Source organism: Streptomyces sp. WAC03905 (genome assembly GCF_057371075.1).
In genome coordinates this window covers 4,106,499-4,162,528 of the sequence record NZ_JBXYDZ010000003.1, presented here as the reverse complement: position 1 = coordinate 4,162,528, position 56,030 = coordinate 4,106,499, and the positions used below count along the sequence as shown (strand labels likewise).

General features: G+C 72.1%; 48 protein-coding genes, 10 tRNA genes, 1 other RNA gene and 2 pseudogenes (1 of these 61 only partly in view). 30 read left to right on the top strand and 31 right to left on the bottom strand.

Annotated features, from left to right (window positions below; genetic code table 11):
• Positions 1–225 precede the first annotated feature (225 nt).
• Positions 226–1,488, top strand: coding sequence for an LPXTG cell wall anchor domain-containing protein (locus AC2RP6_RS21380; RefSeq protein WP_486447639.1), 1,263 nt, complete (start codon positions 226–228; stop codon positions 1,486–1,488).
• Between the two features lie 54 nt (positions 1,489–1,542).
• On the opposite strand, the gene AC2RP6_RS21375 is transcribed toward AC2RP6_RS21380, so the two are convergent.
• The 8 genes from AC2RP6_RS21375 to AC2RP6_RS21340 form a co-directional block, all read right to left on the bottom strand.
• Complete coding sequence (locus AC2RP6_RS21375) at positions 1,543–2,079, bottom strand: GNAT family N-acetyltransferase (protein WP_486447638.1); 537 nt, start codon at positions 2,077–2,079, stop codon at positions 1,543–1,545.
• A gap of 118 nt (positions 2,080–2,197) precedes the next feature.
• Positions 2,198–2,270: transfer RNA gene (locus AC2RP6_RS21370), tRNA-Lys, on the bottom strand.
• Between the two features lie 81 nt (positions 2,271–2,351).
• Complete coding sequence (locus AC2RP6_RS21365; protein ID WP_486447637.1) at positions 2,352–4,712, bottom strand: hypothetical protein; 2,361 nt, start codon at positions 4,710–4,712, stop codon at positions 2,352–2,354.
• A 153-nt stretch (positions 4,713–4,865) separates the two neighbouring features.
• Positions 4,866–7,184: a DEAD/DEAH box helicase gene (locus AC2RP6_RS21360; protein WP_486447636.1), complete on the bottom strand. Its 2,319-nt coding sequence runs from the start codon at positions 7,182–7,184 to the stop codon at positions 4,866–4,868.
• Between the two features lie 256 nt (positions 7,185–7,440).
• A complete protein-coding gene (locus AC2RP6_RS21355) occupies positions 7,441–7,983 on the bottom strand; it encodes a hypothetical protein (protein WP_486447635.1) in 543 nt (180 codons plus the stop codon).
• Between the two features lie 85 nt (positions 7,984–8,068).
• Positions 8,069–8,443, bottom strand: a complete 375-nt coding sequence (locus AC2RP6_RS21350) for a fluoride efflux transporter FluC (protein ID WP_486447634.1) — start codon at positions 8,441–8,443, stop codon at positions 8,069–8,071.
• Entirely contained in the window at positions 8,440–8,943 is a 504-nt protein-coding gene (locus tag AC2RP6_RS21345) for a FluC/FEX family fluoride channel (protein WP_486447633.1), read from the bottom strand. Before AC2RP6_RS21345 ends, AC2RP6_RS21350 begins: the two co-directional genes overlap by 4 nt.
• Positions 8,940–9,290, bottom strand: coding sequence for a metallopeptidase family protein (locus AC2RP6_RS21340; protein ID WP_030012899.1), 351 nt, complete (start codon positions 9,288–9,290; stop codon positions 8,940–8,942). Before AC2RP6_RS21340 ends, AC2RP6_RS21345 begins: the two co-directional genes overlap by 4 nt.
• A gap of 104 nt (positions 9,291–9,394) precedes the next feature.
• Between AC2RP6_RS21340 and AC2RP6_RS21335 the strand changes: the two genes are divergently transcribed.
• The 3 genes from AC2RP6_RS21335 to AC2RP6_RS21325 all read left to right on the top strand — a co-directional run bounded on the left by AC2RP6_RS21335 (position 9,395) and on the right by AC2RP6_RS21325 (position 9,679).
• Positions 9,395–9,467 (top strand) — tRNA-Glu (locus tag AC2RP6_RS21335).
• Positions 9,468–9,506: 39 nt separating this feature from the next.
• A tRNA-Asp gene (locus AC2RP6_RS21330) sits at positions 9,507–9,580 on the top strand.
• A 22-nt stretch (positions 9,581–9,602) separates the two neighbouring features.
• Positions 9,603–9,679, top strand: a tRNA-Phe gene (locus tag AC2RP6_RS21325).
• 37 nt (positions 9,680–9,716) lie between these two features.
• Here AC2RP6_RS21325 and AC2RP6_RS21320 read toward each other — a convergent pair.
• Genes AC2RP6_RS21320 through AC2RP6_RS21310 form a run of 3 tightly spaced genes read right to left on the bottom strand, consistent with a single transcriptional unit; the run spans position 9,717 to position 11,769 of the window.
• Entirely contained in the window at positions 9,717–10,556 is an 840-nt protein-coding gene (locus tag AC2RP6_RS21320) for a cytochrome c biogenesis CcdA family protein (protein WP_486447632.1), read from the bottom strand.
• A complete protein-coding gene (locus tag AC2RP6_RS21315; protein WP_486447631.1) occupies positions 10,553–11,305 on the bottom strand; it encodes a DsbA family protein in 753 nt (250 codons plus the stop codon). The genes AC2RP6_RS21320 and AC2RP6_RS21315 overlap by 4 nt, the downstream gene beginning before the upstream one ends.
• 56 nt (positions 11,306–11,361) lie before the next feature.
• Positions 11,362–11,769, bottom strand: a complete 408-nt coding sequence (locus tag AC2RP6_RS21310) for a hypothetical protein (protein WP_486447630.1) — start codon at positions 11,767–11,769, stop codon at positions 11,362–11,364.
• A gap of 111 nt (positions 11,770–11,880) precedes the next feature.
• Here AC2RP6_RS21310 and hrpA point away from each other — a divergent pair, with 111 nt between their 5' ends.
• Together hrpA and AC2RP6_RS21300 are read left to right on the top strand one after the other, a co-directional pair.
• Positions 11,881–15,804, top strand: coding sequence for an ATP-dependent RNA helicase HrpA (hrpA, locus tag AC2RP6_RS21305; RefSeq protein WP_486447629.1), 3,924 nt, complete (start codon positions 11,881–11,883; stop codon positions 15,802–15,804).
• Between the two features lie 71 nt (positions 15,805–15,875).
• Positions 15,876–15,949, top strand: a tRNA-Asp gene (locus AC2RP6_RS21300).
• Positions 15,950–16,572: 623 nt separating this feature from the next.
• On the opposite strand, the gene bldC is transcribed toward AC2RP6_RS21300, so the two are convergent.
• Complete coding sequence (bldC, locus tag AC2RP6_RS21295; RefSeq protein WP_003949541.1) at positions 16,573–16,779, bottom strand: developmental transcriptional regulator BldC; 207 nt, start codon at positions 16,777–16,779, stop codon at positions 16,573–16,575.
• Between the two features lie 568 nt (positions 16,780–17,347).
• Entirely contained in the window at positions 17,348–18,202 is an 855-nt protein-coding gene (locus AC2RP6_RS21290; RefSeq protein WP_486447628.1) for a DUF8083 family protein, read from the bottom strand.
• 190 nt (positions 18,203–18,392) lie between these two features.
• Here AC2RP6_RS21290 and AC2RP6_RS21285 point away from each other — a divergent pair, with 190 nt between their 5' ends.
• Together AC2RP6_RS21285 and AC2RP6_RS21280 are read left to right on the top strand one after the other, a co-directional pair.
• Positions 18,393–19,511 (top strand): Leu/Phe/Val dehydrogenase, encoded by a 1,119-nt coding sequence (locus tag AC2RP6_RS21285; RefSeq protein WP_079025728.1) that lies wholly within the window; start codon positions 18,393–18,395, stop codon positions 19,509–19,511.
• 280 nt (positions 19,512–19,791) lie between these two features.
• Entirely contained in the window at positions 19,792–20,055 is a 264-nt protein-coding gene (locus tag AC2RP6_RS21280; RefSeq protein WP_486447627.1) for a DUF3073 domain-containing protein, read from the top strand.
• Positions 20,056–20,134: 79 nt separating this feature from the next.
• Here the strand turns inward: AC2RP6_RS21280 and purM are convergent, their stop codons facing one another.
• Both purM and purF read right to left on the bottom strand, forming a co-directional pair.
• Positions 20,135–21,205, bottom strand: coding sequence for a phosphoribosylformylglycinamidine cyclo-ligase (purM, locus tag AC2RP6_RS21275; RefSeq protein WP_486447626.1), 1,071 nt, complete (start codon positions 21,203–21,205; stop codon positions 20,135–20,137).
• Between the two features lie 93 nt (positions 21,206–21,298).
• Entirely contained in the window at positions 21,299–22,816 is a 1,518-nt protein-coding gene (gene purF / locus AC2RP6_RS21270; RefSeq protein WP_486447625.1) for an amidophosphoribosyltransferase, read from the bottom strand.
• Positions 22,817–22,963: 147 nt separating this feature from the next.
• Between purF and AC2RP6_RS21265 the strand changes: the two genes are divergently transcribed.
• Together AC2RP6_RS21265 and AC2RP6_RS21260 are read left to right on the top strand one after the other, a co-directional pair.
• On the top strand, positions 22,964–23,059 hold the full coding sequence (locus tag AC2RP6_RS21265; protein WP_323188240.1) for a putative leader peptide: 96 nt from the start codon (positions 22,964–22,966) through the stop codon (positions 23,057–23,059).
• Between the two features lie 116 nt (positions 23,060–23,175).
• On the top strand, positions 23,176–24,597 hold the full coding sequence (locus AC2RP6_RS21260; RefSeq protein ID WP_486447624.1) for a sulfatase-like hydrolase/transferase: 1,422 nt from the start codon (positions 23,176–23,178) through the stop codon (positions 24,595–24,597).
• A gap of 19 nt (positions 24,598–24,616) precedes the next feature.
• Here AC2RP6_RS21260 and AC2RP6_RS21255 read toward each other — a convergent pair whose 3' ends face one another.
• The 6 genes from AC2RP6_RS21255 to purS form a co-directional block, all read right to left on the bottom strand.
• The gene (locus AC2RP6_RS21255; protein WP_486447623.1) at positions 24,617–25,429 is read right to left on the bottom strand and encodes an META domain-containing protein; all 813 of its coding nucleotides are present in this window, start codon (positions 25,427–25,429) and stop codon (positions 24,617–24,619) included.
• Between the two features lie 53 nt (positions 25,430–25,482).
• Positions 25,483–26,265, bottom strand: a complete 783-nt coding sequence (locus tag AC2RP6_RS21250; protein WP_486447622.1) for a maleylpyruvate isomerase family mycothiol-dependent enzyme — start codon at positions 26,263–26,265, stop codon at positions 25,483–25,485.
• Between the two features lie 17 nt (positions 26,266–26,282).
• Positions 26,283–27,548: a hypothetical protein gene (locus AC2RP6_RS21245; protein ID WP_486447621.1), complete on the bottom strand. Its 1,266-nt coding sequence runs from the start codon at positions 27,546–27,548 to the stop codon at positions 26,283–26,285.
• A 145-nt stretch (positions 27,549–27,693) separates the two neighbouring features.
• Entirely contained in the window at positions 27,694–29,943 is a 2,250-nt protein-coding gene (gene purL, locus AC2RP6_RS21240; protein ID WP_486447620.1) for a phosphoribosylformylglycinamidine synthase subunit PurL, read from the bottom strand.
• Positions 29,940–30,620, bottom strand: a complete 681-nt coding sequence (gene purQ / locus AC2RP6_RS21235; RefSeq protein WP_486447619.1) for a phosphoribosylformylglycinamidine synthase subunit PurQ — start codon at positions 30,618–30,620, stop codon at positions 29,940–29,942. The genes purL and purQ overlap by 4 nt, the downstream gene beginning before the upstream one ends.
• A gap of 2 nt (positions 30,621–30,622) precedes the next feature.
• On the bottom strand, positions 30,623–30,874 hold the full coding sequence (purS, locus tag AC2RP6_RS21230; protein ID WP_008740952.1) for a phosphoribosylformylglycinamidine synthase subunit PurS: 252 nt from the start codon (positions 30,872–30,874) through the stop codon (positions 30,623–30,625).
• 320 nt (positions 30,875–31,194) lie between these two features.
• Here purS and AC2RP6_RS21225 point away from each other — a divergent pair.
• The 8 genes and pseudogenes from AC2RP6_RS21225 to AC2RP6_RS21190 all read left to right on the top strand — a co-directional run bounded on the left by AC2RP6_RS21225 (position 31,195) and on the right by AC2RP6_RS21190 (position 35,628).
• Positions 31,195–31,511: pseudogene (locus tag AC2RP6_RS21225) on the top strand (histone-like nucleoid-structuring protein Lsr2).
• An 88-nt stretch (positions 31,512–31,599) separates the two neighbouring features.
• Positions 31,600–31,671, top strand: a tRNA-Gly gene (locus AC2RP6_RS21220).
• A gap of 72 nt (positions 31,672–31,743) precedes the next feature.
• Positions 31,744–31,816 (top strand) — tRNA-Gly (locus AC2RP6_RS21215).
• A 143-nt stretch (positions 31,817–31,959) separates the two neighbouring features.
• A complete protein-coding gene (locus AC2RP6_RS21210; RefSeq protein WP_486447618.1) occupies positions 31,960–32,904 on the top strand; it encodes an ABC transporter ATP-binding protein in 945 nt (314 codons plus the stop codon).
• Positions 32,901–33,665 carry an ABC transporter permease gene (locus AC2RP6_RS21205; protein WP_486447617.1) on the top strand — a complete coding sequence of 255 codons (765 nt, stop codon included), beginning with the start codon at positions 32,901–32,903 and terminating at the stop codon, positions 33,663–33,665. The genes AC2RP6_RS21210 and AC2RP6_RS21205 overlap by 4 nt, the downstream gene beginning before the upstream one ends.
• Positions 33,666–33,686: 21 nt before the next feature.
• The gene (locus AC2RP6_RS21200; RefSeq protein WP_486447616.1) at positions 33,687–34,925 is read left to right on the top strand and encodes a sensor histidine kinase; all 1,239 of its coding nucleotides are present in this window, start codon (positions 33,687–33,689) and stop codon (positions 34,923–34,925) included.
• Positions 34,922–35,533: a response regulator gene (locus AC2RP6_RS21195; protein ID WP_486447615.1), complete on the top strand. Its 612-nt coding sequence runs from the start codon at positions 34,922–34,924 to the stop codon at positions 35,531–35,533. Before AC2RP6_RS21200 ends, AC2RP6_RS21195 begins: the two co-directional genes overlap by 4 nt.
• A 22-nt stretch (positions 35,534–35,555) precedes the next feature.
• Positions 35,556–35,628: transfer RNA gene (locus tag AC2RP6_RS21190), tRNA-Gly, on the top strand.
• 46 nt (positions 35,629–35,674) lie between these two features.
• On the opposite strand, the gene AC2RP6_RS21185 is transcribed toward AC2RP6_RS21190, so the two are convergent.
• The 3 genes and pseudogenes from AC2RP6_RS21185 to AC2RP6_RS21175 all read right to left on the bottom strand — a co-directional run bounded on the left by AC2RP6_RS21185 (position 35,675) and on the right by AC2RP6_RS21175 (position 40,177).
• Positions 35,675–36,580: a phosphoribosylaminoimidazolesuccinocarboxamide synthase gene (locus AC2RP6_RS21185; protein WP_486447614.1), complete on the bottom strand. Its 906-nt coding sequence runs from the start codon at positions 36,578–36,580 to the stop codon at positions 35,675–35,677.
• 156 nt (positions 36,581–36,736) lie between these two features.
• Complete coding sequence (locus AC2RP6_RS21180; protein ID WP_486447613.1) at positions 36,737–38,224, bottom strand: N,N-dimethylformamidase beta subunit family domain-containing protein; 1,488 nt, start codon at positions 38,222–38,224, stop codon at positions 36,737–36,739.
• A gap of 203 nt (positions 38,225–38,427) precedes the next feature.
• A pseudogene (locus AC2RP6_RS21175) lies at positions 38,428–40,177 on the bottom strand (M48 family metalloprotease).
• On the opposite strand from AC2RP6_RS21175, the gene AC2RP6_RS21170 reads away from it, so the two are divergent.
• Positions 40,065–40,307, top strand: a complete 243-nt coding sequence (locus AC2RP6_RS21170; RefSeq protein ID WP_486450588.1) for a hypothetical protein — start codon at positions 40,065–40,067, stop codon at positions 40,305–40,307. The pseudogene AC2RP6_RS21175 and the gene AC2RP6_RS21170 overlap by 113 nt on opposite strands.
• 219 nt (positions 40,308–40,526) lie before the next feature.
• Here AC2RP6_RS21170 and purD read toward each other — a convergent pair whose 3' ends face one another.
• The 3 genes from purD to ffs form a co-directional block, all read right to left on the bottom strand.
• Positions 40,527–41,780: a phosphoribosylamine--glycine ligase gene (gene purD / locus AC2RP6_RS21165; protein ID WP_486447612.1), complete on the bottom strand. Its 1,254-nt coding sequence runs from the start codon at positions 41,778–41,780 to the stop codon at positions 40,527–40,529.
• Between the two features lie 60 nt (positions 41,781–41,840).
• Positions 41,841–44,066 carry a DNA polymerase III subunit gamma and tau gene (locus tag AC2RP6_RS21160; protein ID WP_486447611.1) on the bottom strand — a complete coding sequence of 742 codons (2,226 nt, stop codon included), beginning with the start codon at positions 44,064–44,066 and terminating at the stop codon, positions 41,841–41,843.
• Between the two features lie 79 nt (positions 44,067–44,145).
• Positions 44,146–44,240: signal recognition particle sRNA small type (gene ffs, locus AC2RP6_RS21155), an RNA gene on the bottom strand.
• 132 nt (positions 44,241–44,372) lie between these two features.
• Here ffs and AC2RP6_RS21150 point away from each other — a divergent pair.
• The 5 genes from AC2RP6_RS21150 (at position 44,373) to AC2RP6_RS21130 (ending at position 48,023) form a co-directional block, all read left to right on the top strand.
• Positions 44,373–44,457, top strand: a tRNA-Ser gene (locus tag AC2RP6_RS21150).
• A gap of 262 nt (positions 44,458–44,719) precedes the next feature.
• Positions 44,720–47,143, top strand: a complete 2,424-nt coding sequence (locus AC2RP6_RS21145; RefSeq protein ID WP_486447610.1) for a helicase C-terminal domain-containing protein — start codon at positions 44,720–44,722, stop codon at positions 47,141–47,143.
• 65 nt (positions 47,144–47,208) lie between these two features.
• A complete protein-coding gene (locus AC2RP6_RS21140; protein WP_079428878.1) occupies positions 47,209–47,424 on the top strand; it encodes a type II toxin-antitoxin system VapB family antitoxin in 216 nt (71 codons plus the stop codon).
• Positions 47,421–47,843 (top strand): PIN domain-containing protein, encoded by a 423-nt coding sequence (locus AC2RP6_RS21135; RefSeq protein ID WP_486447609.1) that lies wholly within the window; start codon positions 47,421–47,423, stop codon positions 47,841–47,843. The genes AC2RP6_RS21140 and AC2RP6_RS21135 overlap by 4 nt, the downstream gene beginning before the upstream one ends.
• 86 nt (positions 47,844–47,929) lie before the next feature.
• Positions 47,930–48,023, top strand: a tRNA-OTHER gene (locus AC2RP6_RS21130).
• Positions 48,024–48,128: 105 nt separating this feature from the next.
• Here AC2RP6_RS21130 and AC2RP6_RS21125 read toward each other — a convergent pair.
• The gene (locus tag AC2RP6_RS21125; protein ID WP_486447608.1) at positions 48,129–48,941 is read right to left on the bottom strand and encodes a VOC family protein; all 813 of its coding nucleotides are present in this window, start codon (positions 48,939–48,941) and stop codon (positions 48,129–48,131) included.
• Positions 48,942–49,044: 103 nt separating this feature from the next.
• On the opposite strand from AC2RP6_RS21125, the gene AC2RP6_RS21120 reads away from it, so the two are divergent.
• The gene (locus AC2RP6_RS21120; protein WP_486447607.1) at positions 49,045–49,647 is read left to right on the top strand and encodes an HhH-GPD-type base excision DNA repair protein; all 603 of its coding nucleotides are present in this window, start codon (positions 49,045–49,047) and stop codon (positions 49,645–49,647) included.
• Between the two features lie 223 nt (positions 49,648–49,870).
• Positions 49,871–50,344 carry a cupin domain-containing protein gene (locus AC2RP6_RS21115; protein WP_486447606.1) on the top strand — a complete coding sequence of 158 codons (474 nt, stop codon included), beginning with the start codon at positions 49,871–49,873 and terminating at the stop codon, positions 50,342–50,344.
• On the opposite strand, the gene opcA is transcribed toward AC2RP6_RS21115, so the two are convergent.
• Both opcA and AC2RP6_RS21105 read right to left on the bottom strand, forming a co-directional pair.
• Positions 50,293–51,225, bottom strand: a complete 933-nt coding sequence (gene opcA / locus AC2RP6_RS21110; RefSeq protein WP_486447605.1) for a glucose-6-phosphate dehydrogenase assembly protein OpcA — start codon at positions 51,223–51,225, stop codon at positions 50,293–50,295. The two genes, AC2RP6_RS21115 and opcA, sit on opposite strands and share 52 nt — an antisense overlap.
• A gap of 20 nt (positions 51,226–51,245) precedes the next feature.
• Entirely contained in the window at positions 51,246–52,856 is a 1,611-nt protein-coding gene (locus AC2RP6_RS21105) for a helicase HerA-like domain-containing protein (RefSeq protein ID WP_486447604.1), read from the bottom strand.
• A gap of 88 nt (positions 52,857–52,944) precedes the next feature.
• On the opposite strand from AC2RP6_RS21105, the gene AC2RP6_RS21100 reads away from it, so the two are divergent.
• Together AC2RP6_RS21100 and AC2RP6_RS21095 are read left to right on the top strand one after the other, a co-directional pair.
• Positions 52,945–53,241: a type II toxin-antitoxin system VapB family antitoxin gene (locus AC2RP6_RS21100; protein WP_008740979.1), complete on the top strand. Its 297-nt coding sequence runs from the start codon at positions 52,945–52,947 to the stop codon at positions 53,239–53,241.
• Between the two features lie 92 nt (positions 53,242–53,333).
• Positions 53,334–54,011 carry a LytR C-terminal domain-containing protein gene (locus AC2RP6_RS21095; RefSeq protein ID WP_486447603.1) on the top strand — a complete coding sequence of 226 codons (678 nt, stop codon included), beginning with the start codon at positions 53,334–53,336 and terminating at the stop codon, positions 54,009–54,011.
• A gap of 37 nt (positions 54,012–54,048) precedes the next feature.
• On the opposite strand, the gene upp is transcribed toward AC2RP6_RS21095, so the two are convergent.
• On the bottom strand, positions 54,049–54,684 hold the full coding sequence (gene upp, locus AC2RP6_RS21090) for a uracil phosphoribosyltransferase (RefSeq protein WP_030647077.1): 636 nt from the start codon (positions 54,682–54,684) through the stop codon (positions 54,049–54,051).
• Positions 54,685–54,847: 163 nt separating this feature from the next.
• On the opposite strand from upp, the gene AC2RP6_RS21085 reads away from it, so the two are divergent.
• Both AC2RP6_RS21085 and AC2RP6_RS21080 read left to right on the top strand, forming a co-directional pair.
• Positions 54,848–55,789 (top strand): universal stress protein, encoded by a 942-nt coding sequence (locus AC2RP6_RS21085; protein ID WP_486447602.1) that lies wholly within the window; start codon positions 54,848–54,850, stop codon positions 55,787–55,789.
• A gap of 84 nt (positions 55,790–55,873) precedes the next feature.
• Positions 55,874–56,030: the 5' portion of a hypothetical protein gene (locus tag AC2RP6_RS21080; protein ID WP_486447601.1), read on the top strand. Its footprint extends 23 nt past the window's final position; 157 of the gene's 180 nt are visible here — the first part of the coding sequence; it begins with the start codon at positions 55,874–55,876; its stop codon lies beyond the right edge, outside the window.

The following is a 56,030-nucleotide window of genomic DNA, read 5'->3' as shown; positions in this document are numbered from 1 at the left end:
GGGCATGAATCCGGCCTGAATCCGGCCTGAATCAGGCATCCCGAGCATGAAGATCATCTCTGTTGCACGCCGGTGACACTGCAGGGATGGTTCCGCGAATGGATCCGGGTGAAGATTCATCTGTCGCCAGGGCCAGGGGGAACACGGACCGGCCGGGCGACACCGACCACACCCACCGGCTCGGCACCCCGCCGACGCCCTCGTGATTCCCGGGGGGAGTCCACCATGTCCGTTCGCACCGCAGCCGCCATCGCAGTCGTCGCCGGCGTCGTCACCACTCTGCTGCCGCTCTCGGCCACCGCCGCGTCCGCCGCACCCGCCGCCGACGACCACGCCGTGCTGCGTACGGAGATGGGCGCTCCCGTCCCCAGCGGCCCGCTGACCCGCGGCGGCGCCACCGAGACCTTCGACCTCACGGTGAAGAACCCGACCGGCAAGGCCGTCGAGTACAAGCCGTGGATGCTCCTCGACGCCAAGGGCCCGAGCCTGCTCCAGAAGGACGACGTCGTCTTCAAGGTCGAGGCGGTGGACGCCCCGGCGACCAAGTCCTCGGTCGGCCAGCAGGACGGCGGCTGGCAGGGCCTGTTCTCCCCGTCCGCCGGCGAGCCCGGCCAGGGCTTCGACATCCCCGCGAACGGCAAGATGACCTGGAAGGTCACCCTCGGCCTCGGCGCGAACTACCCCACCAACAACGGCGACTTCAACTTCACCGCCACCAGCCACAACAACTCCGTCGCGCCCGGCGGCGCGGACTCCCACCTCTTCAAGGTCGACCCGCAGATCAAGACGGGCGAGCTGAAGACCTGGTTCAAGCAGGTCAGTTCGGGCAAGGACGGCCAGGAGCAGCGCGCGTACCTCGACCTGAACTACCAGGCCACCGGCGACGGCACCTTCGACGTCCCGCTCGCCACCAGCCTGACCCTGTCCCACCCCGGCGAGGAGAAGGCCGACTTCCGCCTCCAGGCCCTGATCGACGGCCGCTGGCAGGACCTGAACGCCAAGGACAGCCGCTACGAGCTGCCGGACATCGCCAAGGGCTTCGGCGCCGCCTCCGGCGTCCACACCCAGCCGCTGCGGCTCAGCCTGGGCCGGGACACCAAGCTGACGAAGCGCACCGTCATCACGATGGAGGCCGAGGTCCGCCAGGCCGAGGGCAACACCTGGCCCCTGAAGACCGTCTCCGTGCAGTTCCCGCTGGTTCCGATCGCGGAGCCGGCCCCCGAGCCGACCGCCCCGACCACCAACCCGACCACCCCGACCACCACCCCGTCCCCGACCGCGTCGACCTCCTCCTCCCCCGCCGTCCAGCAGGCCGTCGCCACGACCACCGGCAACGCCAACGTGACGACCACGGGCTCCTCCACGGGCTCCCTGGCCAGCACCGGCGCCGGCTCGTCCACCGGCCTGTACGCCGGCCTCGCCGTGGCCCTGGTCGCGCTGGGCGCGGCCGCCGCCTGGCTCGGCCGTCGCCGCCGCACCAACGCCTGATCGCACCTCCCCACACCCCGAAGCGCCCCGCCCGATCCCTCGGGCGGGGCGCTTTCACGTTGCGTGCGGACGCGGTCGGGCGGCGGCCGGCTCGCGGTGGCGGGTCAGGACGCGGGTGGTGGAGCCGTCGTCCTCGCGCACGTCACGGACGTGCGTGAAGCCGATGCGGGTCAGCAGGGCCAGGGACGCCGTGTTGGGCGCGGCCACCGTGGCGTGCACCTCGGTCAGGCCCATGCCGTCGAAGGCGTGCCGGACGACCGCCTCCGCGATCTCGGTGCCCAGGCCCGATCCCCAGGCCTCGGGGGCGAGGGCGTAGATGATCTCGTGGCCGTCGACCTCGTCGGTCCGCTTGATCTCGGCGTGCCCGACCAGCCGCCCGTCCCGGCGTACGGCCCAGACGTCGAAGAGGTCCTCGGCGTAGACCATCGTGAAGACCCGCCCGAACAGGGCCCGGTCCTCAGCCTCGGTGGTGGGGCCGTCCCCCATCCACCGGGAGACCCGGGTGTCCTGGAAGAGGGCCACGAAGGCTTCCTCGTCCCCGGGCGTGTACGGGTCGAGCAGCAGGCGTTCGGTACGCAGAACCGGAGTCACGGCGGCGACGCTACCGCCGCCGCCCGCGGGGCTCATCCGGTTTACGGCCCGCACGCCGCCCGCCCCGGACACAGCACAGCGCCCCGTCCGCGCGGGGCGGACGGGGCGCTGGGAGCGGTAGGCCATGTCGGACTCGAACCGACAACCAACGGATTAAAAGTCCGCTGCTCTGCCAATTGAGCTAATGGCCCTCCGGGTGCTCACCCCAGAGCATAGCCGGACAGCGCCGGTCAGCCGATCGGGTATCGACCGACCGGCCTGTCGGCGTCGGTTCAGGGGCGCGCGGGCGGCCGGACACCGGCCGGGGGACGGGTCACGGACACCGTCCCGGACGTGCTGAGTTCGGCTCCGCGGCCGTCGGCCGGGCGGGCGGTGAGCCTCCACTCGTACTCACCGGAGAAGAGGTACGAGCCGGTCGGTGACTTGCCGTCCCACGCCGGGGCGATCAGGCCGCGCGCGTCCGTGCCGGTGCCCACGACCGTGGTGATGCCGGAGGTGTTGTTGCGCACCGTCAGCTTCCAGGAGGACACCGGCTTGGACGGCCACCACCGGGCCTGCCAGGTCTTCACCTGCCTGAAGTCCGCGGTGGCGGCGACGTCCTGGTCGACGAGGGCGAGCGGTGAGGCGTTGCCGGTCACACCGACCAGGTGGACGGTCCGGCCCGCGTCCGTGTAGGCCAGGCGCCCGCCGAACCGGTCGACCGTCCAGTCGCTGCCGTACGTCCTGAACTCCTGCGCGATCTCGCGCTCGCGCACGGCCGTGCCGGAGCGCAGGTTGTAGACCTCCAGGCCGACGCCCCCCTGGCGAACGACGTAGCCGTCGCCCAGCTTCACGCGGTCGCTCTCGGGTGCGAAGGGCAGCGGGATCCGCTTGCCGGAGGTCATGTCGAAGGCGGCGGGACCGCCCGCGGAGGCGGGGCACTGCGCGTACAGCCAGTCCCCGGAAACCTGGAGGTCTTCCGGGCGGCAGGGCGCGCCTAGGGCCTGGTGGCGCACGGGCCCGCCGGTGTTCAGGTCGGTGGCGGTCACGGTGTTCCCGTCCCCGCGGTCCCAGAGCTGGGAGCCCCACAGGGTGGCGACCGGGGAGGGACTGACTGCCAGGAGCTTCCCGGCGTCGATGTCGGCGACCACCGCCCGGGAGTTCTTGTTCTCGGTCACCGTGAACAGCACGTACCGGCCCGAGGCGCTGTCGATCAGGTACGGGTACATCGCGTCGGTGCCGGGCAGGGGCACCTGGCGGACGGTGCCGCCGGGGCGGGTCTCTCGTACGTTCAGCACGACCCCGCAGCGGTTGACGGGGCTGCCGCACGCGCCCTCGCCCTTGGTCGAGAGGGAGACGATCCGTCCGTCACCCGTGGGGACGGTCCAGCCGGGGAGTTCGGCCCGGGGCGTGCAGAGCCGCTCGTCCTGCTTCTCGTCGCAGCTCCAGTCGGGGGTCTGCTTCGCCGGGGAGGTCCCGGACACCGGCACCGTGTAGCCCTGGAGGCTGCGGGTGGGGTCCTGCTGCCCTGCGAGGAGCCGCCCCTGGGCAAGGCTGAGGGTCAACCGGTCCGCGGGGTTCGGCGGCAGGTCCCTCATCCTGGTCAGCACCGGGGCCCCGTCGGGGCCGGGCGTGATCCGGTACGTGGCCCAGTGGCTGGAGTCGGTGCCGCCGTCGATGTACCCGGCGCCGTCGGTGCCCGTGTGCAGGCCGAACTCCGACCGGGCGAGCAGGGTCCGGGGGGCGCCGCCGCCGACGGGTGCCGCGGTGACCTTGTTGTCCTGGCCGTTGTAGTCCTGCGAGACCACCCAGTCGCCCACGGCGTGCGAGTTCCCGTGCGAGCTGCCGGTGTTGACGGTGCGCGTCACGGTGAGGTCGGCACGGGAGAGCAGGGTCGCCGTGGCGGACCCGTTCTTGCGCAGCGTGACCCACTGGGAGCCGAGCGAGTGGTCGACGCTGATCGGGTCCGTCGCGCCGTCCGGCAGGGCCAGCGGCGTCAGCGTCGCCCGGGCGTAGTCGAGCAGGGCGAGGATCTGCCGGCCGTCGGCCGACCGGTAGGTGATCAGGGCGCCCTTCTCGTCGGCGGTCCGCACCCAGAACGCATCGGCCGCGATCGGTTCCGGCGCGGTGACGGTGACGTCCTTGCGCGGCTCGTTCTCACGGCCGATCAGGTGCAGGACGAACCTGCCCCGGGCGTCCCGCTCGGTGGCCAGCACCTGGGTCGGCGAGAAGGTGGTGGTCCAGGACCGGCCGGCCGGCGGGACGAGGGTCTCCCTGTGGCCGGTGGACTGGTCGATGAGGGTCAGCGGACCCGCGGTCGCGGAGGGCTGGTCGCGGAACTCGCAGCCGACGGAGTCGCCGTGGCTCAGCGACACGCCGTAGGGCCCTGAGGGGCAGTCGGCGAGCGGCAGTTCGCGGCCGTCCTCGAAGCTCTTCCAGTACCACCTGCCGGGTCCGGTCCCCGGCCGGACGAGCGTGATGCCCTTCGGCCCGGCCTTGATGAACGACTCGCGCGACGGCTCCTGATGCGGCAGCGGAGCGATCGTCAGTTCGTCGGCGGCCGCGGGTCCTGCGGCGGCCGGTACGGCGGTGAGGGCGCCGATGCCCGTGGCCAGTGCGAGCGCGGCTGCGCCCAGCACACGTGACCGTCTCATGTGTTCCATCCCCCCAAGCGAAGCGGCGGGGGGTGGTCGCGGATGCGCTCCCGCCGTGTCCCCCCGGCGCAAAGTTCGGATCGTAGCAACACGCGACAGGGCCCCCGCGACCGGAGTCGTGGGGGCCCTGTCAGGGGTTCAGCTCAGACGGTGTCAGCCGTTGCGCTTCCAGCGCGGCTTGTCGTCACGGCGGCCGCCGAAGCCGCCGGAGGGGCGGTCGTCACGGCGGAAACCACCACGGTCGCCACCGCGGTCACCACGGTCGTCACGGTTGAAGCCACCGGACGGACGGTCGTCACGGCGGAAACCACCCGACGGACGGTCATCGCGACGGAAACCACCACGGTCGCCACCACGGTCACCACGGTCGTCACGGTTGAAACCACCGGACGGACGGTCATCGCGGCGGAAACCACCCGACGGACGGTCATCGCGACGGAAACCACCACGGTCGCCACCACGGTCACCACGGTCGTCACGGTTGAAACCACCGGACGGACGGTCGTCACGACGGAAACCACCCGACGGACGGTCATCGCGACGGAAACCACCACGGTCGCCACCACGGTCACCACGGTCGTCACGGTTGAAACCACCGGACGGACGGTCATCGCGGCGGAAACCACCCGACGGACGGTCGTCACGACGGAAACCACCCGACGGACGGTCGTCACGACGGAAACCACCCGACGGACGGTCATCGCGACGGAAACCACCACGGTCGCCACGGTCACCGCGGTCACCGCGGTCGTCGCGGCGGAAGCCGCCACGGTCACCGCGGTCGCCACCGCGGTTGTCGCGGCGCTCGTAGTTGCCGCGGTCGTCGCGCTGGGCGCGGTTCTCCTCGCGGCGCTCCTGGGCGGCGATCTCGGCGGCAGCGGCAGCGGCGGCAGCCGCGACCTCGGCCTCGGCGGCCTCGGCCACCTCGGCGACAGCGGCCTCCGGGTCCTCGCCGCGCTCACGGGCGGAGCGGGCGACGAGGCGGTCGGCCTCCTCGCGCAGCTCGCCGGCCCGGCGGGTCAGGCGCTCCAGCTGCTTGGTCAGCTCGGCGACCTCGCGCTCGGCCTGCTTGGCGGCGTTGTTCGCGGAGTCGGCCTGGACCTCGGTCAGCGAACGGGCGCCGGTGATCTCGGCGACCTCCGGCTCGAAGGCGCCGGCGCCCTGGACGATGTGGCGCGAGGCGTCGACGCCCGCGTCCTCCATCAGGCGGAAGATCTGGCGGCGCTGGTGCGGCAGCGCGAGGGAGACGACGACACCGGACTTGCCGGCACGGGCGGTGCGGCCCGAGCGGTGCAGGTAGTCCTTGTGGTCGCCGGCCGGGTCCACGTTCAGGACGAGGTCGATGCCGTCGACGTGGATGCCGCGGGCGGCGACGTCGGTGGCGACGAGCGCGTTGACGTAGCCGTCCTTGAAGTCGGCGAGGACACGGGTACGGGCGCCCTGCGTCATGCCGCCGTGCAGGGCGTCGGCCTTGACGCCGGCCTCGACGAGCTGCTCGGCGATGCGGTCGGCGCCCAGCTGGGTGCGGACGAAGATGATGGTGCGGCCCTTGCGGGCGGCGATGGCGGCGGTGACCGGCGCCTTGTCCTTCGGCTTCACGACGAGCACGTGGTGCGTCATGGTCGTGACGTTGCCCTGGGCGCTGTCGACCTCGTGCGTGACCGGGCTGGACAGGTAGCGCTTGACCAGGGTGCCGATCTCGTTCTCCATGGTGGCGGAGAAGAGCATGCGCTGGCCGCCCTCGGGGATCTGGTCGAGCAGCTCGGTGACCTCGGGCAGGAAGCCCAGGTCGGCCATCTGGTCGGCCTCGTCGAGGACCGCGACCTGGACGTTCTCCAGGGAGCAGGCACCGCGGTTGATGATGTCGCGCAGGCGGCCCGGGGTGGCGACGAGGATGTCGACACCGCGCTCCAGAGCGTAGATCTGGTTGCTCATGGAGGTACCGCCGCAGACGACCTTCATCTTCAGGCCGAGGACGTCGCCGTACGGCTGGAGGGCGTCCGCGACCTGCATCGCGAGCTCACGGGTCGGCGTGAGGATGATCGCGCGGGGCTTCTTCTTCTCGGTGTGGCCGCCGGCCAGCGTGGCCAGGGTCGGCAGACCGAAGGAGAGGGTCTTGCCGGAGCCGGTGCGGCCGCGGCCGAGGATGTCCTTGCCGGCCAGGGCGTCCGGGATGGTCGCCGCCTGGATCGGGAAGGGGGTGGTGACACCGTTCTGGGCGAGCTTGCGCACGATGCCCTCGGGCAGACCCAGGTCACCGAAGGTGATCGTGGGCTCGGCGTCGGCATCGGCGTCGAAGTCGTCGTCGGAGTCCTGGAAGGACTCGCCGCTCACGTCGGCCTCGAGCGCCTCGATGATCCCCTCGGCCTCTGCGGCCTCGATGGCCTCGGTGACCACGAGGGCCTCGGCGTCGATGATCTCGTTGGAGTCGTTCTCGGGCATGACGGAACGGTCAGAACTGGAAATGGACATGCGAAATGCGAAACCTTCCGGAGTCTCGGCACGCGCCCAAACTCCGTGAATCGCAAATCGACCGCCTCAATGCGGTCAGCCACGGCTAGGGAGAGTACGCGCCACACGGCGCTCTTCGGATTCGGCGCCGGGCAATGGGATCAAACGATCTATAACCATACGCACCCTCCCCCGGGTCTGGCAAGTCGCTTCCACAGGATCCACGCTGACCTGCACAAACGACCCCCCTCGACCGGCTGTGCGGCACAGCTCCCGCCTACGCCTGCGGTGCCGCCTGGGTGCTGGGCTCCGGCTGCGGACTCGACGGGCTCGGCGTGGGTTCCGTCACAGGGGGCGTCGGAAGCGGCGGCTCCGGAGTCGGACTCGCCGGCTGCTGAGCGCCGCCCGGCCCGCCCGGGCCACCGGAACCGCCCGCACCGCCGGAGCCTCCCGTCGACGGCTGCTGGTGGCCCTGCCCGCCGGCGCCGCCGCCCGGTGCCGGCGACGGCGCGGACCCGCCCGGCGCCCCGCTCGGCGCGCCCGGGCTGGGGGACGCCCCGGTGGCCCCGGAGGCCTTGCCGTCGTCCTTGGGCGTGCCGTCCTGGCTCCCCGTACCGTTCTTCGCGCCGTGTCCGTTGCCGTGGACGCCCGAGCCCCGCCCGGAGGCGGTACCGGCACCCGCCTCGGAGCCGGTGCGCCGGTCCGCGGCGGCCGACGGCCCCGGCTTCGCCGCGTCCTCACCGACGCTCATGCAGCCGGCCGTCGCCGCGACCGCGAGTGCGGTGACGGCCAGTCGGAGGGAAGCGGACAACTGGCGCACGGGGGCACCTCCGGAGCCTGGGGACGAAGGCCCGCAGGAGCGGGTCGATGTGCCCAACTCCCTTTACCCCGTATGGGACACGCCTTCAGGCGAACAGTTGTCGCGCCACCTGGGAGCCGAGGTGCACCGCGCCCAGCCCCACCAGCACCGAGACCGCGACGTTCGCCGTCGCGAGGAAGCCCCACCCGCGCTCCGCCAGCCGCAGCGTCTCGTAGGAGAACGTCGAGTACGTGCTCAGCGCCCCGCACAGCCCGGGCCCCAGCAGCAGCGCCACCCCCGAGGAGGCGGCCCCCGCCAGCGCCGCGCCGGTCAGCACCCCCAGCACCAGGCAGGCGAAGGCGTTCACGACGAAGGTGCCCCACGGGAAGACGGAGTCGTGCCGCTGCTGCACCGCACGGTCCGTCAGGTAGCGCAGCGGAGCGCCGACGACCGCGCCCGCCACGACGAGCAGCCAGTTCACCGGGCCGCCCGGTCCGGCCCCCGGCGCCGCAGGGCGGTCCGGGTCACCGAGGCCGCCGCCCACACCGCGCCCAGTGCCGCCACCACCGTCAGCCCCGCGTAGGCCAGCGCGGTCCCCGCCTCCCCCTCGTCGAGGAGCCGCGAGAAGTCCAGCGCGTAGGTGGAGAAGGTGGTGAAGCCGCCGAGCACGCCGACCCCGGCGAAGGGCCGCAGCAGCGGATGCGGCGCGGCCCGCCCGCCCTCGCTGATCAGCACCATCAGTACGCCGATCAGCGCGCAGCCCGAGGCGTTGACCCACAGGGTCGCCCACGGGAACGCCCCGGGCGCCGCCGGCCAGAGCAGGGAGACCCCGTACCGCGCCGACGCCCCGACCGCGCCGCCGACGGCCACCGCCGCGAGGACCCGGCCCTGCGGCTCGGCCCGCTGCGCGGGCACGTGCAGGTCGACGTCCGGGTCGATCGCCTCGGCGCCCGGGCCGGGCCGGGAGCCCTCTGCGCTCACCCGTACCCCAGCGCGTGCAGCCGCTCGTCGTCGATCCCGAAGTGGTGGGCGATCTCGTGCACCACGGTGACCTCCGTCTCCGCGACCACGCTCTCCCGGTCCTCGCACATCCGCAACGTGGGATTGCGGTAGATGGTGATCCGGTCCGGCAGCACCCCGGCGTACCACTCGCCGCGGTCCGTCAGCGGGGTCCCCTCGTACAGCCCGAGCAGCTCGGGGTCGTCGGCGGGCGGTTCGTCCTCGACGAACACCGCCACGTTGTCCATCAGCCGCGTCAGCTCCGGCGGGATGCGGTCCAGGGCCTCTGCGACGAGCTCCTCGAACTCCTCGCGCGTCATCTCCAGCACCCGGCCATTGTCGCTCCGGGGGAAACCGTTTTGGCGATAGCTCCCCGGATCCCATATGCTTCTCACGTCCCCGACGCGCTGAAGAAGTGCCCGGTGGGTCTTTAGCCCTCATCGTCTAGTGGCCCAGGACGCCGCCCTTTCAAGGCGGTAGCACGGGTTCGAATCCCGTTGGGGGTACGCATTACCGTGTGCAAGACTTGCTCTCGCACACTGCAAGGTCCTGTGGAGCAGTTGGTTAGCTCGCCACCCTGTCAAGGTGGAGGTCGCGGGTTCAAGTCCCGTCAGGATCGCTGAAACCGGAAACGGTTTCGTGGCTGGGTAGCTCAGTTGGTACGAGCGATCGCCTGAAAAGCGATAGGTCGCCGGTTCGACCCCGGCCCCAGCCACCATCGGAAGGCCCCGTCCGTCGGACGGGGCCTTCCTGCGTCACTCGGCCTCGCCCGCCGGGCCGCCGGAGCGACGGCGCCACTGCACGACGCCGAAGACCGCCGCGCCGACGGCGACCAGGGCCAGCAGCGCCCCGTCCGGGACGGACCCGGCCACTGACCGGACCCGCTGCTCCAGCGCGAACGAGTCGTCCACGTCCAGCAGCCCCGGCAGCGCGCTCGCCCCGTCGTAGGCGAGGAACAGCACGCCGAGGGTGATGAAGAACAGCCCGGACAGCAGCGAGGTCGTGTGCAGCTCGAAGCGGCCCGCGCGGAAGGCCCGGCCGCGCAGCCAGCGCTTGCGGCCCAGCTCGAAGCGCTCCCACAGCAGAGCCAGCACGAACAGCGGTACGGCCATCCCCAGGGCGTAGACCGCGAGCAGCATCCCGCCGTAGACCGGGCTGCCGCTGACCGCCGCGACCGTCAGGACGCTGCCCAGGATCGGGCCGGCGCAGAAGCCGGCCAGCCCGTAGACCGCGCCGAGCGCGTAGACGGACAGGGCGGTGGTGGGCCGGATCCGCCCCGACAGCTCCGAGATCCGCCGCGGGGCGAAGCCCAGGCCCAGGATCTGCGCCACCCCGAGCACGATGATCAGCCAGCCGCCGGCCAGGACGAGCTGGTCGCGGTTGCTGTGGAAGAACCGTCCCGCGTACGAGCCGGCCGCCCCCAGCGGTACGAGGGTGCTCGCGAGGCCCGCGTAGAAGATGCCCGTGCGGGCCAGCAGGCGCGAGGTGGAGTCGATCGAGTACGCGAAGAAGGCCGGCAGGAGCAGGGCGCTGCAGGGGCTGAGCAGCGCCAGGAGGCCGCCGAGCAGGGCGGCCAGGTATCCGATGTCGGTCACTGCTCCGCCGCCGCCTCGGCCTGCGCGATGGCGGTGGTGAAGGCGTCGAGGGGCTGGGCCCCGGCGATCGGCCGTCCGTTGACCAGGAAGGACGGGGTGGAGGTGACGCCGATGCGGTAGCCCTCCTCCTGGTCCTTCTTCAGGGCCGCCGCCGCCTGCTCGCCGGCCATGTCGGCCTTGAAGCGGTCCAGGTCGGGCACCCCCGCCTCGCGGGCCAGCTCCAGCAGCCGCGGCTCGCCGAAGCCCTTCTCCTTGGAGCCGCTGGCGTACGCGGCCGTGTGGAAGGCCGTGAACCGGTCCTGCTGGCCGGCGGCCCAGGCGGCCCGGGCCGCGGCCTCCGACTCGGCGCCGAAGATGGGGAAGTTGCGCCACTCGATGCGCAGGGTGCCGCTGTCGACGTACTTCTTGACCAGCTCGGGCTCGGTGTCCCGGGCGAACTTGCCGCAGTAGCCGCACTTGAAGTCGGAGTACTCGATGAGTACGACGGGCGCGTCCGCGCGGCCGACGGCGAGCTTGTCGCCGGCCTCCCGGCGGGCCAGCGCCCGCAGGGCCGCGGAGGTGTCGCTGCGGGGCGCGGCCTCGGACGAGGAGCCGGCGGAGCCCTGCTCGGCGGGGGCGGTGGCCTGCCAGGAGACGAGGCCGAGGGTGACGGCGGCGAGGGCGACCCCCGCCGCGATCAGCAACGGCTTCGCGGCGGACGCGCCCTTGGTCTGGGAACCGGGCTTCGGCCTGGACGGGGAAGAGGGCATGGGAGTGCTCCTGGGATACGGGTGACGAGGGGACCGGTGAAAGGGACCGACACCCTCTAGACCCGCATCACGGACAGCTCCACCGGACCGGGCGCGGGCCGGTCGGGAGCCCGTACGCGTACCCGTACGGGCGGGTCGGCGTACGGACGGGCCGCCGCGGGCACCGGGCGGCCGGACGGGACCTGCGCGTGGTCGCCGGCCCGGGTCGGGACGCCGGGAGTGCCGCCCTGTCCGGGGGCCGCGGGGGCGCAGGAGGGGCCGCCGCCGGGGACGGCCGGATCGGCGCGGGGCCGGTCGGGCGGCGGCGCCGCCCGGGAGGCGTCGGAGGCCGACGGGGCCGCGGCCCGGACCGGGGAGTGGCCGGACCCGGGCAGAAGCGTTCCGGCTGCGGCGGGGGCCGTCCCGCCGCACAGCACCGCCAGGACCGCGAGCACGGCGCAGCCGAAGAGGCGGGGGCGGTACAAGGTGGGCTGCCTCTCACTCGCGCGGCCGAGGGACTCGTCCCGAAATGGTACGGGTCCACCCGACAAATGCGTTCGCCAGCCGGAGGGCCCAGGTGAGATCCTCGATCAGGTATGTCTACTTCCTTCGCCGCCCTGCAGACGCTTCTCGGTGAGATCTCCCTCCGTGACGCGCACCGCCTCGGCCGCCGCCTCGAAGGCGCCCGCCGCATCCGTAAGCCCGAGGCCAAGCAGGCCGTGCTCGACGAGATCGCCGCGGAGGCCGCCAAGGCCGCCGAGCGACTGGCCGGCCGTGCCTCGCGGATGCCGGAGGTCACGTATCCCGAGAACCTGCCCGTCAGCCAGAAGAAGGACGAGATCGCCGAGGCGATACGCGACCACCAGGTCGTGATCGTCGCCGGTGAGACCGGCTCCGGCAAGACCACGCAGATCCCCAAGATCTGCATGGAGCTGGGCCGCGGCGTCCGGGGCATGATCGGGCACACCCAGCCCCGCCGGATCGCCGCCCGCACGGTCGCGGAGCGCATCGCCGAGGAGCTGAAGTCCGAGATCGGGCAGACCGTCGGCTGGAAGGTCCGGTTCACCGACCAGGTGGACCAGGACGCGACCTTCGTGAAGCTGATGACGGACGGCATCCTGCTCGCCGAGATCCAGACGGACCGCGAGCTGCGCGCCTACGACACGATCATCATCGACGAGGCCCACGAGCGGTCCCTCAACATCGACTTCCTGCTCGGCTACCTGGCGACGCTGCTGCCCAAGCGGCCCGACCTCAAGGTCGTCATCACCTCCGCGACGATCGACCCCGAGCGGTTCTCCCGCCACTTCGCGGACGCCCCGATCGTCGAGGTCAGCGGGCGGACGTACCCGGTGGAGGTCCGCTACCGGCCGCTCCTCGAAGAGGACTCCGAGGAGTCCGACCGCGACCAGATCACCGCGATCTGCGACGCCGTGGACGAGCTCCAGGCCGAGGGCGCCGGCGACATCCTGGTCTTCCTCTCCGGCGAGCGCGAGATCCGTGACACCGCCGACGCGCTGATCAAGAAGAAGCTCCGCTTCACCGAGGTCCTCCCCCTTTACGCCCGCCTCTCCCACGCGGAGCAGCACCGGGTCTTCCAGCAGCACACCGGCCGCCGGATCGTGCTCGCGACCAACGTCGCCGAGACCTCCCTGACCGTGCCGGGCATCAAGTACGTGATCGACCCCGGCACCGCCCGCATCTCGCGCTACAGCCACCGCACCAAGGTCCAGCGCCTGCCGATCGAGCGGATCTCGCAGGCCAGCGCCAACCAGCGCAAGGGCCGCTGCGGCCGTACCAGCGACGGCATCTGCATCCGGCTGTACTCCGAGGACGACTTCAACGCCCGTCCCGAGTTCACCGACGCCGAGATCCTGCGCACGAACCTGGCCTCCGTCATCCTGCAGATGACCGCCGCCGGCCTCGGCGAGATCGAGAAGTTCCCCTTCATCGACCCGCCGGACCACCGCAACATCCGTGACGGCGTGCAGCTCCTGCAGGAGCTCGGGGCACTGGACCCGGCCGAGAAGGATCCGAAGAAGCGGCTGACGCAGACGGGCCGCCGGCTGTCGCAGCTGCCCGTCGACCCGCGGCTGGCGCGCATGGTGCTGGAGGCCGACAAGAACAACTGCGTCCGCGAGGTCATGGTGATCGCGGCGGCCCTGTCCATCCAGGACCCGCGCGAGCGGCCCTCCGACAAGCAGACCCAGGCCGACCAGCACCACGCCCGGTTCAAGGACGAGACCAGTGACTTCCTGTCGTTCCTGAACATGTGGCGCTACGTCCGGGAGCAGCAGAAAGAGCGCGGCTCCTCCTCCTTCCGCCGGATGTGCAAGCAGGAGTACCTGAACTTCCTGCGGATCCGCGAGTGGCAGGACATCTACTCCCAGCTGCGCACGGTCGCCAAGAGCATGGGCATCCACGTCAACGAGGCCGACGCCCCCGAGCAGGTCGTCCACGTCTCGCTGCTGGCCGGACTGCTCTCGCACATCGGGCTCAAGGACACCGACAAGAACGAGTACCTCGGCGCCCGCAGCGCCAAGTTCGCGATCTTCCCGGGCTCGTCGCTGTTCAAGAAGCAGCCCAGGTTCGTGATGTCGGCCGAGCTGGTGGAGACCTCCCGGCTGTGGGCCCGGGTGAACGCCAAGGTGGAGCCCGAGTGGGTGGAGCCGCTGGCGCAGCACCTGGTCAAGCGCACCTACAGCGAGCCGCACTGGGAGAAGGACCAGGCGGCCGTCATGGCGTACGAGAAGGTCACGCTGTACGGCGTGCCGATCGTCGCCCAGCGGAAGATCAACTACGGCCGGATCGACCCCGAGGTCTCGCGCGAGCTGTTCATCCGCAACGCGCTCGTCGAGGGCGACTGGCGGACCCACCACAAGTTCTACGCCGACAACCGCAAGCTCCTCACCGAGGTGGAGGAGCTGGAGAACCGGGCCCGGCGCCGCGACATCGTCGTGGACGACGAGACCCTCTTCGACTTCTACGACCAGAGGATCCCCGAGCACGTGGTGTCCGGGGCGCACTTCGACTCCTGGTGGAAGCACAAGAAGCGCGACGAGCCCGAACTGCTCGACTTCGAGCGGGAGATGCTGCTCACGGAGAAGGCGGCCGGCGTCACCAAGGCCGACTATCCGGACTCGTGGCGGCAGGGGCAGCTGAAGTTCCGGGTGACCTACCAGTTCGAGCCGGGCGCGGACGCGGACGGCGTGACCGTCCACATCCCGCTGCAGGTGCTCAACCAGGTCACCGACGAGGGCTTCGACTGGCAGATCCCGGGGCTGCGCGAGGAGGTCGTCACCGAGCTGATCCGCTCGCTGCCCAAACCGATCCGCCGGCACTACGTGCCCGCACCGAACTACGCGGGCCGCTTCCTCGACACGGCCGTGCCGCTGCAGGAACCGCTGCCGGTCACCCTCGCCCGCGAGCTCCAGCGGATGGTGGGCGTGCCGGTCTCGGCCGATGACTTCGACCTGGCCCGGATCCCCGACCATCTGAAGATCACCTTCCGGATCGTCGACGAGCGGCGCCGCAAGATCGCCGAGGACAAGGACCTGGAGGCCCTGCGGCTCGCGCTGAAGCCGAAGGCCCGCCAGGCCCTCTCCAAGGCCGCGGCGGCCACCGCCGAGCGGGCGGGCGGGGAGTCGGTGGAGCGCACCGGGCTGACCGACTGGACCATCGGCACCCTGACCAAGGTCTTCGAGACCCGGCGGGCCGGCCAGCCGGTCAAGGCCTACCCGGCGCTCGTGGACGACGGAGCGAGCGTCTCCGTACGGCTCTTCGACACCGAGGCTGAGCAGCAGCGGGCCATGTGGCTCGGCACCCGCCGGCTCATCCTGCTGAACATCCCGGTGAACCCGGCGAAGTTCGCCTCGGACCACCTCGGCAACCAGCAGAAGCTGGCGCTCTCCAGGAACCCGCACGGCTCCGTCCAGGCGTTGTTCGACGACTGCGCGACGGCGGCGGCCGACCAGCTCATCGCCGACCACGGCGGCCCGGCGTGGGACGAGGCGGGCTTCCGCAGGCTCTACGAGGCCGTCCGCGCCGACCTGGTGGACACGACCGTCCGCGCGGTGAACCAGGTGCAGCAGGTGCTGGCCGCCTGGCAGGCCTGTGAGCGGCGCCTGAAGGCCACCTCCAGCCTCGCCCTGGTGGCGAACATCCAGGACGTCAGGACGCAGCTGGCAGCCCTGATGCCGGCGGGCTTCGTGACGCTCACCGGGCTGCGCAGGCTGCCGGACCTTATGCGCTACCTGGTGGCGGCCGACCGGCGGCTCCAGCAGATGCCCACGGGTGTCCAGCGCGACACGACGCGCATGCAGAAGGTCCACGAGATGCAGGACGAGTACGCGTGGCTGCTGGAGCAGCTGCCGAAGGGGCGGCCCGTCCCCGCCGCCGTCACCGACATCCGCTGGATGATCGAGGAACTGCGCGTCAGCTACTTCGCGCACGCGCTCGGCACGGCCTACCCGATCTCCGACAAGCGGATCGTGAAGGCGGTGGACGCGGCGGCCCCCTGATCGGTTCGACCGCACCCCCTGAGCTGCTGTACAGTCTGTTTCGCAGCCGCCGCAGAGCGGCCGCGAATCAAGGTCCTGTGGAGCAGTTGGTTAGCTCGCCACCCTGTCAAGGTGGAGGTCGCGGGTTCAAGTCCCGTCAGGATCGCAACAACGTCAGGGCCCGTATCCCCCAGGGGATACGGGCCCTGACGCGTTGGCGGGCGCGGCCGCCCGGGCGGGTTGGGGCTCCGGCGGCCCGACTGCCCACCGTCCGCGGCCCGGACGAGGACGAGGGCGCCGAGGAGGCCCCGGGGGAGGGCCGGGGGCGAGGGTGAGGGCGAAGGTGAGGCGAGGGCGCCGGGCGGCTCGTGCGACCGGCCGACGCGTGGACCCCGACGGCACCCCGTGTCTCTCCCTTTCCGCGAATCCCCCGTTCGCGTGATGGCCACCGCGAGCCACTTCCCCTTTACGGGGTGCATTGCCGGATGTACAAGAGTGATCATCTGTGACGGGTGTCACCGCACGAGTTTTTCGGACTCACACTTTTATCGCATCCATACGCACGCTCGATTTAATATGTGCAATGGTACCCACCCGATCGGACAGTCGACCGGCTTCCGGCACCCCCCTGACCTGGGCATAAAAAGATCGCGCTGGACCCGGCGGAGTCCAGCGCGATCGAACGACCCGGGACCTGTTGGGGCAGGTCGGGTCGTATGAAGCAATGTGGGTTTTCATCGGATTGGGGGACCCGACAGCGACCCGTTAAAGCGGGGTGTTTACGCGACCTCAGGCCTCGCTGCGCTGCTGCGGAATTCCCGCCAGCAGTGCGCGGACCTCGGCCTCGCGGTACCGGCGGTGTCCACCCAGGGTGCGGATGGACGTGAGCTTGCCAGCCTTGGCCCAGCGGGTGACCGTCTTCGGGTCCACGCGGAACATCGTGGCAACCTCAGCCGGGGTCAGCAGCGGCTCGGCATCAGGGGTGCGAGCGGTCATGAGCGGCCTCCTCGGGAGAACCGAACCATCTCGGTTCTTTCCTCTAAATTCTGCACCTTGGCCCGCGTTGCCCGAAATGGACATACGCGGGCCGAGTCGGTTATAGGACGAACGGCTTGTCCTCGGCACTACAACTACACCATCCGTCCAGCCTCGACGGCCAAACCGACGGAATTGCCCTCCGAGGTGTTCATCAGCGGCGGAAGCCCGATGGACCGTCCCATAACGGACAGTCACCCCACTGTGACGATCAGTCACAGAGCGATCAGGAGTCGTCAGACCCCCCGTAGAGTGCAATGCCGAGCATTCCGCCCTTAGTTGGGCGGAAGGAACCCTCCCCGGACTCCTTGTCCTATTTTGGCACGAGGGTAGGGGAAGGGCGCAAGGGTGTGGTTAGTGCGGTCCGTCACGCTTGGGCCAATGGCCCGTATCGGGACGTAGGTCCTGGCACTACGTCCCAAATGCCACGATCGGGCCTCTGATCAGCCAGTTTTGACCGAACGACCGATACGCGACGGTACGTACGGACTGCCAAAAGGTGAAACCAGCCACACCGGCGGTTTTCGGCCTAATTCGCGAAAAGCCGCTCTCGGACGGCCCTCCAACGCTCCGCAAGCCCAGCGCAGGTGTCCGCCGCCCCGTCGGTGTCACCCGCCCGGAGGGCCGCGATGCCCGCCGCGAGGTCCCCCGCCGAGTGGTCGGCGGCCAGCAGGTCCGCGGGCAGGGCGTGCACCAGCCCGCCGTAGTCGAGCTCGACCATTGAGCGCGGATGGAACTCCTCCAGCCAGCTCCCCACCTCCACCAGCCCCTCGGCGAGCATCCCGTACCCCTCCGCGGCGCGGAGGGTGCGCAGGGCCCGGGCCAGGCGCCGGCGCGCCTGCACCATCGGCGTCCGGTAGCGCAGCAGCTCCCCCGGCACGTACTCCCGCTCCTCGTCCGCCACCAGCACGAACCAGCGCAGCGGGATCTGCCACACCCCCGTACGGATCCACGGGCGCGCGTCCGGGTTCCGCTCGCGCCAGCGCCCGTACTCCTCGGCCGCCCGCCGGCGGGCCGCCGGCGGGAGCGCCGCGTCCAGCACCGGCGGCGGGAACTGCTCGGCCAGTTCCTCCAGCGCCAGCCAGCCGCGCAGCCGGGTGCGCCAGGGGCAGACCAGCAGCACCCCGTCGACCTGTGCCGTGAACGCGTCGGCGCTCTCGTGCGCCGGTACCCCGACCAGGGGGACCCGCACCAGTTCCGCCAGCGACCGGCGCAGTTCGTCCTGGGCGGTCGGGGCCGTCCCGCGCCGGGCGTACCGCGCCCAGTGCGTGCGCTCCGGCTCCGCGAAAGCGGCCAGGGGTTCGTAGACGCGCAGGTAGGAGGCGTACGGGACGGCCGGCGCCGAGCGGGCGGAGGGCAGCAGCGGATCGGAGGATTCGGTCACCCTGACGTACTCCCCCCTTCAGGGGCCCGGTTCACCTCCGGGCCGCCCGCCACCGGCCCGGCCCCCTCCCGTACTCCGGGAGTGTTTCGATCCCCGGACAGGTCACCCCCATCCGGCCCACAGGTCTTACGCTGCTCCCAGCACGCCCTCCCCCACCCGCAGGGGGGCGTCTTCCCGCCGCATCTCTTCCATGGGAGTCACCACCGTGACCGAAATGACCGACGGCGTCCTGCACACCCTGTTCCGCACGGAGCAGGGCGGCCACGAGCAAGTCGTGCTGTGCCAGGACCGAGCCACCGGCCTGAAAGCCGTCATCGCGATCCACTCCACCGCCCTGGGCCCCGCCCTCGGTGGTACGCGTTTCCACGCCTACGCCTCGGACGAGGAGGCCGTGCGCGACGCGCTCAACCTCTCGCGCGGCATGTCCTACAAGAACGCCATGGCCGGTCTCGGCCTCGGCGGCGGCAAGGCCGTGATCATCGGTGACCCCGACGTCATCAAGACCGAGGAACTCCTGGAGGCCTACGGCCGGTTCGTCGAATCCCTCGGCGGCCGATACGTGACCGCCTGCGACGTCGGCACCTTCGTCGCCGACATGGACGTCGTCGCCCGCGAGACCCGCTGGGCCACCGGCCGCTCCCCCGAGAACGGCGGCGCCGGCGACTCCTCGGTGCTCACCGCCTACGGCGTCTTCCAGGGCATGCGCGCCAGCGCGCAGCACCTGTGGGGCGACCCGACCCTGCGCGGCCGCAAGGTCGGCGTCGCGGGCGTCGGCAAGGTCGGCCACTACCTGGTGGAGCACCTGCTGGAGGACGGCGCCGAGGTCGTCATCACCGACGTCCGCCAGGAGTCGGTGCAGCGCATCCTCGACAAGCACCCGGGCAAGGTCACCGCGGTCGCCGACACGGACGCCCTGATCCGCGTCGAGGGCCTGGACATCTACGCCCCGTGCGCGCTCGGCGGCGCCCTGAACGACGAGACGGTCCCGGCCCTCACCGCCACCATCGTGTGCGGCGCGGCCAACAACCAGCTCGCCCACGCGGGCATCGAGAAGGACCTCGCGGACCGCGGCATCCTCTACGCCCCGGACTACGTGGTCAACGCGGGCGGGGTCATCCAGGTCGCCGACGAGCTGCACGGCTTCGACTTCGACCGGTGCAAGGTGCAGGCCACGAAGATCTTCGACACCACGCTGGAGATCTTCGCTCGTGCGAAGGCCGACGGCATTCCGCCGGCCGCCGCGGCCGACCGGATCGCCGAGCAGCGCATGGCCGACGGCCGCCGGACCCTCCCGGTGACGGCCTCCTAGGGGCCCTGGGGAAGGCCCGCCGGCGTGCGGCGAGACGGAACTCACTGCACTTCGGCGGGTCGCCCGCCAGGAACGGGTTAAAATCGCAGCTGACCAGCGAGGACGGGGCGCCTTGCTGGTTCTGCACCGGGGCGCGTCATGCGGGCGGCGTACCGTATGGCCGCGGAAGCAGGTACCGTTAAACCCCTACGGACGGTCTCTCCACGGAGAGCCCGCTCCGAACCATGAACGCGTGTCAGACTCTGGGGCCGTCGAGCCCCGTCACCGAGGGGGTCGAGCCATGGGGCGCGGCCGGGCCAAGGCCAAGCAGACAAAGGTCGCCCGCCAGCTGAAGTACAACAGCGGCGGGACTGACCTCTCGCGTCTGGCCAATGAGCTGGGCGCATCGCCGACAGAGCCGCTGCAGATCAGCGAGCCGGTCGAAGTCGATGACGAGATGGATGACGACGACGACCCGTACGCCAGGTACGCGGATCTCTACAACAGCGATGACGACGACGAGGACGACGAGTCCGGTCCGTCGGCTCAGCGTCGCGGCGCTTGACGCCCTGAGGCGTCTGCACGACACGGCACAGACTGAAACCCGGTCCAGGGCATAGCCCCGGGCCGGGTTTCAGTGCTGCTCAGCTCGCGTAGGAACCGGTGAGGGCCGCGCCCTCGGTGTGGTCGCCGCGGTCCAGGATCTCGCCCGCGACCCAGGCGTCGACGCCCCGGTCGGCCAGCGCGGTCAGCGCCACGTCCACCGACTCCTGCGGAACGACGGCCATCATGCCGACGCCCATGTTCAGGGTCTTCTCCAGCTCCAGCTGCTCCACCTGCCCGGCCTTGCCGACCAGGTCGAAGATCGCACCCGGGGTCCAGGTCGAACGGTCGACCGTGGCGTGGAGGTGGTCCGGGATGACCCGGGCCAGGTTCGCCGCCAGGCCGCCGCCGGTGATGTGCGAGTAGGCGTGCACCTCGGCCGTACGGGTGAGGGCCATGCAGTCCAGCGAGTAGATCTTGGTGGGTTCGAGCAGCTCCTCGCCGAGCGTCCGGCCGAGCTCCTCCACGTGACGGTCGAGCGACATGCCGGCACGGTCGAAGAGGACGTGACGGACCAGCGAGTACCCGTTCGAGTGAAGGCCGGACGACGCCATCGCGATGACGGCGTCACCCGTACGGATGCGATCCGCGCCGAGCAGCCGGTCGTACTCGACGACACCCGTGCCGGCGCCCGCCACGTCGAAGTCGTCCGGGCCCAGCAGACCGGGGTGCTCGGCGGTCTCGCCGCCCACCAGGGCGCAGCCGGCGAGCACGCAGCCCTCGGCGATGCCCTTGACGATGGCGGCGACACGCTCGGGGTGCACCTTGCCGACGCAGATGTAGTCGGTCATGAAGAGCGGCTCGGCGCCGCAGACGACGATGTCGTCCATGACCATCGCGACCAGGTCGTGGCCGATGGTGTCGTACACGCCGAGCTGGCGGGCGATGTCCACCTTGGTGCCGACCCCGTCGGTGGCGGAGGCGAGGAGGGGGCGCTCGTACCGCTTGAGGGCGGAGGCGTCGAAGAGGCCGGCGAACCCGCCGAGGCCGCCGAGGACCTCGGGGCGCTGCGTCTTCTTCACCCACTCCTTCATCAGCTCGACGGCGCGGTCTCCCGCTTCGATGTCGACGCCCGCGGCTGCGTAGCTGGCACCGGTGGTCTTCTCTGTCATGACAGGAGAGAGCTTTCGTGTCGTTACTGCGGTTGGTGCGGGGCCCTGGGAAAAGCCTGAAAGACAGGGCCCCGCGCAGGTCGAGCCGGGGACTTACGGGCGACGGAGCGCGTCGGCGGCGTCCGCGCCGCCGGCCAGCTCGGTCTCCAGGAGCTGCTTGCCGAGGAGCTGCGGGTCGGGGAGCTCCATCGGGTACTCGCCGTCGAAGCAGGCACGGCAGAGGTTGGGCTTCTGGATCGTCGTCGCCTCGATCATCGCGTCGATCGAGATGTACGAGAGGGAGTCCGCGCCCAGCGACGTGGCGATCTCTTCGACCGTCATGCCGTTGGCGATGAGCTCGGCCCGGGTGGCGAAGTCGATGCCGAAGAAGCACGGCCACTTCACCGGCGGCGAGGAGATCCGGATGTGGACCTCGGCCGCACCGGCCTCGCGGAGCATCTTGACCAGCGCGCGCTGGGTGTTGCCTCGGACGATCGAGTCGTCCACGACCACCAGGCGCTTGCCCCGGATGACTTCCTTGAGGGGATTGAGCTTCAGGCGGATGCCGAGCTGGCGGATCGTCTGCGAGGGCTGGATGAAGGTCCGGCCGACGTAGGCGTTCTTGACCAGGCCCGAGCCGTACGGGATCCCGCTGGCCTCCGCGTATCCGACCGCGGCGGGCGTGCCGGATTCCGGCGTCGCTATCACCAGGTCGGCTTCGACGGGGGCTTCCTTGGCCAGGCGCCGGCCCATCTCGACACGCGAGAGGTAGACGTTCCGGCCGGCGATGTCGGTGTCCGGGCGCGCCAGGTAGACGTACTCGAAGACACAGCCCTTGGGCTTCGCTTCCGCGAATCGGGAGGTGCGCAGACCGTTCTCGTCGATCGCGATGAGCTCGCCCGGCTCGACCTCGCGGACGAAGCTGGCGCCGCAGATGTCGAGGGCGGCGGTCTCGCTCGCGACCACCCAGCCGCGCTCCAGGCGGCCGAGGACCAGCGGGCGGATGCCCTGCGGGTCACGGGCGGTGTAGAGGGTCCCCTCGTCCATGAACACCAGCGAGAAGGCTCCCTTGACCTGAGGGAGGACCTTGGCGGCCGACTCCTCGATGGTCAGGGGCTTGCCGTCGTCGTCCACCTGGCCGGCCAGCAGGGCCGTGACCAGGTCGGTGTCGTTGGTCGCGGCCACCTGGGTGGCACGGCCGTCCTGACGGGGGAGGTCGGCGACCATCTCGGCGAGCTCGGCGGTGTTCACCAGGTTGCCGTTGTGACCCAGGGCCAGGGAGCCGTGGGCGGTCGCGCGGAAAGTGGGCTGCGCGTTCTCCCACACGGATGCGCCGGTGGTCGAATAGCGGGCGTGACCGACCGCGATATGACCTTGGAGCGAACCGAGGGAGGTTTCGTCGAAGACCTGGGAAACGAGTCCCATGTCCTTGAAGACGAGGATCTGGGAACCGTTGCTCACAGCGATTCCCGCGGACTCTTGTCCACGGTGCTGCAGCGCATACAGTCCGAAGTAGGTGAGCTTGGCGACCTCTTCACCCGGAGCCCAGACACCGAAGACGCCGCAAGCGTCCTGGGGGCCCTTTTCGCCGGGGAGCAGGTCGTGGTTGAGTCGTCCATCACCACGAGGCACGCTCCCGAGTGTAGGCGAGATCGACCACTGGTCCGAATTGGGGACGGCCGGGAAATGTCACAGCACAGAGGGTGACGGGACGCCTCCGTCTCGGTATTCGATCACCTTGTTGACACCTACGAAGGCATTCGTACAGGCTCTCGGTCCATGCAGCCTCTCGGTGACCGCGCCGTCACCCTCGTCGAGCGCCGGCACGTGGACCTCGTCCGTGTCGCGAGCGCCATCTGTCGCCGCTGCGCGTAGTCACAACTCTTCCTCTCCTTTTCCCTTTTCCGTTCCGCCCCGCCCCGCTCCCCCGTGCCGCGCGCCGTCCCGCGCCCCGCCCGGAGCCGGCCGGCGGACCGCGCCTTGGAGTACCTGTGTCTTCGTACGAGAACGAACTGTCCCGGCGTGCCTTCACGGGCGCCGTCGGTGTGACCGCGGCCGCCGCCGTGGGGCTGGGCGCGACCCCCGCCCGGGCCGCCGGGGAGCGGGAGGCGGGCCCCCGGGAGCGGGAGTTCCGGGCTGCCCGCAGCCGCCCTTCGCGCCGCCCGAACATCCTGTTCATCCTCGGTGACGACCTGGGCTGGGCCGACCTGTCCGCCTACGGTTCCCCGCACATCGAGACCCCCGAGCTGGACCGGCTCGCCCGCCAGGGCGTCCGTTTCACCGACGCCTACTCGGGCTCCGCCACCTGCTCGCCGACCCGGTTCAGCCTCTACACCGGCCGCTACCCGGCCCGGACCAGGGGCGGGCTGGCCGAGCCGATCGCCGACAGGTCCGCCGGGCTGGAGCCCACCCACCCGACGCTGGCCTCGCTGCTGAAGGCCTCCGGGTACGCGACCGCGCTGATCGGCAAGTGGCACGCCGGTCACCTGCCTGACCACAGCCCGACGAAGTCCGGCTGGGACGAGTTCTTCGGCAACTTCGGCGGGGCCCTGGAGTACTACTCCAAGCTGGGCCTCGGCGGCGAGTACGACCTCTACGAGGGCGACGCCGAGTACAAGGACCTGCGCTACTACACGCGGATCATCACCGAGCGGGCGAGCGAGTACGTCTCCCGCGACCACCACGGCCGGCCCTGGCTGCTGAACCTGAACTTCACGACCCCGCACTGGCCGTGGATCGCCGACGGGGACACCGCGCAGAGCGCCGAGATCGTCCGGCGGATCAGGGCGGGCGACGGGCGCGCCCTGTGGCACCAGGACGGGGGCTCGGTCGAGAAGTACAAGGAGATGGTCGAGGACCTCGACCGGTCGGTCGGCGAGGTGCTGAAGGCCCTGCGGCGGGCCGGACAGGAGGAGCACACCGTCGTGGTGTTCTCCAGCGACAACGGCGGTGAGCGGTTCTCCTGCACCTGGCCGCTGTCGGGCAGCAAGGCCTCCCTCCAGGAGGGCGGCATCCGGGTGCCGAACATCGTGCGCTGGCCGGCCCGGCTGGACGGCGGGCAGGTCAGCCACGTGCCGGTGTTCAGCCCGGACTGGACCGCGACCCTGCTGGAGATCGCCGGCGCCCGCCCGCACCCGGCCTACCCGCTGGACGGCGCCAGCCTGGCCGGGTACCTGCTGCGCGGCGAGAAGGCCCCCGAACGGGACCTGTTCTGGCGGGTCCGCGGAGAGCGGGCGCTGCGCCGCGGGGACTGGAAGTACTACCGCGGCAAGGCGGGCCGCGACCAGCTGTTCAACCTGGCCGCGGACATCCGCGAACAGGCCGACCGGGCCGCCGCCGAACCGGCCCGGCTGGCGGAGCTGCGCGCCGCCTGGGAGGCCGTGGACGCGGGCCTGCTGCCCTATCCGGTCTAGATCGTGTCGGGCTTCCGGGCTATTCGGCGTCGGAGGGGGCCTCGGCGACCAGGCCCTCGCCGTCCGCGGCGGTGAGGGTCAGCCGGCGGCCCTCGATCCTGGAGGTGAGCGGGCCGCTCGCGAACAGCTCGGTCAGCTTCCGCTCGACCTCGCCCGCCGGGCCGTCGCACGCCATCCGCGTGGTGGTGAGCGGCCCGAAGGTGAGCCGGTCCCCGTCGCGGGTGACCGGGGCGCTGAACCGGTTGCAGCCGAGGGTGCCGCTCGCGGTCAGGTCGGCCGCGAGGGTGAACCTGGCCGTGCCGGCGGCCCCGGCGGGCAGTGAGGACACCGACCCGCCGCTGATCAGGGACTGGACGGTCCACTCGACCGTGGTCAGCGGTGCGTCCGGGACGGCCGGCTCCGAGGTCATGGCGATGGTGCTCCCGTCGGCGGTCTTCAGGGTGAGCCGGTCCGGGCCGCGGTCGATGGTCAGCCGTCCGGTGAGCAGCTTGGCGAAGGCCGTCTCGAACTCCATGTCCGCGCAGGCCATGGTGGTCGTGGCGCCGGGCGTCACGGTCACCGCGGAGGTGCCCGCGAAGGCCGCGGTGGCCGTGAAGCCGTTGCAGCCGTAGTTGCCCTTGATCTCCTTCTCGGCGATGTCGAGACGGGCCGTTTCGGGGGCGTGCAGGGTGCGGCCGCCCGTGGTCAGGGACTCCACGGACCAGCGGCCCACGGGGTCGGGCAGCACCGCGCCCGCGCCGGCGCCCTGCCCGTCCTGGCCGCAGCCGGCCGCGGCGAGGGCGAGTACGAGGGCCAGCCCCGCGGGGATGTGGACGTGCCGGAGGGTACACATGTCCCTGGGACGGATGCGCCGGGTGGTCGGTTCCCTCATCTCCGCGGCCCCGCTCAGCTCATCAGGGGCAGCAGCGCCGACAGGTCGGCGCGTTCGCCGCCGGCCCGCACGCCGGCTCCGTCGAGCGCCGCGGCCCAGGTCGTACGGCCGGTGGCGAGCCGGATCCAGGTCGGCGGGTCGGTCTCCACCACGTTCGGCGGGGTGCCGCGGGTGTGCCGCGGGCCCTCGATGCACTGGACCACCGCGAAGGGCGGGATGCGCACCTCGACGGACCCGCCGGGCGCCCGCAGGGCGAGGGAGTCGGCGAGCAGCCGGGTGCAGGCGGCCAGTGCCTGCCGTTCGACCGGGATGTCCAGCCCTGCGGCGCGGTTCAGGTCGTCGGTGTGGACGACCAGCTCCACGGTCCGGGTGACCAGGAAGTCGGCCAGGGTCATGTCCCCGACCCACAGCCGGAGCACGCGCCCGCCCGGGTTGGCGTCGAGTTCCCGGGCCATGGCGGCGGCCGCCCGGTCGTACAACTCGGGCAGGGGGGCGCCGGTCAGGGTCTCCCGGGCCGCCTCGGAGATCTTCCCGGCCAGGGAGGCGGTGGCGAAGGGCCACTCGACGGCGGTCAGCTCGGGGACGGCGGCGGGCGGCCGCGCGAGTCCCGCGGCCAGCGACTCCGCGATCCAGGCGACGTGCGCGGCGAGGTCGGCGACGGTCCAGTCCCCGAGCCCGCTGGGGCGTTCCAGCTGCTCGGGGCCCAACTCCCGGACCGCCCGTCGGACATGGCCGAACTGTGCGATCACGGCCGCCCTGATCTTGGCGTCGTCGTACTTGCGGGTCCTGGGTGCCATGCCCGCAGTCTGCCCGATCAGTCGCCGCCGCAGCCGCCGCCGCAGCTGCTGCCGCAACTGCTGGAGCAGCTGCTGCCGCAGCCGCCGGAGGATCCGCAGGAACTTCCCGAGCCGCTCGACCGATCGGCCGCGCGCTGCCTGCGCTTCTCGTCCTCGGCCCGCCGCTTGAGGGTGTGGGAGGTGCGGGCCGGACGCCACGGGCGCAGGCGGTGCCGGCGGAAGGGCATCAGCGGCACGGCGCAGACGGCGTCGGTGAGGGTGCGGTCGTCGCCGTAGACGGCGTGCCGCAGGATCACCTCGGCGCCCTCGCAGGGCACCCCGTACATCACCGCCTCGTAAGGCTCGGCGCGCGCGTCGATGTCGTGGTGGTCGGTGCGCAGCCGGTCCGCCGCTCCGGCGAGGAGGGTCGTGGCCCGGGAGCGGCGGTGCCGGTCGTCGAACCGGTCCCGGAAGGCGATCAGCGGCGGGGCGGTCGTGGTGTCGGCGTCGGCGACCAGCCAGAGCGGGCCGAGGAGGACCGCGCGCACTCCGACGCGGACCACCGGCTGGGGCCCGCGGTGCAGCCGCCGGGCGGCGCGCCGCGCCGTGAGGCCCCGGCCGAGCAGCGGGACGCCGGGGGTGAGCAGGAGCAGGGCCGTGACCTGCGAGTCCGTCCCGTCGAAGGGGTCCTGCGGACTCGCTCCGAGGTCCTGCGCCAGGGTCCACGCCAGCACGGCGCCGGCGGCCAGGCACAGCGCCGCCCCGGCGATCAGGAGCCGCCGCCCGCGGCGGCGGTGGCCGTCCGGCAGGTTCTCGGGGATCGCCGCGCGGGTGCCCCCGGCGGCGGCGAGGAACAGCGCGCGCTGCCGCCGCCGCGCGCGCAGCCGGAGCGCGGACCCGGTGAACGCCCAGGCGCACAGGACGAGGACCAGTACGGCGCTTGCGAGGCCGGCGTCGTCGGCGGGGTCGAGCGCGGAGAGGTCACGTACGGCATCCGTGGCGATCACGGGGGCGGACAGCAGGGTGGCGGCCGGCAGGAACCGGTACCAGGCGGGGAGGGACAGCAGGAGGACGACCGGGACGTAGCCGGCCCAGGAGGTGCCGCGTCCGGGGGCGTCCGAGTCGGACAGGGCCAGGAGGGAGAGCGAGAGGAGCACCAGCGGCACGAGGATCCAGCCGGTGGTGACGGGAGCGAAGAGGGCCGGGACGCGCGCGTCGAGCCAGCGCTGGGCGTCCTTGACGTGCCAGGGAGGGGCGCCGCCGTCGGGTATCGCGGCGTCCGGCAGGTGCTTGACGATGCTCACGCGGTCAGTATGCGGAGCGCTCGTCCGGGCGCCAGGGCCGTCGTGCCACGGAATCGCAACGGCCGGTTCGGCGGTGCACGGCCGGGGCCCCGCACGGATGATCCGTGCGGGGCCCCGGTCGTGTTCGGGCCGTTCGGGCCGCCGATCAGGCCAGCAGGGCCGGGATCGTCGCCTCGTGGGCCTCGCGGAGCTCGGCCAGGGACAGGCTGAACTCGCCCTGGATCTCGATCTCGTCGCCGTCCACCACGCCGATGCGGGCGACCGGCAGGCCGCGCGCACCGCACATGTCGGTGAAGCGGAGCTCCTCGCTGCGCGGGACGGCCACGACGGCCCGGCCCGCGGACTCGGAGAAGAGGAACGTGAAGGCGTCCAGTCCCTCGGGGACCACGACGCGCGCGCCGTTGCCGCCCTTGAGGCAGGACTCGGTGAGCGCCTGGATGACGCCGCCGTCGGACAGGTCGTGCGCGGCGTCGATCATGCCGTCGCGCGAGGCCGAGATCAGGATCTCGGCGAGCAGCTTCTCGCGGCCCAGGTCCACCTTCGGCGGCAGTCCGCCGAGGTGGTCGTGGACGACCTGCGACCACGCCGAACCGCCGAACTCCTCGGCGGTGTCACCGAGCAGGTACAGCAGCTGGCCGGCCTCCGCGAACGCCATCGGCGTACGGCGGTTGACGTCGTCGATCACGCCGAGCACGGCCACGACCGGGGTCGGGTGGATCGCGACGTCGCCGGTCTGGTTGTAGAGCGAGACGTTGCCGCCGGTCACCGGGGTGCCCAGCTCCAGGCAGCCGTCCGCGAGACCGCGGGTGGCCTCGGCGAACTGCCACATGACGCCCGGGTCCTCGGGGGAGCCGAAGTTCAGGCAGTCGGAGATCGCCAGGGGCTTGGCACCGGTCGCGGCGACGTTGCGGTACGCCTCGGCCAGGGCCAGCTGCGCGCCCGTGTACGGGTCGAGCTTGGCGTAGCGGCCGTTGCCGTCGGTGGCCATGGCGACGCCGAGGTTGGACTCCTCGTCGATGCGGACCATGCCCGCGTCCTCGGGCTGCGCCAGGACGGTGTTGCCCTGCACGAAGCGGTCGTACTGGTCGGTGACCCAGGACTTGGAGGCCTGGTTCGGGGAGGAGACCAGGGCCAGGACCTGCGCGCGCAGCTCCTCGGAGGTCTGCGGGCGGGGCAGCTTGCCCGCGTCGTCGGCCTGGAGCGCGTCCTGCCAGTCGGGACGGGCGTAGGGGCGGTGGTAGACCGGGCCCTCGTGGGCGACGGTGCCCGGGGGCACGTCCACGATCTGCTCGCCGTGCCAGAAGATCTCCAGGCGCTCGCCCTCGGTCACCTCACCGATGACGGTGGCGATGACGTCCCACTTCTCGCAGATCTCCATGAAGCGGTCGACGTGCTGCGGCTCGACGATCGCGCACATGCGCTCCTGCGACTCGCTCATGAGGATTTCCTCGGGCGAGAGCGTCGCGTCGCGCAGCGGGACGGTGTCGAGCTCGACGCGCATGCCGCCGGAGCCGGCGGAGGCCAGCTCGGAGGTGGCGCAGGACAGCCCGGCGCCGCCGAGGTCCTGGATGCCCGCGACCAGCTTCTCCTTGAAGATCTCCAGGGTGCACTCGATGAGGAGCTTCTCCTGGAAGGGGTCGCCGACCTGGACGGCGGGGCGCTTGGTGGGCTTCGAGTCGTCGAACGTCTCCGAGGCCAGCACGGACACGCCGCCGATGCCGTCGCCGCCCGTGCGGGCGCCGTAGAGGATGACCTTGTTGCCGGGGCCGGAGGCCTGGGCGAGGTGGATGTCCTCGTGCTTCATGACGCCGATGCAGCCTGCGTTGACCAGCGGGTTGCCCTGGTAGCAGGCGTCGAAGACGACCTCGCCGCCGATGTTGGGCAGGCCCAGGCAGTTGCCGTAGCCGCCGATGCCCGCGACGACGCCCGGCAGGACGCGCTTGGTGTCGGGGTGGTCGGCCGCGCCGAAGCGCAGCGGGTCGACGACGGCGACCGGGCGGGCGCCCATGGCGAGGATGTCGCGGACGATGCCGCCGATGCCGGTGGCCGCGCCCTGGTAGGGCTCGATGTAGCTCGGGTGGTTGTGCGACTCGACCTTGAAGGTGACCGCGTAGCCCTGGCCGACGTCGACGACGCCGGCGTTCTCGCCGATGCCGACGAGCATGGCGTCGTTCTCGGGCGCCTTCTCGCCGAACTGCTTCAGGTGGACCTTGCTGCTCTTGTACGAGCAGTGCTCGGACCACATGACCGAGTACATGGCCAGCTCGGCGCCGGTCGGGCGGCGGCCGAGGATCTCCCGGATCCGGGCGTACTCGTCCTCCTTGAGGCCGAGTTCCTTCCAGGGCTGGGAGGCGTCCGGGGTTTCGGTGGCGTTCTTGACGGTGTCGAGGCTCATGCGCTGACCAGCTTCTTCAGGACCGACGTGAAGAACGGGAGGCCGTCGGTGCCGCCGGTCCCGATCAGCGGCTCGACCGCGTGCTCGGGGTGCGGCATGAGACCGACGACGTTGCCCTGGGCGTTGGTGATCCCGGCGATGTCGCGGAGCGACCCGTTCGGGTTCACGTCCAGGTATCGGAAGGCCACACGGCCCTCGGCCTCCAGTTCGTCGAGCGTGCGCTCGTCGGCGACGTACCGGCCGTCCATGTTCTTGAGCGGTACGGAGATCTCCTGGCCGGCGGTGTAGTCGCCGGTCCACGCGGTCTCCGCGCTCTCCACCCGCAGCTTCTGGTCGCGGCAGATGAAGTGCAGGTGGTTGTTGCGGAGCATCGCCCCCGGCAGCAGGTGGGCCTCGGTGAGGACCTGGAAGCCGTTGCAGATGCCGAGGACGGGCATGCCGGCCCTGGCCTGCTCGATGATGGTCTCCATCACCGGCGAGAAGCGGGAGATGGCCCCGGCGCGCAGGTAGTCCCCGTAGGAGAAGCCGCCCGCGAGGACGACCGCGTCGACCTGGTGCAGGTCCTTGTCGCGGTGCCAGAGCGGGACCGGCTCGGCCCCCGCGAGGCGGACGGCGCGCAGCGAGTCACGGTCGTCGAGCGTTCCGGGGAACGTGACGACACCGATGCGAGTGGTCACCGTCAGGCCTCGACCTTCACGGTGAAGTCTTCGATGACGGTGTTGGCGAGGAACGTTTCGGCCATCTTGTGGATGCGGTCGAGGGCGGCCTGGTCGACCGGTCCCTCCACTTCCAGTTCGAAGCGCTTCCCCTGACGGACGTCGGCGATGCCCTCGAAGCCCAGGCGCGGCAGTGCACGCTGCACCGCCTGGCCCTGGGGGTCGAGGATCTCCGGCTTGAGCATGACGTCGACTACGACGCGTGCCACTGGCACTCCCGATGAGGTGGTTGGTGCAAGGCGGTTCCATCAGCGTACCCGGCCGAAATTTCTACGCGGGTAGATATCGGACGGCCTTGATCACCGCGCCGTTTCGGCTTCACCAACGCTTCGCAAAATCCCCAGGAAAACCACGTACCCGGCATTGCGGCGGGACACGCGGAGAGAATTAACTGAGCTTCGCAATGCAATGGGAATCGGGGTACAAAGGAATCAACCGGGATTCCGGCCGAAAGTTGGATTGCCCCAAAACATCCGAACAGGCGACATCGCCGCACGTCAGCAGCTGGCGGCGTCGCACGAAGGGACCGATATCCGTGGCGCAGCGCGTAGTGGTCACGCTCTCCGACGACATCGATGGCGGAGAAGCGGCGGAACGGTCATGTTCGCCCTGGACGGTAAGTCGTACGAGATCGACCTCAATGTGGCCAACGCAAAGAAACTGCGGAAGAGCCTGGAGCCGTTCGTGGCCGCCGGCCGCCGCCAGTCGCGCTCGGGGAAGACCTTCAAGCACACCTCGGTCGCCCCCGACCCGGCGGTCGTCCGCGCCTGGGCCCGGTCCAACCAGCACGACGTGCCGCCGCGGGGCCGCATCCCCAAGAAGATCTACGAGGCCTACAACGCGGCCCACTGAGGGCCGATTTGCCATCCACCCCCTCCCTTCGGCTAATGTGTGGATCACGCCGAGGGGCGAGGCCGCAGGTCAGAGCCTCCGAGGTCGTGCGGGTGTAGTTCAGTAGCAGAACATCCCTCTTCCAGAGGGAAGGCGCAGTGTGCGATTCCTGTCACCCGCTCTGCATGACTTTCCGACCACTCCGGTGGATCGGGTAGAGTGATGCACGTACTGCCCCGGCAGTGCACTGCTTGCGGACGTAGCTCAGTTGGTAGAGCACCACCTTGCCAAGGTGGATGTCGCGCGTTCGAGTCGCGTCGTCCGCTCTGTGAGAAGAAGGCCCCGATCATTGCGATCGGGGCCTTCCTCGTATTCCGTGCACCGCGCCGCCGGACACCCTGACAAATGTCATCGCCGGCCGTGACAGCCCGCACTGCCGGGCCGCGCCGGGGGCCGTGACGCTTGGGTCATGACTGACACCGTGATCGAAGCGCGGGACCTGCGCCGCGGCTACTCCGGGGGATTCCAGGCCGTACGGGGCGTCTCCTTCTCCGTGGCCAGGGGCGAGGTCTTCGCCCTGCTCGGCACCAACGGCGCGGGCAAGACCTCCACCGTCGAGCTGCTGGAGGGACTGGCCGCGCCGAGCGGCGGACAGGTCCGCGTCTTCGGCCTCGACCCGTACGCCCGACGGGCCGAGGTCCGTCCGCGCACCGGGGTCATGCTCCAGGAGGGCGGCTTCCCCTCCGACCTGTCGGTCACCGAGACCGTGCGGATGTGGGGCGGGGTCACCACCGGTGCCCGCCCGGCGGCCGAGGTGCTGGAACTGGTCGGCCTGGCCGCCCGGTCCTCCGTACGCGTCAAGCAGCTGTCCGGTGGTGAGCGGCGGCGCCTGGACCTGGCGCTCGCCCTGCTCGGCCGGCCCGAGGTGCTCTTCCTCGACGAGCCGACCACCGGCATGGACCCCGAGGGGCGCCGGGAGACCTGGGCCCTGGTCCGCGCCCTGCGCGCGCAGGGCACCACGGTGCTGCTGACCACGCACTACCTGGAGGAGGCCGAGGAACTCGCGGACCGCCTCGCGATCCTCCACGAGGGCGAGCTCGTCCTGTCCGGCACCCCGGCCGAGGTGACCGCCACCCGGCCGGCCCGGATCCGCTTCACCCTGCCCGCCGGGGTGCCCGCGGCCCGGCTCCCGTTGACGCTGCGCGCGGCGGCCTCCGGGCAGCGCGTGGAGATCCGTACCGCACGCCTCCAGGCCGACCTGACCGAGCTGCTCGGCTGGGCCCGGGAGACCGGCGTCGAACTGGCCGGACTCGACGCCCGGTCCGCCTCCTTGGAGGAGGCCTTCCTGGAGATCGCACACAGCCGCCGCGGCGCCGGCGGCCGTACCGAGGACACGATGGCGGGGACCCGATGAACACGCTCACCCTGAACGCCGGCCGGATCACCGCACTGGGCCGCTCCGAACTCACCCTGCTGGTGCGCAACCGGGCCACGCTCGCCCTGGCCCTGCTGATGCCGCTGGCGATGGTGTTCGTCCTGCGCTCCTCCCTCGACGACTCCGAGGGTGCCCGGGCGGTCGGCGAGGCCACCCTGACCGGCGGGACCGGGATGGTGCTGCTCCTCGTCGTCCACATGAACCTCGTCTCCTCCTACGTCGCACGCCGCGAGGAACTCGTCCTGAAGCGGCTGCGGACCGGCGAGGCGAGCGACGTGGAGATCCTGTCCGGTACCGCCCTGCCCGCCGCCGCCCTGGCGCTCGCGCAGATCGCCGTCCTCGCGGTCGCCGGAGCGGCCGTCCTGGACGTGGGCCCGCCGCGCCACCCGCTGCTGATCGCGGCGGCCGTCCTGGCCGGAGTCCTGCTGCTCGCCGCGCTGTCCGCGCTGACCAGCTCCTTCACGCGCACCGTGGAGACCGCGGGCCTCACCACGCTGCCGCTGTTCCTGGCGAGCGTGCTCGGCTCGGGGGTGTTCGCGCCGGTGGACTCCCTGCCCGATGCGGTCGCCCCGGTGTGCGAACTGCTGCCGCTGAGCGGTGTGATGACGCTCGTGCGGGCCGGCTGGAGCGGCGGCGCGGCGGGCGGGGACCTGCTGGGGGCCGCGCTCACCACGCTGGTCTGGATCGTGATCAGCGTGTTTGCTGTCCAGCGGTGGTTCCGCTGGGAACCGCGCCGCTAGAACGAGTCGGGGGACGGGCCTGTGCCGAAGTTGACGGGGTGGTGGAAGAACCGCAGCAGTGCGGGGAAGATCGAGCTGTACACGCGGGGGTCGTTCCACCTCTTCGTGCTCCTGGAGATCACGTCCTTCGGAGTGGCACCGGTGGCCTCCGCGGCCGGCAGGAGCTCCTTCGTGGTGCCCGTGTCGCTCTTCGTGCTGCTGTGCGCCCACGCGGTCCTGTGCGGGGTGCTCACCTCCAAGGCGCTGCACTGGGTGGTGGGCCGGCGCGAGCGCCCCACCCGGCTGGCGGTGGCGACGGCCGCCGTGACGGCCGCCGCCGCCGTGGGCGTCCTGATCCTCCGAGCGACCGGCCACATCACCGAAGCGGCCGTGGCACCGACGCTGGTGGCGGGGCTGACCTGGTTCGCCTCCGGATCCCTGGTGCTGTGCCTGCGGTCCGTCAAGCGCATGTGGTACGTCCCGTCGGCGGCCGCGTTGACGACGGCACTGGCCGTCCTGGCCGTGGGCATGCCCGTCACGAAAGCACTCGGGTACGCCCTCGGCGTGCTGCTGGGCAGCCTGTTCTTCGGCGCGACCTGCGGGTTCTCCGCCTGGCTGCTGACCACGGTCTACGAGCTCGACCGCTCCCGCGAGGTCCAGGCCCGTCTCGCGGTGGCGGAGGAGCGGCTGCGCTTCGGCCGCGACCTGCACGACGTGATGGGCCGCAACCTGGCCGTCATCGCCCTCAAGAGCGAGCTGGCGGTCCAGCTGGCCCGCCGCGAACGGCCGGAGGCCGTGGAGCAGATGATCGAGGTCCAGCGGATCGCCCAGGAGTCCCAGCGGGAGGTGCGGGACGTGGTGCGGGGCTACCGGGAAGCGGACCTCGCCGTGGAACTGGAAGGTGCGCGCGGCGTGCTCACCGCGGCCGGTATGGACTGCCGCGTCGACTTCGGCGCCGGGCCCGAACTGCCCGCCGAGGTCCAGTCGGCACTCGGCTGGGTGGTCCGCGAGGCCACGACGAACGTACTGCGGCACGGGGACGCGCAGCGCTGCGAGATCCGGCTGACGGCCCTGGAGGGCGGATCCGTGACGCTGGTGGTGGAGAACGACGGGGCCCCGGGAGCCCCGGCCGGGCCGCCCGGCTCGGGGCTGGCCGGGCTGCGCGAACGGCTCGCCGCACTGGACGGGACGCTGCAGGCCGGGCTGGTCGGCGACGGCCTGTTCCGGCTGCGGGCACAGATCCCCGGCCCACGACTGGAAGAACTGGAGGTGCGGGCGTGAGCCCCGTACGCGTACTGCTCGCCGACGACGAACACCTGATCCGCGGGGCGCTGGCCGCGCTCCTCGCGCTGGAGGACGACCTCCTCGTGGTCGCGGAGGCGGCCTCGGGGCCCGAGGCGCTGGCGATGGCCCGGGCGCACCGGCCGGACGTGGCGGTGCTGGACCTGCAGATGCCGGGGGCGGACGGTGTGAGCGTCGCCACAACGCTGCGCGCCGAACTCCCCGACTGCAAGGTCATGATCGTGACCAGTCACGGGCGGCCCGGGCACCTGAAACGGGCCCTGGCCGCGGGCGTGCGGGCCTTCGCCCCGAAGACGGTCTCGGCGCAGCGGCTGGCCGAACTGATCCGGACCGTGCACGCCGGAGGCCGTTACGTGGACCCGGAGTTGGCGGCCGACGCGATCAGCGCGGGGGACTCCCCGCTGACCGCCCGGGAGGCCGAGGTACTGGAGCTCGCGGGGGACGGCGCGCCGATCGCGGAGATCGCGGAACGGGCCTCGCTCTCGCAGGGGACGGTGCGCAACTACCTCTCCTCGGCGGCCACGAAGCTGGGTGCCGAGAACCGGCACACCGCAGTGCGTCTCGCACGGGAGCGAGGTTGGGTATAGTAGGTCTCGCCTTACGGCGCCTGCGGACATAGCTCAGTTGGTAGAGCACCACCTTGCCAAGGTGGATGTCGCGCGTTCGAGTCGCGTTGTCCGCTCTGTAAGGAAGAAGCCCCGGTCCTCGGACCGGGGCTTCTCTCGTTCCTACACCCAGTCCGTGCCGGTCAGGCGCTCGTACGCCTCGATGTACTTGGCGCGGGTCTGCGCGACGACCTGGGTCGGCAGGGCCGGCGGCGGGAGTTCGCCCTTCGGGTCCCAGCCGGAGGCCGCGGAGGACAGCCAGTCGCGGACGTACTGCTTGTCGAAGGAGGGCTGCGAGCGGCCCGGCTCCCACTGGTCGGCCGGCCAGAAGCGGGACGAGTCCGGGGTCAGGACCTCGTCCGCGGCGACCAGAGTCCGGTCCTTCGGGTCGAAACCGAACTCGAACTTGGTGTCGGCCAGGATGATCCCGCGCTCGCGGGCGATGTCCCGGGCCCGGGAGTACACGGCGAGGGTGGTCTGGCGCAGCAGTGCGGCCGTCTCGACACCGGTGGTGCGCGCGACCTCCTCGTAGGACACGTTCTCGTCGTGCTCGCCGACCTCGGCCTTGGCGGCCGGCGTGAAGATCGGGCCGGGCAGCTCGGAGCCGTCCACGAGACCCTCGGGCAGGCCCAGTCCGCAGACCGTACGGGTCTTGTTGTACTCGGCGAGACCGGAGCCGGCGAGGTAGCCGCGGGCCACGCACTCGACCGGGACCATGTCGAGGTTCTTGCAGACCAGCGTGCGGCCGGCCCAGTCGGCGGGGGCGGCTGCGGGCAGCTCGGTGGAGATGACGTGGTTCGGGACGAGGTCCGCGAGCTGGTCGAACCACCACAGGGAGAGCTGGGTCAGGACGCGGCCCTTGTCCGGGATCTCGGTGGGCAGCACCCAGTCGTAGGCGGAGATGCGGTCGCTGGCGACCATGACGAGGCGGCCGTCCTCGTCCCGGTAGAGGTCGCGCACCTTGCCGGTGTGGAGGTGGACGAGGCCCGGAACCTGAACCGGCTCGGGCTTTTCGACGAATCCGGACACGGGGTCTCCCTGTGGTTCTGTATGAAGCGCACACCGATTCTCGCGCACCGGCGCCCCCTCCCGCGGACAGGGGTGCGTCGGGCGGGGGCAGCCGTGTCGGTGGAGCCGTGTCGGTCACGCCTGCGCAGCCGCCGCAGTCGGGCGTGCGCAGCCGCGTCAGTCGCGCTTGCAGATCCGGTCGAGGAGGTTGGCCGTGGCGCGCTGCACGCGTTCGTCCACGTGGCCGGGGCGGTCCAGGGCCGGCGACCAGGCGAACGTCCCGGAGGCGAAGACCAGCGCCCCGCTCGGCGCCCGGTAGAGGGAGGTCTCCTGGTGGCGCCGCTGCCCCTCGGTGTCCAGGTACGGGGAGTGCGCGAGCAGGATCCGGTCCTGGTGTTCGGGGAGCTGCGTGCGCGGGAAGTAGCGGTCGGCCTCGCCCGCGACCAGGCCGGGCAGCTCGTCGTTCTCCCCGGCGCCGGTCGCGTCCCACAGCCAGTGCGTGGCGTTGCGGACGATCAGCGGCGCCGGGTCCGGGACCCGGCCCGCGTACTGGATGCCGAGGAGCTGCTGCTCCGGGCGGTCGACCTCGCGCCAGAGGCTGGGACGGCCGGGTCCGCGGCGTTTTCGGCAGGTGAGCAGCCGGTCCTCGACCCCGGAGGGCGAGGGGGCCAGCTCGACCTGCCAGTACATGGTGTTCGCGGAGAGGAAGACGAGGGAGGTGCCGTGGCTGCGGGCCCGCTCGACGGCGCGGCGCATGGGCGCCGACCAGTATTCGTCGTGGCCGGGGAAGACCAGGCCGCGGTAACGGGTGGGGTCGACGCGGCCGGCGTGCAGGTCGCGGGTGTCGGCGTAGGCGATGTCGTAGCCGTAGCGCTCGGCCCAGCGGATGAAGTCGTAGGCGTGGCCGACGTGCAGGGGCAGCCCGGCGCCCGCGTAGGGCCGGTCGAAGGAGACGGTGACGGCCGCGTCCTGCTCGCCGAGGAGCCGGCCCGCCTCGTCCCAGGCGTGGTAGAGGCTCGCGCCGGTCCGGCCGTCCTCCGGGTAGAGGTTGTACGCCTGCCAGGTGATGTCCGGGAGCAGGAGCAGCAGGTCGGCGGGGTGGTCGTCGCGGACCGTGAACGGGATGTGGGAGCGGTAGCCGTCGGCGGTGGTCAGGACGGCGACGTACGCGCCGACGCTCCAGTACGACGGGACCTGCAGGCGCCAGGAGAGCCACCAGTGGTGGCAGGAGACGGTGCGGTCCGCGGCGAGGGGGGCGGGCTGGACGATGCCGGACAGGCGCGGGCTGGTGGTGATCTTCGAGGCGCCGTCGCCGCCGTAGTGGCCGATCCGGTACACGTCGACGGAGAACTGCTGGGGCGGGTCGACGGTGATGTGGAAGTCGATGGCCTCGCCCGGCGCGACGGCGCCGTTCGAGGCGAAGCCCTTGATCTGGCGGTGCACGTCGTCGGCCGTGCGGGGGCCGCCGTTGCCGCGGGCGCGGGGGATCTGGCCGGTCCCGGCGGCCGCGGCGGCCGGGTCGACGTACCAGGGGACGACCTGACCGGTGTCGTCGAAGTAGAGCTCGCTGCCCCGGAACCAGGGCAGGGGACCCTGCCCGAAGGGGTCGTTCACCGCGTGCGCGAGCGCACCCGACTCCCAACGCCGGATCTGGTCCGTACCCATGACCGCTCCCCTCCCTCGCTCCCCCGGCCGGCGTGCATCGCCTCGGTGCATGGCGCGCATTGCGCCGGTGCGGCACTTCTCGGACATCCGCTCCGGGGTCATCCAGCCGCGACCGGTCCCAGCACATCACATTACGCACGCAGTCCGTCACCGTTCGTCGCGAATTGGCGCGACCGGAACCGTCCCGGCCGACCACGATCGGCTCAGACGAGGCGGACCGGCTTCTCCGTGCGGACACCCAGGGCCGACAGCCACTCCCGCAGGGGCGCCGGGTCGCCGTCCTCGACCAGGCAGAGCACCCGGGGGGCCAGATCGGTCCGGCGGTCGCCGCCGACCAGCAGGACGGGACCGTCGAGCCAGTCCATGCCGGGGGCCGCCCCGGCCGAGTCCACGGCGGCGCAGCACACCATCGCCGTCACGTGGTCGGCCAGCAGGTCCCGGCCGCTGCGCGGCGGCTGGAGCGGGAACAGCGGTACGGCGTCGGCGCCGCGGGCCTCCCCGGCCCCGGCCGCGGATCCCGCCGCGCGCTCCTCGCGGGCCAGGTCGGCGCTGAGCCGGCCCGCCAGGGCCTCACCGAGCGCCCCTTCTCCCGCGGCGTTCGTCAGACAGCCCAGCACCCGCTCCAGCGTGGGCCCGGCGAAGCCGTCCACGGCGGGCGGCGCGGCGTCGGCCGCCTCGATCGTGGCGGGTCCCGCAGCAGCGGCAGCAGCGGGTGAACCGGCGGCTCCGGCAGCGGCGGAAGCCCGCGCGGCGGGGGCCACGGGGCCGGAACCGGCCGGGCTCGCGGAGCCTGCGGCCGCGGTGGTTCCGGTGGAGCCGTGCGGCCCGGTCGACCCCGGGGGCCGGCCCCCGGGACCGACGAGCGCGTCCAGGGCCGCGTGCAGGCGGGCGGCCTCCGCACGCCAGGTGCGGTCCACGACCTCTTCCGGATAGGCGGTCCACTCCACCGGCGACCAGTCCGGCCCGGCCTCGGCCGGACCTCCGTGGAAGAGCCGCGCGGCCAGCAGCGAGGTCGCCTCGTCGATCGCGCCGGGCTGCTCCAGCAGGTCGCAGGCGGGCCGCTCGCCGAGCCGCGAGGTGAAGCCCTCGGCCAGCCGGTCCCGCCGCGACAGCTCGGTCAGCGCCGAGACCACCCCGGCGTCCAGGTGCGCCGGCCAGCGGCCCATCCGCCAGGCGGGCAGGGCGACCCGGGTCAGCAGCCGGTCCCAGCCCGCATAGGCGAGGCCGACCTGCTCCTGGGCGACGATGCGCAGCCCGTAGTCCACATCCTGTGCACGGTCCGAAGCGGCGGCGGCCACCCCGCGCTCCATCTCGGCGGCGTCCGTCCGGCACAGCCTCAGCAGCAGCCGGGCCGGGGCGGCGATCCAGCCGAGCCCGCGGCGGCCGCCCACGTCCACCGCGGCGTCCAGACCCCGTACGAAGCCGCGCGCGTCGGCTATGTCCGGGTGGGCGGAGGGGCCCGTACCGGCGACGACCGGCGCGAGGACCGCCCGCAGTTCCGCGACCCGCATCCACCACAGGAACGGCGAGCCGATCACCAGCACGGGAGCCGCACCGGCCGCGGACCGGGGGCCGCCGGCTGATGCCGGCCCGGCGGTGGGCCGCGTGGGTGCGGTCCTCCAGCCAGCTGTCGCAGTCCGGGGTCAGGGCTATCGCGGAGGGCGGCGGCACGTCCATGCGGTCGGCCAGGTCCCGCACCAGGCGGTAGAGATCGGGGGCGGCGGCCTCGGACAGCGGCACCGTCGGCGTCACCGCCGGGCTCGCCCGCAGCACCACGGCGGCGAAGGTCCCGCCGAGCAGCAGCACCAGCGCCGCGACCGCGCACACCACGAGGGTCACGGTGCCCCAGGGCGCACCGGCCAGCCGGCCCGTGGCCCGGGCGGCCACCAGCACCACCGCCACGGCGGCGGGCAGCAGTGCGACGGCCAGGGCCCGGCTGCGCACGCGCAGCACGGCCAAGGCGCGGGACCGTGCGGACGGAACGCCCGCCTCCATGGTCGAACCGAATCCGGACACGGCCGGTCTCACCCCCTCTGCCCTGCGGCTGCGTTGCTCACTCCCCCACTGTGACACCCGCCACTGACATCGCAAGGTCGGTGGGCCAAGTGCCGGAATGCTTGCGCCGCACCCTAGTTGGGGCACGCCCGGCCGTCAGGCAGACGGGGGGACGATCACCCGATGGAATGGCTTTGGGTAAAGCTGGGTGCGTTCGAACGAGGCCGGATGCAGTCGCACGCGGACATGCCCGCGGGCCCGGGCGCGGGTCGCGCGCACCGGGCCCGCGGGTCCGCGGAGCCGCTGCTCAGCCGAGCCCGGCCGCCTTCGCCGCGATGTCCGTGCGGTGCTGCGAGCCGTCCAGCCGGATGCGCGCGACCGCCGTATACGCCTTCTCACGGGCCTGCGCCAGATCGGAACCGGTCGCCGTCACCGACAGCACCCGACCGCCCGCGCTGACGACGGCGTCGCCCTCGCGCCGGGTCCCGGCGTGGAGCACGTACGCGTCGGGCGCGTCCTCGGCCGCCACCTCGGCCAGGCCCTCGATCGGGTCCCCGGTCCGGGGGGTGTCGGGGTAGTTGTGCGAGGCGATGACGACGGTGACGGCCGCGTCCTCGCGCCACACCAGCGGCGGTTCGTCGGCGAGGGTGCCCTTGGCCGCGTTCAGCAGCACGCGCGCGAGCGGGGTGCGCAGCCGGGCCAGGACCACCTGGGTCTCGGGGTCGCCGAACCGGGCGTTGAACTCGATGACCCGGGTGCCGCGGCCGGTGATCGCCAGGCCGGCGTAGAGCAGCCCGGAGAAGGGGGTGCCGCGGCGGCGCAGCTCGTCCACGGTCGGCTGGAGCACGAGCTCCATGACCTCGTCGACCAGCTTCGGGTCGGCCCACGGCAGCGGGGAGTAGGCGCCCATGCCGCCCGTGTTGGGACCCTGGTCGTCGTCCAGGGCGCGCTTGAAGTCCTGCGCGGGCTGCAGCGGCACCACGGTCACGCCGTCGGTGATGGCGAAGAGGGAGACCTCGGGCCCGTCGAGGTACTCCTCGATGACCACGCGGTCGCAGGCGAGCGCGTGCGCGCGGGCCGCGGCGAGGTCGTCCGTGACCACGACGCCCTTGCCGGCCGCCAGACCGTCGTCCTTGACGACGTACGGGGCGCCGAAGGCGTCGAGGGCCGCGTCCACCTCCTCCGGGGTGGTGCAGACGTAGCTGCGCGCGGTCGGGACCCCGGCCGCCGCCATCACGTCCTTGGCGAAGGCCTTGGAGCCTTCGAGCTGCGCCGCTTCGGCGGACGGGCCGAAGACGGGGATGCCGGCCGCGCGCACGGCGTCACCGACACCGGCGACCAGCGGGGCCTCCGGCCCGACGACGACCAGGTCGGCGCCGAGTTCGGTGGCGAGCGCGGCGACGGCTCCGCCGTCGAGGGCGTCGACCGGGCGGAGCTCGGCCACCTCGGCGATGCCGGCGTTGCCGGGAGCGCAGTACAGCGCGGAGACGTCGGGGTCGAGGGACAGAGAGCGGCACAGGGCGTGTTCGCGGGCGCCGCCGCCGATGACGAGGACCTTCACGCCGCCCAGCCTAGCCCGGACGGCGGGGCGGGCTTCGTGCGGCCACCCAACCGGGACCGCCTACTCGTTTGTGTATTCCTCCACAACGGTGGCTCCGAGCTCGCGCACGATCAGGTCGTGTCCGGTCAGCGCGCTCTCGACGAGGTCGGGGTCGTCGTCCTCCGCGAAGTCGTCCTCGGGAGCCACCGGCGGGGGGGCCTGCTGTACGGGCGGCGGCGGGGCGGAGACCGACTGCTGGGGCGGCTGGGACTGCTGGTGCTGCTGGGACTGCTGCTGCGGCGGTGCGGACGGGGCCTGCGGGGCCGGGGCCTGCTGCTGCGGCGGGGGCGGCGGGCTGTAGGCGGGCGCGGACGGCGCCCCGTACGACGACGGGCCCGGGCCGCCCGGCGGGACCGGGGAGCCGCCGACGACGGCCTCGATCTTCCAGTTGACCTGGAACTGCTCGGCCAGGACCGCCTTGAGCACGTCCTCGCTGCCGCTGCTGGCGAAGTTGTCGCGGGCTCCGGCGTTGGGGAAGCCGAGCTGCAGGGTGGTCCCGTCGAAGCCGGTGACCTGGGCGTTCTGGCTGAGCAGGATCCAGGTGAAGCGGCGGCGGTTCTTGACGGCGTCCAGGACGCCGGGCCACATCGCCTGCACCTGCCCGGCGCCGGCGGCCATGCCGGGGGAGGGTGCGGGGGCGGCCGCCGCCGGGGCGGCGGACACCGGAGCCGGAGTGGCCGGAACCTGCGCCGGGGCGGGGGCGCCCTGTCCGGGGGAGGCCGCGCTGGGCCAGGCACCGGGCGCGGGGGCCGCGGCGGCGGGCCGGGCGGCCGGGGCTCCGCTGCCGGGCTGCGCGGCCCCGGGCCACGCGCCGGGCGCGGGCTGGGCGGGCTGGGTCTGCACGGGCGCGACGGCCGGTGCTGCGGGCGCGGCGGCGGCCGGTACGGCTTCCGGCGGCGCGGCGGAACGTACCGGCTCGGCGGCGACGGGGGGCGCGGCGGGAGCCGGCGCCGGCGCACGGACGGCGGCGGCCCGCGCGGCGGCGGGACCACCGCCCGGTCCGGCGGGCGCCATGGCGTGCGCCTCGGGCCCGGGCACGTAACCCATCGCGGGGGCCGTGCCCTGCGGCGCGGCGGCGAAGGCGGCGGCCCCGCTGCGCTCCAGGCGGTCCAGCCGGGCCTGGAAGGAGCGCTCGTCGTCGAAGGCCGCGGGGAGCAGCACGCGGGCGCAGATCAGCTCCAGCTGGAGCCGTGGCGAGGTCGCGCCCCGCATCTCGGTGAGGCCCGCGTTGACCAGGTCGGCGGCGCGCGAGAGCTCGGCGGCCCCGAACACGGACGCCTGCGCCTGCATCCGCTCCACGACGTCGGCGGGGGCGTCGATCAGCCCCTTCTCCCCGGCGTCGGGCACGGCGGCCAGGATGACCAGGTCGCGCAGCCGCTCCAGCAGGTCGGCGACGAACCGGCGCGGATCGTTGCCGCCCTCGACGACCCGGTCGACGACCTCGAAGGCGGCCGCGCCGTCCCCGGAGGCGAAGGCGTCGACGACGGAGTCGAGCAGCGAGCCCTCGGTGTAGCCGAGCAGGGAGGTGGCCATGGCGTACGTCACACCCTCCTCGCCGGCGCCGGCGAGGAGCTGGTCCATGACGGACATCGAGTCACGCACGGAGCCCGCGCCGGCGCGCACGACGAGCGGCAGCACGCCGTCCTCGACGCGGGCGCCCTCGCGTCCGCAGACCTCGCCCAGGTAATCGCGCAGGGTGCCGGGCGGCACGAGACGGAAGGGGTAGTGGTGCGTCCGGGACCGGATGGTCCCGATCACCTTCTCCGGCTCGGTGGTGGCGAAGATGAACTTGAGGTGCTCCGGCGGCTCCTCGACCACCTTCAGCAGGGCGTTGAAGCCCGCCGAGGTGACCATGTGCGCCTCGTCGATGATGTAGATCTTGTAGCGGCTGGACGCCGGGCCGAAGAAGGCCTTCTCGCGCAGGTCGCGGGCATCGTCCACACCACCGTGCGAGGCGGCGTCGATCTCGATGACGTCGATGGACCCCGGCCCGTTCCTGGCGAGGTCCTGGCAGGACTGGCACTCCCCGCAGGGGGTCGGAGTGGGACCCTGCTCACAGTTCAGGCACCGGGCGAGGATGCGCGCGCTGGTGGTCTTTCCACACCCGCGCGGCCCGCTGAACAGGTACGCGTGATTGACCCGGTTGTTCCGCAGGGCCTGCATCAGGGGTGCAGTGACATGCTCCTGACCGATGACCTCGGCGAACGACTCGGGGCGGTAGCGGCGGTACAGCGCAAGGGACGACACGTCTACGAGGTTATCCGGGCCCACCGACAACGGCGGCCCGCCGCCGCCACGGGCCCGCTCCGGCAAGGCCCCGGGAACGCAAAGGGCCCCCCACGCACCCGCCAGAGCCCACTTACCCTTGCTGCCTTCCGGCCCTGGGGGAGTTGGGTGAGATAGCGCCACGTGAGGGGCTGGGCCCCACCCTAGCGGATCCCCGCCCCCGGAATCGACCCCGCCCCCGACCGCGACCCGACCTCGCCCTCCGGCCGATCGCCTCCGGACGATCACGTTCGCGAGCACCCCTCCACGTCTTGTATTGTTTGCCGCGGAGGATTCGCCTAGAGGCCTAGGGCGCACGCTTGGAAAGCGTGTTGGGGGCAACCCCTCACGAGTTCGAATCTCGTATCCTCCGCAGCCGCCTGAACAGGCGAAACGAAGAGCCGGACCGCTGATTGCGGTCCGGCTCTTCGGCATGCCGTGGTTGCACTTCTGGTTGCGTTTACATCACCTCAATCCAGCCCTTTCGGCGCATCCGTAGACGACGCCGCCCTCCAAGCGCTGACATCGGGGAGGAACCCCGGTTCCGCACCCGCGACCCCGGCGAAGGCACCATCCTTGAACTCTGCACCGGAGCGGTTTCGGTGCTGCTCCGGCCCGGTTCGACGAGGTGTCCCATGAAATCCCGATCAACGCTGGGGTCTTGGCTGGGCAGCCTGGACGCTCCACGCCTGGCGCGTGTGCTCGCTCTACGGAAGGACGCGGCGTCATCTCCCGAGCCGCGGACGGTGGGGGAGCTGGCCGACCGCCTCCAGCGCCCGGGGTCGGTAGCGGTGGCCCTGCCGCAGCTCCCCCTGCCGTGCCTGCAAGCGGCCGAGGCGCTGGCGGCGCTGGGAGGACCGGCGTCGCGCGATGCCCTGGCGAAGCTGCTGGGTGCCACGGGCGGCGAAGCCGCCCGTCGGCTGGACTCCACGCTGGAGGTGCTGGCCGATCACGCACTGGTGTGGCCGGACGGCACCGGAGCACTCCACATGGCCGCACCCCTGCGGCAGGCGTGGGACGCACCCCTGGGGCTGGACGCCCCCCTGGAGAAACTGTTGGCAAGCGTGACCTCGGACGAGCTGCGCACCATGCTCGTGACCCTCGGCATCAAGCCACCTGGCACCAAGCAGCAGCGACTGGCGGCCTTGGTGGATCACCACAGCGACCCGCAAGCCATCGTCACACTGGTGGCACGGGCACCGGCAGTCACAGAGAAGCTGCTTGTCCGCCGAGCGGAATCCGCGGCGGGGCAGCGGCAGTTCATCATGTTCGGATCACCCGGGCCCGACCTCGAACCCGGCGCCCGATGGGCACTCGACCGGGGGCTCCTGGTCGTGGACCGCCACCGGTACGGCCCCGCGCGCATGCCCGTCGAAGTCGCGCTGGCGTTGCGCGGGCCGGACTGGCACGCCCCGTTCGCCCCCTTGCCGCCTTCCACACGGATGGCGCCCGTTGGCGCCGCCGAGGTGGAACGGGAGGCCGCAGCCGCGACCACGGCACTCGCCGCCCAGGCCACCTCTGTCCTGTCGGCATGCTCCGCTTCCCCGCCGGCCAGGCTCAAGTCCGGTGGGATCGGTGCACGTGAACTGGCCCGGATCGGCAAGGCGTCCCAGGCCGACGACACCGTGGTCCGCATCGTCCTGGAGACCGCGTACGCCGCCGGACTACTGGGCCGGGACGGCGACCGTGTGGCGCCCACCAGGGCATACGACGCCTGGGCGGAGCAGGAGCCCGCCGAGCGACTCGCCGTACTGCTCCAGGCATGGCACAACCTGGCGCTCACCCCCACCCAGGCGCGTGACGAGGACAACAAGGCGCTCCCCGCCCTCGCGGGAGCGCCTCCTTGCCCTGGCTGCCTGCAGGCCCGGCACGGACTGCTCCACGCGACGTCGCAGGTTCCGGCGGGGCACGGCGCGACCATTGCCGCGGACCTGGGGCCGCTGGTGGCCTGGCATCGCCCGCTCGCCGACGCGTCACCCCTGGATGGGACACCGTTCGCCACCCTGATCCGCGAGGCCGAGCTGGTCGGCGTGCTCGCCCGCGGCGCCCTGTCCCCCCTCGGCCACGCCCTGCTGGAAGACGACGTCTCAGCACTGGCCGCCGTGTGCCGGCGGCTCCTGCCCACGGCCACCCGGACAGCACGGATCGGCGCCGACCTCACCGCCGTCGTCACCGGCACTCCATCGGCACGACTCGCCGCGCTGCTGGACTCGGTCGCCGACCGCGAAACCAGCGGCACGGCCTCGGTCTGGCGGTTCACTGCCGACAGCGTCCGCCGGGCCTTGGACGCCGGGGACACACCGGACGACCTCACAGCCAATCTGGCCGCCGTCGCTACCGGACCGTTGCCCCAGCCCCTGTCGTTTCTCATCGCCGACACCGCACGCAGTCACGGCCGCGCGCGCGTCGCCCCCGCAGCCTGCGTCATCCACGGCGAGGAGCCGGCGCTGCTCGCCGAGCTCGCCGCCCACCGCAAGCTCACCGAACTCGGCCTCCGACAGCTCGCGCCCACGGTGCTCGTCAGCCGCAGCCCGCTCGACGCGACCCTCGCCGCGCTCCGCGCCGAGGGCTACGCCCCCGTCGCCGAGACCGCCGACGGAACCGTACGCATCGAGAAGACCCGACCACAGAGGGCCGCCGCCGTACCGACCCCCCGAAAGGCCGGTACGGGCACCCACCGCCACAACGCGGTCAGCCACACCGTGAGGACACCGGCCGGCGCCGACCCGAACACCCTGGCCGCTCGCCTGCTCACCGCCCCGCCCACCACCCCGGACCCCGACCCCTTCGGCAGCGGGGTCCCCTTCGGCACCGACACCGAGGAGATCGTCGCCGGGTGCGCGAAGCGGCTGTCCTACACCGATGTCCGCCAGCTCGCCCATGCCATCGACGCCGGAACGCCCCTCACCGTCGAATACGTCGCCACCTCCGGCAACCGCACAGTGCGCACCCTCAGCCGCCTCGAACTCGACCCGCCCTACCTCGAAGCCTGGTGCCACCTGCGAGAAGACGAACGTGTCTTCGCCCTCTCCCGGATCCACAGCGTCATGCCGGCGTGACTCCATGGCATCGATGCACCATCGGAGATATAGTTGCCTCCATACTTGATATAAAGGAGGTGCACATGAGTCGGACAGTGATTGACCTCGATGACGAGCTGGTGGCAGACGTGGCCAAGGCGCTGGGAACCAGCACCAAGAAGGAGACGGTCAACACGGCCCTGCGCGAGGTGCTGGAGAACAGGCGGCGGGCGCTGGCTTTGACTCGCCTGCGCGCCGCGGCCGACGAAGGCGCGTTCGATCTGACACTCTTCGAGGACAAGCGGAACTACCGACGGTGAATGCCGCTCTCTACCTGATCGACACCAGCGCGCTCGCCCGCTTCATGCGAGGCGACGCGGAGCAGTACGGCTGGGACCAGGCGGCGGCCGCCGGGCTGATCGCCACATGTCCCATCACCGAGCTGGAGTTCTTCTACAGCGCCCGATCGGCTGCCGACCGGGCGCGCGGCATCGAAGACATGCGGCTGCTCTTCGGCTGGGTCCCGGTCGACGACCGCGCTTACGACCGGGCCTGGCAGGTCCAGGAAGCCCTCACCAAGCAAGGTAAGCACCGCAGCGCCGGTGCGGTGGACCTTGTTGTCGCCGCGACAGCCGAGTTGCAGGGGCTCACCCTCCTGCATGGCGACCACGACTTCGAATGCATCGCCGCGGTGACCGGCCAGCCGCTCCAGTGGTACGGCCCGGAGAGCCGCAAGTAGCCGGGCATTGGTTGCAGTTCTGGTTCCGTTCACCTCCGTCCGAGGCCATCCGGACGAGGCCACCCAGGACGACCCGCCGCAGGTCAGGACGGATACGGGCCCAGCCGGACGGGCGTACGAACATGTGGAAGGCGTGTTGGGGGCAACCCCTCACGAGTTCGAATCTCGTATCCTCCGCCAGTGCCTCACCGGGCACGTTGTCGAAGGGCCCCGCTGCTTGCAGCGGGGCCCTTCGACTTTTCCGGCGCCGCGACCGGGTCACGACCCGGTGGGACCGGGCGCCGGTCAGCCGAAGGTCGGCATCTCGCCGACCGTCGTCGACATGTCGATCACGGCGAAGGCGGCGCCCTGCGGGTCGGTGACCGCCGCGAACCGGCCGAACGGGCTGTCCATCGGGCCGAAGTGCAGCTTTCCGCCGTGCTTCTGCGTCTTCGCCACCGCCTCGTCGCAGTCCGACACCCCGAAGTAGACCTGGATGTACGGCGGCACGTCCGCCGGGAAGTCGGCGTCCATCTTCATCCGGCCCAGCACCGGCCGCCCCGGGGCGCCGACGCTGAAGACCTTGAAGTCCATGTCGGCCGCCTCCGGGTCGTCGCCCGGGTCCATCTGCTCGGCGGCGTAGGGGAAGACCTTCGTCAGGAAGGCGTCCGGCTCGGCCGGCTCCCGGGTGAAGACCTCCGCCCAGGCGTAGGAACCCGCCTCGCCCATCTTCTCGAAGCCCTTGTGCTCGCCGGGCTGCCAGACGCCGAAGACGGCGCCGCTGGGCTCCTTCGCGATCAGCATCGTGCCGAAGCCGCCGACCTGCATCGGGCCCATGAGGACCTCGCCGCCGTTGGCGGTCACCTTCCCGGCGGTGGCGGCCGCGTCGGGGGAGGCGAAGTACAGGCACCACTGCGAGGGCGCGTCCACCCCCGGCATCGGCGGCACGACGGCCGCGACGGCCTTGCCGTCGGAGTAGGCCTGCGTGTAGTTGCCGTACTCGCTGCTGGACTCGCCGAAGGTCCAGCCCAGCACGTCGCCGTAGAAGGTCTTGGCGCCCTCCACGTCGCTGAACATCGCGTCCACCCAGCACGGCGCGCCTTCGGGGAACTCGTGCATGATCGATCGACTCCTCGGCTCGTTCGCGGCTGTCGTCGTACTCACGCTAGGCGCGCGGTGTGCCGACCGCGCGGGGAGCGCGCCCGCGCGGGACGCTGGAGCCATGGACAAGGACATCACCATCCGGCTGGCGCAGCAGCCCGAGGCCGACGCGCTGCTCGGCCGCAGCCCGCTCGCCGCGCTCGTCGGAATGCTGCTGGACCAGCAGGTGCCCATGGAGTGGGCCTTCTCGGGGCCGTGGACGATCGCCCGGCGGCTGGGCTCCGACGACCTGGACGCGCACACGATCGCCGCGTACGACCCGGAGGCCTTCGCCGCCCTGCTCTCGGAGAAGCCCGCCGTGCACCGGTACCCGGGCTCGATGGCGACGCGGATCCAGCAGTTGTGCGGGTACCTGGTGGAGCACTACGACGGGAGCGCCGAAGCGGTCTGGGCCGACGCCTCCACGGGGCGTGAGCTGCTGGCGCGCCTCAAGGCGCTGCCGGGCTTCGGCGAGCAGAAGGCGCAGATCTTCCTCGCCCTGCTGGGCAAGCGCTTCGGGGTGCGGCCGACGGGCTGGCGGGAGGCCGCGGGCGGCTACGGCCAGGCGAACGTCTACCGCTCGGCGGCGGACATCACCGGGCCCGAGTCCCTGGCCAAGGTGCGGGCGCACAAGCAGGAGATGAAGGCCGCCGCCAAGGCGGCGAAGGCGGCGGGCGGCGCCTGACCGGGGCGATCCCCGGGCCCGGGCCCGCCCCCTGCGACCCCCCGGGCCCGCCACCTGCGAGCCCCGGGTCCGCCCACGGTCAGGCTCCCGGGCCGGTTCGGGCGCGGCTTCCGGCAGGCCCGGACCCGGCCGGGAGCACACCACCCCCGGCCGGAATTGACCGGCCAGACACGGCCCCGATTGACCCCTGAGTCCGGTCGATCACGACCGTAGATTGGGGGACATGACAGAGATCGCGACCCGCGCCGCCACCGCCGAAGCCATCCAGGACGCCCCCGGCAGCACCATCACCCTGCTGACCGACACCGCCGAACTGACCTGCAACACGGCCACCTTCGAGGAGGGCGCGGCGGGCGCCCCGGTGCACTTCCACACCAGGGCCACCGAGTTCTTCCACGTCACCTCCGGGCGCCTCGACGTCCTGGTCGGCGACGAGATCCAGACCCTGGACGCCGGCGACTTCATCGCGATCCCGCCGGGCGTCAAGCACGCCTTCGCCCCCGCCGCCGGCCACACGGCGAGCGTCTTCGTCGGCTTCACCCCCGGCATGGGCCGCTTCGACTACTACCGCCTCCTCGGCCGGGTCAACGCGGGCGAGGCCACCGTGCAGGACATCAAGGACAGCTCCACGGCCTACGACAACCACTACGCCGAGAGCCCCGCCTGGAGCGGCCGCCGCCGCAGCGCCGAGCCGTAGACCACGTCCGCGTCGAGGCGGCGCAGTTCCTCCGCGATCAGTTCGGCGCCGCTGCGGATCTTCAGGGCCACCCTGCGGTCGGGGCTCCCCGGCAGGATCAGGGTGGCCAGGGCGCCCGCGGGCCGGTCCACCCGGATCTCCCCGCCCGTGGTGCGCAGCACCACCCCCGTGACGACGGGGCCGTCGGTCGCGACCCGGTCCACCGGGACCCCCAGCCGGTCCTCCAGCCAGCGCGCCAGCAGCTCGGCGCTCGCGTTGTCCGGCTCGCTCTCCACGGCCGCACCGGTCACCGGCAGCGGCTTCTGGTCCAGGGCGGCGGCCAGCAGCGCCCGCCACGGCGTCAGCCGGGTCCAGGCCAGGTCGGTGTCCCCGGGCTGGTAGCCGGCGGCGCGTTCGCCGAGCACGCCCACCGGGTCGAAGGCGGCGGCCGCGTCCGTGATCCGGCGCTGCGCGAGCGCGCCCAGCGGGTCCCGCGCCAGGTCGGCGGGGGCGTCGGCCGGCCACCACGCCACCACCGGCGCGTCGGGCACCAGCAGCGGCAGGACGACCGACCCGGCCTGATCGGTCAGCGCCCCGTGCAGGCGCAGCAGGACGAGTTCGCCGGTGCCGGCGTCCGACCCGACCCGCAGCTCGGCGTCCACCCGGCTGGCGCGGAGCTTGTGCGGGCCGCGCGAGACCCGTTTGATGACCGCGATGATGCGGCAGGGGTGCTCGCGCGAGGCCTCGGAGGCCGCGCGTACGGCGTCGTAGGCGTTCTCCTCGTCGGTGACGACGACGAGCGTCAGCACGAGCCCCATGGTGGGGCTGCCTATCGCCCGGCGTGCTGCGAGCAGCGCCCGGTTGACCTTGCTGGACGTGGTGTCGGTGAGTTCGGTCCGCATGGGGCGAGTCTGTCACCGCGTCATCTGCGCCTGCGCGCCGTGCCGAAGACGGAGCGGGAGATCTCCCGGCCCAGCTGCGTGCCGATCGAGCGGGCCAGCGAACGGAACAGCCCGCTCCCCACGACCTGTTCGGCCAGCGACGGGGCGGCCTTCGGGGCGCGGCCCCCGGCCGCCCGCGCGGCCTGCTTCTGCGCGGCCTCGGCCTGCTTCTCGGCCTCGGCCGCCGCCGCGGCGGCCTCCGCCTGCGCCTCCGCCGCAGCCTGCTCGGCGCTGATCTTCTCGTACGCCGACTCGCGGTCCACGGGCTCCGCGTAGCGCGACCAGAGCAGCGAGGCCCGCACGGCCCGCTCCAGGTCGTCGGCCGCGACGGGCCCCATCAGCGACTGGGGGGCGCGCAGGCGGGTCGCGGCGACCGGAGTGGGGGCGCCGTTCTCGCTGAGCACGGTGACGACCGCTTCTCCCGTCCCCAGTCCGGTGAGCAGTTCCTCCAGGTCGTAGGCGGAGTGCGGGAAGGTCTTCACGGTCGCCTTCAGCGCCTTGGCGTCGTCGGGGGTGAAGGCGCGCAGGGCGTGCTGGACGCGGTTGCCGAGCTGGCCGAGGACGTCGGCCGGCACGTCCTTGGGGGTCTGGGTCACGAAGAAGACGCCGACGCCCTTGGACCGGATCAGCCGCACGGTCTGGGTGACGGACTGGAGGAAGGCCTTGGAGGCGCCGCTGAAGAGCAGGTGGGCCTCGTCGAAGAAGAAGACGAGCTTGGGCCTGTCCAGGTCGCCGACCTCGGGCAGGTCGTTGTAGAGGTCGGCCAGCAGCCACATCAGGAAGGTGGAGAAGAGCTGCGGCTTGTCCTGCACCGCCGGGAGTTCCAGCACGGAGACCACCCCGCGGCCGTCGGGGGCCGTGCGCAGGAACTCGCCGGTGTCGAACTCGGGCTCGCCGAAGAACTCCGTGGCGCCCTGCGTCTCGAAGGCGGTCAGCGCCCGCAGGATCACCCCGGCGGTGACGGTGGACAGCCCGCCGATGCCCTTGAGCTCCGCCTTGCCCTGGTCGGAGACGAGGAAGGCGACGACCGCGCGCAGGTCCTTGAGGTCGATCAGCTCCAGGCCCTTGGTGTCGGCGTAGTGGAAGATCAGGCCGAGGGACTGCTCCTGCGTCTGGTTGAGCTGGAGCACCTTCGACATCAGCACCGGGCCGAAGGCGGTGACGGTGGACCGGACCGGGATGCCGGGGCCGATCCCGCCCAGCGAGTAGAACTCGCCCGGGAACGCGGTGGGCTCCCAGCTCTGGGCCACGTCGCGGGCCCGCTCGTCGATCCGCCCGCCGGGCGTGCCGGGGGCCGTGATCCCCGAGACGTCGCCCTTGATGTCGGCGAGGAAGACGGGGACGCCGTTCGCCGACAGCTGCTCGGCGATGAGCTGGAGCGTCTTGGTCTTGCCGGTGCCCGTGGCGCCGGCGACCAGCCCGTGCCGGTTGAGCATGGGAAGGGGGATGCGGATCTGGCGGTCGGGCAGGCACGCGCCGTCCCAGAGGAGGGCCCCCAGATCGAGCGCGGGTCCGGTGAACGCGTACCCGGCGGCGATCTGCGCGGCCGGGTCGGTCGGGTCCGCGGCGGCGGCGTCGGTGCTCTCGCTCATGGATCACTCCCCAAATAGCACTGTCTGCCACTTTTGCACCACCCTTGCGAGGCTGCGCCCGCAGGCACGGGCCCGGTAGGCTTTCCGTGTGATCTTCAAGCGCATCGGAAGCGGGCGGCCGTACCCCGACCACGGCAGGGAAACCACCCGGCAGTGGGCGGACGTCGCGCCGCGCCCGGTCCGGCTCGACCAGCTCGTGACGACCAAGGGCCAGCTGGACCTCGAAACGCTGCTCGCCGAGGACTCGACGTTCTACGGCGACCTCTTCGCCCACGTCGTGAAGTGGCAGGGCGACCTCTACCTGGAGGACGGGCTGCACCGCGCCGTCCGCGCGGCCCTGCAGCAGCGTCAGGTGCTGCACGCCCGCGTCCTCGAGATGGACTGACGCTTCGCGTAGATTGCGCCTTTCGGGTCACCATTGACCTATCAGCAGATCATTTAGTAGGCATCGCCACCAGGTCGCATTACGCTGCGCCCATGAGCATGCTCACTCCCCCCGGCATGGGCGGAAAGTACCGCGTCACGGGGACCGCCTACCCCCGCATGAGCCGTAAGCGGAGCCGACGTCGCATCGTCGTCGCCGTGCTCGGCTCGGTCATCGCGCTTGCCCTGGTCGGCTACGGGGCACTGCAGCTCATCGACGTGTTCCAGGGCAACAGCCCGAAGCGGAACACGGCTGCCGGCGCCAAGGACTGCCCGACGAAATCCCCCGCGGCCGCGGCCAAGGGCGGCGCCCAGGCGGCCGCCGCCACCGCGTCCGCCCCCGCCAAACCGGCGGTCGTACTCCCCCCGCCCGGCGAGATCACGGTCAACGTCTACAACGCGACTCCCCGCGCGGGCCTGGCCAAGGCCGTCGGCGACGAACTCGCCAAACGCGGCTTCGTCATCGGCAGCGTCGGCAACGCGCCCGCCGACTTCGACAAGAAGGTCCCCGGTACCGGGATACTGCTGGGCTCCCCGACGACCGACAAGGCCGTCTTCGCCGTCCTGGGCACCCAGCTCGCCGGCACCACCCAGCAGACCGACACCCGTGAGACCGCGGACGTCGACCTGATCCTGGGCGACGCCTTCAAGGAGCTCAGCACGAAGGAGGACGCGGACAAGGCGCTGGCCCTGCTGGCCAACCCCGCGCCCGCGCCCGCCAAGAACTGCTGAGCGGACGGCCCGGCGCCGGACGCCGGGCCGCCGGGGCCTACTCCGCCGAGCCGTACATCCGGTCGCCGGCGTCGCCGAGGCCCGGGACGATGTAGCCGTGCTCGTTGAGGCGTTCGTCCACCGCGGCCGTCACCACGGTCACCGGCGTGCCCGCCAGGTCGCGCTCCATGACCTCCACGCCCTCCGGCGCGGCCAGCAGCACCACGGCCGTGACGTCGTCGGCACCGCGCTTGATCAGTTCCTGGATCGCCGCGACCAGGGTGCCGCCGGTGGCGAGCATCGGGTCCACGACGTAGACCTGGCGTCCGGAGAGGTCCTCCGGCATGCGCGTCGCGTACGTGGAGGCCTCCAGGGTCTCCTCGTTGCGGACCATGCCCATGAAGCCCACCTCGGCGGTCGGCAGCAGCCGCACCATGCCGTCCAGCATGCCCAGGCCCGCCCGCAGGATCGGGACGATCAGGGGCCGGGGGGCGGAGAGCTTCACGCCCGTGGTCGGGGCGACCGGGGTCTCGATGTCGGCCTGCTCCGTGCGCACGTCGCGGGTGGCCTCGTAGGCGAGCAGGGTCACCAGCTCGTCGGCGAGGCGCCGGAACGTGGCGGAGTCGGTGCGCTTGTCGCGCAGGGTGGTGAGTTTGTGCGCCACCAAGGGGTGATCGACGACCTGCAAACGCACAACATCCTCCAAAACTCAGCCTGCGACCTGCAAAAACGGCCGCCCGACGCGACCTGCACCCAAAAGGCTACGCGCTGACGCGCCCGCCTCGCGTCCGAAGCGGCGGCCACGCCCGCCGCGGCCTGCGGATGCGACCCGCGCGGAGGCCCAGCACGCTGGACGGATGAGCCACGCACCGGTGATCGCAGCCGTCGACGGGTCCGAGCACAGCCTCAAGGCCCTCCAGTGGGCGCGGGGCGCCGCCCTGCGGCATGGAACCGGGCTGCTCATCGCCCATGTACTGCCCGATCACGCCCAGTTGTACGCGGGCCGTCGGGCGGCGCTGCACGACGCCTCCGAGCCCGACGAGTACCCCGACCCCGTGCACGACTGGGTCCGCGGCGTCCTGGGCGCGGAGGCCGCGCTCCCCGACGGGGTCCGCTACGAGTCGCTGGAGGGCTCCGTGCCGGAGGCGCTGCGGGTGATCGGAGCGGGGGCGCTGATGCTCGTGATGGGTTCCCGCGGCCGCGGCGGCTTCGCCAGCCTGCTGCTCGGATCGAGCAGCAGGGCGGTCGCCTCGACCGCCCCGTGCCCCGTCGTGGTGGTCCCGCACGCCGACCGCGACGCCGGGGCGGCCGGCCCGGACGAGTCCGCGGGACGCGTCGTGCTCGGGCTGCACGCCGCCGAGACCCCCGACGACGTGCTCTCCTTCGCCTTCACGGAGGCGGCCGTGCGGGGGACCACCGTCCAGGTGGTCTCCGCGTACGCCGTCCCGCCCGCGCCGGCCCTGGTGATCGACCGGCCCTTCGAGGTGATCCCGCCGGAGGGACTCGCCGACGAGGGGGACGGCGTACCGGCCGAACGGGAGATGCTCCGCTCCCAGACGCAGCGCCTGGAGCCGCTGCGCACGCGCTTCCCGGACGTCCCCGTGGAGCAGGCCGCCGTCCCCGGCGACCCCGCCGGCCGACTGGTCGACGCCTCCCGGTCGGCGGCCCTGGTGGTGGTCGGCCGCCACCACCCGCGGCGCACGGCCTTGTCGCTCCAGATCGGCTCCGTGGCGCATGCCGTACTGCACCACGCGCACGGCCCGGTGGCGATCGTCCCGACCCTGAAGGACGACGTCTGACCTGCACGGGGGTGGCATCAAACGCCCTGTCCGGGGGAAGGTGGGTGCAGGGGGAAACGACCGACCAGCCCAGGGTGGTGGCCGATGCCCGACACGCAGCCGATCGACGACACTCCGGAGACCGCGGCGCAGCGCCGAGCACGCCGCGCCCAGTTCCTGCGTGACCTGATGGAGGCCCGCGCCCTGCGCGATCGCGTACAGCCCCGCCGGGCCCGCGCGGCCCGTATGCGCCAGCAGATGC

Coding starts and splice junctions, on each gene's coding strand:
- AC2RP6_RS21315 (WP_486447631.1), bottom strand. CDS start 11,305: ATGCCCTCTTCCCCGTCCAGGCCGAAGCCCGGTTCCCAGACCAAGGGC.
- AC2RP6_RS21180 (WP_486447613.1), bottom strand. CDS start 38,224: ATGGGTACGGACCAGATCCGGCGTTGGGAGTCGGGTGCGCTCGCGCAC.
- AC2RP6_RS21115 (WP_486447606.1), top strand. CDS start 49,871: ATGACAGAGATCGCGACCCGCGCCGCCACCGCCGAAGCCATCCAGGAC.
- AC2RP6_RS21205 (WP_486447617.1), top strand. CDS start 32,901: ATGAACACGCTCACCCTGAACGCCGGCCGGATCACCGCACTGGGCCGC.
- AC2RP6_RS21365 (WP_486447637.1), bottom strand. CDS start 4,712: ATGAGACGGTCACGTGTGCTGGGCGCAGCCGCGCTCGCACTGGCCACG.
- hrpA (WP_486447629.1), top strand. CDS start 11,881: ATGTCTACTTCCTTCGCCGCCCTGCAGACGCTTCTCGGTGAGATCTCC.
- AC2RP6_RS21280 (WP_486447627.1), top strand. CDS start 19,792: ATGGGGCGCGGCCGGGCCAAGGCCAAGCAGACAAAGGTCGCCCGCCAG.
- AC2RP6_RS21250 (WP_486447622.1), bottom strand. CDS start 26,265: ATGGCACCCAGGACCCGCAAGTACGACGACGCCAAGATCAGGGCGGCC.
- purM (WP_486447626.1), bottom strand. CDS start 21,205: ATGACAGAGAAGACCACCGGTGCCAGCTACGCAGCCGCGGGCGTCGAC.
- purL (WP_486447620.1), bottom strand. CDS start 29,943: ATGAGCCTCGACACCGTCAAGAACGCCACCGAAACCCCGGACGCCTCC.
- AC2RP6_RS21360 (WP_486447636.1), bottom strand. CDS start 7,184: ATGTCCATTTCCAGTTCTGACCGTTCCGTCATGCCCGAGAACGACTCC.
- AC2RP6_RS21140 (WP_079428878.1), top strand. CDS start 47,209: ATGAGTCGGACAGTGATTGACCTCGATGACGAGCTGGTGGCAGACGTG.
- AC2RP6_RS21120 (WP_486447607.1), top strand. CDS start 49,045: ATGGACAAGGACATCACCATCCGGCTGGCGCAGCAGCCCGAGGCCGAC.
- AC2RP6_RS21095 (WP_486447603.1), top strand. CDS start 53,334: ATGAGCATGCTCACTCCCCCCGGCATGGGCGGAAAGTACCGCGTCACG.
- AC2RP6_RS21255 (WP_486447623.1), bottom strand. CDS start 25,429: ATGTGTACCCTCCGGCACGTCCACATCCCCGCGGGGCTGGCCCTCGTA.
- AC2RP6_RS21210 (WP_486447618.1), top strand. CDS start 31,960: ATGACTGACACCGTGATCGAAGCGCGGGACCTGCGCCGCGGCTACTCC.
- bldC (WP_003949541.1), bottom strand. CDS start 16,779: ATGACCGCTCGCACCCCTGATGCCGAGCCGCTGCTGACCCCGGCTGAG.
- AC2RP6_RS21125 (WP_486447608.1), bottom strand. CDS start 48,941: ATGCACGAGTTCCCCGAAGGCGCGCCGTGCTGGGTGGACGCGATGTTC.
- AC2RP6_RS21085 (WP_486447602.1), top strand. CDS start 54,848: ATGAGCCACGCACCGGTGATCGCAGCCGTCGACGGGTCCGAGCACAGC.
- AC2RP6_RS21145 (WP_486447610.1), top strand. CDS start 44,720: ATGAAATCCCGATCAACGCTGGGGTCTTGGCTGGGCAGCCTGGACGCT.
- AC2RP6_RS21265 (WP_323188240.1), top strand. CDS start 22,964: ATGCAGCCTCTCGGTGACCGCGCCGTCACCCTCGTCGAGCGCCGGCAC.
- AC2RP6_RS21105 (WP_486447604.1), bottom strand. CDS start 52,856: ATGAGCGAGAGCACCGACGCCGCCGCCGCGGACCCGACCGACCCGGCC.
- AC2RP6_RS21380 (WP_486447639.1), top strand. CDS start 226: ATGTCCGTTCGCACCGCAGCCGCCATCGCAGTCGTCGCCGGCGTCGTC.
- AC2RP6_RS21285 (WP_079025728.1), top strand. CDS start 18,393: ATGGGAGTCACCACCGTGACCGAAATGACCGACGGCGTCCTGCACACC.
- opcA (WP_486447605.1), bottom strand. CDS start 51,225: ATGCGGACCGAACTCACCGACACCACGTCCAGCAAGGTCAACCGGGCG.